Below are 57,671 nucleotides of genomic sequence, written 5' to 3'. Positions count from 1 at the left end.
AAAATGTACTCACTTTTTTTTGTTCTAGCGCCTCAAGTAAGGTCAGGTGCTGTTGATTAAACAGCAGCACAGGTTGTCCTTGCAGGCTTACAATAGGCGCTTTTTTAAAGCTAGCTAGGCTAAAGTTAACAGGTTTAAAGGTCAAAGTCAGAAAACTCGTCTTCATCAATAGAGGCATCAATTTGGCCAACTAGATAAGATGATACTTCCACTTCTTGAGGTGCGACTTGCACTGCATCACTCTCTAGCCAGTTCTTCATCCAAGGTAGTGGATTGCTTTGCTCTGCATATGGTGACTCCAAATTAACCGCTTTCATGCGTTCATTGGTGATGTACTCAACATACTGGCAAAGGATTTGCTCATTTAGGCCAATCATAGAGCCGTCTTTGAATAGGTATTTAGCCCATTCTTTCTCTTGCTCAGCCGCTTTAACAAAGATGTCGATTGCGGTTTGTTCACACTCTTTGGCAATTTCTGCCATTTCAGGATCGTCTTTACCGGCATGCATAATTTTTAAAATATGCTGGGTACTATTTAGGTGCAAAGCTTCATCACGAGCAATAAGACGGATGATTTTGGCGTTACCTTCCATCACATTACGTTCAGCAAAAGCAAATGAGCAAGCAAAGCTGACATAGAAACGAATCGCTTCGAGGACGTTTACCGACACCATGCAAAGGTAAAGCGCTTTTTTGATTTCGCGCTTAGTGACTTCTACGATTTCACCGTCTATTTGATGACTGCCTTCTCCAAGCAAATGGAATGCTTGGCTGAGTTTTATCAACTTGTCGTAATACGCCGCAATATCAGTTGCACGTTTTAAGATCTCTTCATTTTCAACGATATCGTCAAAAACAACCGATGGATCATTGACGATGTTACGAATAATATGGGTGTAAGAACGAGAATGAATGGTTTCAGAAAATGACCAAGTCTCGATCCAAGTTTCAAGTTCAGGCAACGATACCAAAGGCAGAAAAGCAACATTTGGCGAACGACCTTGAATCGAATCTAGTAGTGTTTGGTATTTCAGGTTTGAGATAAAGATATGCTTCTCATGGGCAGGCAGAGCGGCATAATCAATTTTATCTTTGCTTACGTCTACTTCTTCTGGACGCCAGAAAAATGAAAGCTGCTTTTCAATTAGTTTTTCAAAAACTTCATATTTCTGTTGGTCGTAACGAGCAACATTGACTGATTGCCCAAGAAACATAGGCTCAAGCATTGCATTGTTTGGTGTTTGACAAAATGTAGAGTAGGCCATTTTTCTATCTTCCGATAATGGGGGCATAGCCCCCTATAATTAACGTTTAAATACGAGTGATGAAATCCGTTGGATTAGATCTTACATGCGCCACCAGCGCAACTGTCATCTTCTACCTCAATGGCAGTGATATCATCATGACTATCTGAAGCTCCATCACGGGTATTGTGATAGTAAAGTGTTTTCACACCATATTTGTATGCAGTTAATAGATCTTTCAGCAATACCTTCATCGGAACCTTACCATCTGGGAAGCGGCCCGGATCGTAGTTCGTGTTAGCCGAAATAGATTGATCAACAAACTTTTGCATCAAACCAACTAACTGAATGTAGCCGTCATTATTCGGCATTTGCCAAAGCAGCTCATAGCTGTACTGATATTTATCAAAATCAGGGACTACTTGCTTTAGTTGGCCATCTTTACTGGCCTTAACACTGATTAAACCTCGTGGAGGCTCAATACCATTAGTAGCGTTTGAGATCTGCGATGACGTCTCAGAAGGCATCAATGCTGAAAGCGTAGAGTTACGCAGGCCATGAGTTTTGATCTCTTCACGCAGAGATTCCCAGTCCATATGTAATGGTTCATCACAGATCTTATCAAGATCACGCTTGTAGGTATCAATTGGTAAAATACCCTTAGAATAAGTTGTTTCATGAAACGAAGGGCACGCGCCTTGCTCTTTTGCTAAATTGTTTGAAGCTTTCAACAAATAGTACTGAATCGCTTCGAACGTTTTATGGGTAATGCTGTTCGCTGAGCCGTCTGAGTATCGAACACCTTCTTTAGCAAGGTAATTGGCGAAGTTAATCACACCGATCCCCAGAGTACGTCGATTCATCGATGCCTTCTCTGCAGAGATGATCGGGTAATCCTGATAATCCAATAAATTATCAAGTGCACGTACAGCGAGATCCGCAAGAGGCTCAAGTTCTTCTAGATTCTTAATTGCACCTAGGTTTAATGCCGAAAGCGTACAAAGGGCAATTTCACCATCTGGATCATTGATGTTGTTCAGTGGCTTGGTTGGTAGTGCGATCTCTAAACACAAGTTAGACTGACGAACTGGTGCAACTTTAGAGTCAAATGGACTATGAGTGTTGCAGTGATCGACGTTTTGAATGTAAATACGTCCAGTCGATGCACGTTCTTGCATCATCAATGAGAACAGTTCTACTGCTTTAACTTGTTGCTTACGAATACTCTCGTCTGCTTCATACTTTAAGTAAAGGCGTTCGAACTCGTCTTGGTCTTCAAAGAAAGCATCATACATACCAGGTACATCTGATGGGCTAAACAAGCTAATCATGCCACCTTGGATCATACGTTGATACATCAACTTGTTGATTTGAACGCCGTAATCTAAATGACGGATACGGTTGTCGTCTACACCACGGTTGTTCTTTAGCACAAGTAGTGATTCAACTTCTAAATGCCAAATAGGGTAGAACAGGGTTGCAGCTCCACCACGAACGCCACCTTGCGAACAAGATTTTACTGCAGTTTGGAAGTACTTATAAAAAGGTAAGCAACCTGTATGGAATGCTTCACCACCGCGAATAGGACTACCTAATGCACGAATACGGCCTGCGTTAACGCCGATCCCTGCTCGCTGCGACACATATTTAACGATGGAAGATGACGTGGCGTTAATTGAATCTAAGCTGTCACCGCACTCAATCAATACACATGAGCTAAATTGGCGAGTAGGTGTACGAACACCAGCCATAATCGGTGTCGGAAGCGAAATCTTGAACGTAGAAGTCGCATCGTAAAAATCTTTTATGTATTTAAGACGAGTCTCTTTTGGATATTTCGCGAATAGACATGCGGCAACCAAGATATAAAGGAACTGAGCGCTTTCATAAATTTCATGACTGACGCGGTTCTGAACTAAATACTTACCTTCTAACTGCTTAACGGCAGCGTAAGAAAAGTTCATGTCGCGCCAGTGATCAATATAACCGCCTAAAATGTCGATCTCTTCGCGGCTATAATCTTCAAGTATATGGGCGTCGTACTTGCCTAACTCAATGAGCTTGACCACATGGTCAAATAGTTTTGGTGGTTCAAACTGTCCAAATGCTTTTTTACGTAAGTGGAAAATGGCAAGTCTGGCTGCTAAAAACTGGTAATCCGGCGCTTCAGGCGAGATTAAATCTGCAGCTGCTTTAATGATAGTCTCGTGAATAGCCTCTGTCGGGATCCCTTCGAAAAACTGTAGGTGAGAACGTAATTCAACTTCAGAGACTGACACATTGGTGAGTCCTTTAGCTGCCCATTCTATAACACGATGGATCTTGTCAAGATCAATGGTTTCACGTTCGCCACTACGTTTTGTGACTGTCATATTGCTATTCATTAAAGATAAACCTTGGTTCTTATATTTATGAAAGTGACCTGTATAGGCGCACTGTACGTTTCCCTGTAAACAATCCAAATAAAACTGTAAAACAGTGGCATCCAATCTGTTGACACAACCTACTAACTAGTGTCTAAGATTGTCACTCACACACAATATATGGTGTTTTAAAATTTCTAAGGTACAAGATAGTGAGGTTATTGGATTTTTGCAAGTATGAATTGTGGGTACAAGTTGTGGATATCTTGAGGATAATTGTTAGGGTTAGTAATAGCTAACCCTTGAAGCTTGTTTTGATTTGAGTTCTCCGTTGAAGATGAATATTTAGCCAGCCAAAAAACTTGTTGAAGATCGCAGGATCTTATAGCGATCTTCATCTTTAATAATCCAGATAGAATGCTTATACCCGTTCTACTTTAAGATGCAGGATTCAGTGGGAATTTAATGGGCTTTAATCACAGGTTCATTGCTCCATGCTAAACCTAAGCACCTACGTCCATGTAGGCGAGGCATTGATTGCGATTAATGGTCGTTCCCTTAGTAAAATCAATAACACAGAGTAAAGTCCATGCTTTTTATATAAGATGCGCCCATCGCGGAAGGCTTTGTGCCAGCCCACTTCGTTGTTGCACTCACTTAAAAGGGAATAACCATTTCTACGTCAATGTGCCTAGAATTGAACTGGCACAATGCTTCTGAAACGAGCATCTTCAGGTAGTACTGGTATATATACTTAGTTGGTTTTTAAGCCATCTGCTTAGGACATATGGATCACCAAAACTGACGTCGCTAGGCCATTCTATAATTGCATCATCGGGTCCAATATAGCCCCATTCCGCGAGCCCTGCATGCATACCGCAAGCCTTCGCTGCCTGCATATCTCGCTCAGCATCACCAAGATAGAGGATCTGTTCTGGTCTGACTGACAACTGTTGCGCAGCGAGTAGCATTGGCGCTGTGTGAGGCTTTGAATGCAAAGTACTATCGCCACTCACGATTGTTGGCATGCGTTTATCAAAACCCATTTTAATCATCAGTGGGCGGGTAAATCTAGCGGGTTTATTAGTGACGACCCCAAATGGAATGTTTTGCTCTGACAATAAGTTTAAAAAAGCATCTAAGCCAGCGAAAAGCTGACAATGCTTACCGTTTACTTGGGGATAGTTTTTCAGTAGTGCAGATTGTACTTGAGCATGCATAGCTTCGTTTTGCTCAGGCAATGCTGTTTGAACTAAAGCTAAACTACCATGTGACGCTTGATAACGAAGTTCACAGCTATTAACTGCGGCAAAACCGAACTGTGCAAGGCTAATATTGAGTGCCTCAATCATATCTGGTGCAGTGTCGGCTAAAGTGCCATCAAGATCAAAAAGCACCCCTTTAATGGCGAGGCGCTTTTCTGTTAAGTGGCAATCAGTCATTTTTAGTCGTTGCTATCATATAATTGACTTCTAAACTTTTTGTGTACTTAAACACATCGGTAATAGGGTTGTAGGTTATACCTACTGCATCGGTGCAGATTAGCTCGGCATTATCAGCTAGGCTAATTAGCTCCGAAGGTCTAATAAACTTATTGTGGTCATGGGTGCCGACTGGTAACATTTTTAATAAATATTCCGCACCTAAAATAGTTTCTACGTAGGCTCGAATGTTTCTATTAATGGTGGAGAAAAATACATAGCCGCCAGGTTTAACCATATCGGCACATGCTTGGATGACTGAGCTTGGATCAGGCACATGTTCAAGCATTTCCATACAGGTGATGACATCATATTGTTGTTTGTGTTCGTCTCGATGGTTTTCTGCAGTATTTTTTATATAGTCAATAGAAACCCCAGTTTCTAATGCATGAAGACGAGCAACATCAAGCGGTTCCTCACCCATATCAAGGCCAGTAACATTAGCACCAATACGCGCCATACTTTCAGATAAGATCCCGCCACCACAGCCGACATCGAGTATCTTTTTACCAAAAATACCGCCAGCTGTCTGATCGATATAATTGAGGCGCAGTGGATTAAGGTTGTGCAGGGGCTTGAACTCACCGTTTGGATCCCACCAAGTCGCCGCCATTTTCTCAAATTTTGCAATCTCTTCAGGGTCGACATTATTGTTGTTTTGCACTGTTAATTACCTCAGATCGATTAATTCGTCTTTTGTGCTTCATTATAATGATTAGCGACAATAAACAAAGCGGATATCGCTTGGTTTTCTAAGATCCACTCGAAGTGGCTATAAAATGCACTTATGCCTTGATTTTAATCAATAGTATTGCCTTTTACTGCTTATTTAAAATGAATACAGTATTGGGTCTAGCGCCATCAAATAACTGTGTTAGAATGCCAAATCACGTTTTCAAGCATGGCCATTCTTAACAGTGAGAATAGCGTGCTAAATTTCAGGGGATCGAGCAGTTTATGACTGATCTGGCTTCATCTATAACACCAATTAATATTGAAGACGAATTAAAGAATTCTTACCTCGATTACGCTATGAGTGTAATTGTAGGCCGGGCACTGCCCGATGTTCGTGATGGCTTAAAGCCTGTTCACCGTCGCGTTTTATTCGCCATGAACGAATTGAAAAACGACTGGAACAAACCATATAAGAAATCGGCTCGTGTGGTCGGTGACGTAATCGGTAAGTATCACCCACATGGTGACACCGCGGTTTACGACACGATCGTTCGCTTAGCACAGCCATTCTCTATGAGATACCCGCTTATCGACGGCCAAGGAAATTTTGGTTCAGTTGATGGTGATGCAGCAGCTGCAATGCGTTATACCGAAATCCGTATGGACAAAGTCGCGCATCAATTACTAGCCGATCTTGAAAAAGAGACGGTTGACTTTGTACCTAACTATGATGGTACCGAGTTTATACCTGCTGTTTTACCAACACGCATACCGACATTACTAGTTAATGGTTCTTCAGGTATCGCGGTTGGTATGGCAACAAACATCCCACCTCATAATTTGAGTGAAGTAATTGCCGGTTGTTTAGCGCTTATTGAAGATCCTGCGTTATCAATCGAACAGTTAATGGAACATATTCCAGGACCTGACTTCCCAACAGCAGCTATCGTTAATGGTCGCAAGGGCATTATTGATGCTTATAAGACTGGCCGTGGCCGCGCAGTTATGCGTGCTAAAGCTGAAATTGAAGAAGAGAATGGTCGCGAACGTATTATTGTTCACGAAATTCCATATCAAGTTAACAAAGCTCGTCTAATCGAAAAGATTGCCGAGCTAGTAAAAGATAAAAAGATTGAAGGGATCAGTGGCCTACGCGATGAGTCTGATAAAGACGGTATGCGTATCGTTATTGAGATCAAGCGTGGTGAAGTTGGCGAGGTTGTGCTCAACAACCTATACGCTCAAACACAAATGCAATGCTCTTTTGGTATTAATATGGTTGCGTTGACTAACGGTCAACCAAAACTATTTAACCTTAAAGAGATGCTAGAGTGCTTTATTCTTCATCGTCGTGAAGTTGTTACGCGTCGTACCGTATTTGAACTACGTAAGGCCCGAGAGCGCGCCCATATATTGGAAGCGCTTGCTGTAGCACTAGCAAACATCGATCCGATCATAGCGCTCATTAAAGCATCACCAACGCCTGCTGAAGCTAAAGTTAAGCTTGTGGCACAAGGTTGGGAGCTTGGCCATGTTAAAGGCATGCTTGAAAAAGCAGGCGATGATGCCGCTCGTCCTGAGTGGTTAGAGCCAGAATTTGGTATCCGTGATGACAAGTACTTCCTGACAGAACAGCAAGCTCAAGCCATTCTAGAGCTTCGCTTACACCGTCTAACAGGCCTTGAGCACGACAAGATCATTGCTGAGTATGAAGAGTTACTTGAAATCATCGCGGCGTTGCTACTTATTTTAAGCAGCCCACAACGTTTGATGGAAGTGATTACTGAAGAGCTACATGAAGTACTTGAAAACTTTGGCGATGAACGTCGCACAGTTATCAATGCTAATGAAGTTGATATGAGTCTTGAAGATCTCATCAACGAAGAGGACGTGGTAGTTACACTTTCTCATCTTGGCTATGCAAAATATCAAGTGCTTACAGATTACCAAGCGCAGCGCCGTGGTGGTAAGGGTAAAGCAGCAACTAAAGTTAAAGATGAAGATTTCGTCGAGAAACTATTGGTAGCAAATACCCACGACACTATTTTGTGTTTCTCTGACTTCGGTAAAATGTATTGGCTGAAAGTTTACCAATTGCCACTTGCAAGTCGTACTGCTCGTGGACGCCCTATTGTAAACTTATTACCACTTTCTGAAGGCGAGCGTATTACTGCTATTCTACCTGTACGTGAATATGCCGATGATAAATATATCATCATGGCAACCTCTCACGGAACCGTTAAGAAAACAGCGTTAACAGCCTACAGCAACCCTCGTGCTAACGGCATTATTGCTGTTAACTTGAAAGATGGTGACCAACTGATTGGTGTTGATATTACCGATGGTAATGACGATATCATGTTGTTCTCTAACGAAGGTAAAGTAGTTCGCTTTAATGAAAAAGCACGTAATGCTGAAACTGGTGAAGTGAAGATTGATCCAGAAACCGGAGAAGAGGTAATTGCACTACGTGCGATGGGCCGTACCGCTACAGGTGTTCGTGGTATCAAGCTTGAAGATGGCCAAACCGTGGTATCGCTAATTGTGCCTAAAGAAGATGGCGCTATCTTGACGGTAACTGAAAATGGTTATGGTAAACGAACTGCACTGTCTGAGTACCCAGCTAAGAGCCGTGGTACAAAGGGTGTTGTTTCTATCAAAGTAAGCGAACGTAACGGTGCGGTTGTGGGTGCGGTACAAGTTGGTGAGAATGACGAGATCATGCTTATCAGCGACAAAGGTACCTTAGTTCGTACTCCTGCAACAGGTGTATCTAGTATTGGTCGTAATACTCAAGGTGTTACTATTATCCGTACCGCGGAAGATGAAAAAGTAGTAGGTCTGCAGCGTATTGATGAAATACAAGATGACGAAGTTGAACTTGATGAAGAGGGTAACCCTATCGTCAGCGAGGAGGTTACAGAAGTAGCTTCTGATGCAGAAGGTTCTGAATCAACAGAGTCTGAAGACTAAATAGCTAAACTTACTATCAAGTAAAAAAGGATGCCATTGGCATCCTTTTTTGTTTTAGTCAGGGTTAAATAAGAAATACTATTGTTTGTCGAGTTTATCAGCTTGTTTGAAAACATCTCGCCAGTATTGAGAACTAAGCTTTGCAATGACTCTCGACTCACCATTTAAAAGCATAGCCATTCCGATATTGAGCTCTGGAGAGTAGGATATTTCTGCAACGTAACCTGCGACCCATCCAGCATGATAGATTAAAGGTCGACCTTCAAACTCATAAACACGCCAACCCTTTCCGTAATGTGCGCTATCAAGGTAGGCGCGCCAATCTCTGCGCCTCAACTCTCGAGTGGTTTTAACGCCAGGTGTAGTGACATCCTTAAGCACGCTCTCTGATATTACACTTGGGTTTTGCCCAAGATTTGCCATAAGCCATTTGGACATGTCGCTAATGCTGGCATTAACACCAGCAGCAGGTGCGAGTTGATAGTAGTTCGGTTTAACTTTTACCTTTTTGAATCCAGATTTTGTTTTTACATGAGGTTCAGCTCTATTTTTTGTATTTTGAAAAGCGTCGTAGCCTACCGACGCAGAACTCATTTTTAGTGGTGTAAAGATTCTGCGCTGTAAAAGTTCAGCATAGTTTTGATGGGTTTGTGTTTCTATCGCAGTTTGAATAAACGAAAAGGCCACATTTTGGTAGCCATAGCAGACTCCGGGGCTACACATTGGTGTAAGTTCATCAAACTTGGAGATAATTTTAGGCATTTTTACATTAGCATTTATTAAGTTGTCATAGCTGTTGGGCCATAGACCCGTACTATGTCCAATAATATGGCCTAGATTGATCTGTTTTGCTGCTTGCCTATCAGCAAGGTCAAACTCAGGAATATAGCTTATAACCGGTTGCTTCCAATCGAGTTTGTGTTCTTGAACTAGCATTGAAGCAAGTGTTCCAGCGAAAGTCTTAGACACTGATGCGAGTCTGAATACGGTTTCCGAGTTTACATTTTTACTACCACCTTTAGTGCGCTTTCCGTAAGTACTTAACTTAAGTATTGTATCTCCCTCAACGATAACAAATGCTCCACCAGGTACTTTATTGGCTTTCATTTTACTGTGGAAATTGTGTTTGAAATTATCTGCAAGGACTTTGTATTCAGAGGTACTGGCATAAGCAGCAGTGTTTGGTAACAAGGTAGCAATCGATAGAGAGCTGAATAATAAAAAGGGTCTTAAAAACATGTATGGATCCAACGAAAGATTATAATCATTCTTATATGGCTATTGTTGAGCATAAGGTTCCATATTACTAGTGGCTGTCTATCGTTTAAGGCGAGTTTTTGTTCAAATGAAATGACTTTAGTATTTTAATAGAAAAGAGGCTGGAAAGCTCCTGTAAAAAGCAATAATACGATTTTCGAAATGGGCAGCTAAAGTAGAGCGTTTAAATTTTTCATTTCATGACTCAATAAAGCATTTTTACAAAACAGTGATTTATTAAAGTGAAACGACTTTTTCGTGTTAGCCACCAGAACGTTACGATATACTAAGAAAAGAATCTAAAAAACCACGTATAAACTGATCGTACATAAAAGGACAATACTGTGAGCGCTACTTTTAATTTCTGTGCTGGACCCGCCATGTTACCTCAAGCTGTTATGCAAAAAGCACAGAGAGAGTTGTTAGATTGGAATAATATGGGTACTTCGGTGATGGAGATTAGCCACCGAAGTCAAGAGTTTATAGCGCTAACGACTCAAGCTGAAGCAGACCTACGACAGTTAATGGATATCCCCTTGAATTATCATGTACTCTTTATGCATGGTGGTGGGCGAGGTCAGTTTTCTGCTATTGCCAATAACTTTCTTGGTAATAATGGACAAGCGCTGTACCTTGTTGATGGCAGTTGGTCTTCAGCTGCCGTAGAGGAAGCTAAAAAACTGGCTGGTGAAGATAATATCGACACCATTAATATTGTCGAAAAAAGTAATGGCTTAAACAGTGTTTCTATACCTGAATTATCAACTATCGATAAAGATTATCGATACCTACATTATTGCCCGAACGAGACTGTAGATGGCATAGAGATCTTTGACACTGTTAATAGCCCATGGCCAGTTATCGCTGATATGTCATCAAATATCTTGTCGCGAAAAATAGACGTAAGCCAGTTTGGCCTTATCTATGCGGGTGCACAAAAAAATATTGGCCCATCAGGTTTGAGTATTGTCATTGTTCGAGATGATATGTTGACGCTTCCGAGTTTGCCGCAGTCTTCTATCATGGATTACAAGTTGGCGGTTAAACACGCTTCTATGTATAACACTCCGCCTACTTTTGCATGGTATTTAGCTGCAGAAGTTTTTGCTTGGTTAAAAGCGAGCGGTGGGGTGGAGGCTGTAGAACAAATTAACATTGAGAAAGCTCAGTTACTGTATCAATGTATTGATGATCTTAGTTTCTATACGAGTGGGGTTGCTAGCTTGAATCGTTCTCGAATGAATGTAACTTTTCAACTTGTTAACCCTGAGCTTGATGACCTCTTTTTAGAAGAGGCTAAATTGGCCGGATTAGTTGCCCTAAAAGGGCACCGTAGCGTAGGTGGAATGCGTGCGAGCATTTACAATGCCATGCCGATAGAAGGTGTTATTGAATTAGTGAAATTCATGCAGGCTTTTGCTAAAAAACATAGCTAACGAGTAAATTGAAATATAGAAAAGCCGCTTTTAAAAGCGGCTTTTTAGTAAAACTTTAAAGCTTAGAGTACTTTAGCAATCGATTTTGCTAAGTATTCAACATTGCCAGTTCCTATGCCCGCAATGCTTATACGACTAGAATCGACCATATAAACACTATAATCACTTTGAAGCTGCGCGACTTGCTCTGGAGTGATCCCTAAGAACGAGAACATGCCTTTTTGTTCAGTGATGAAGTCGAAATTACGAGTCACGCCAATCTCTTTTAGCTTGTTAACTAACATGGCACGGTTGCCGTTAATGCGGTCGCGCATTACCGTTAACTCATCTAACCACTCTTGTTTTAGCTCGTTTGATCCTAGGATCGTTTCAACTATTGCAGCACCATGGGCAGGCGGCATTGAATAGATACAACGGACGACATAAAGCAATACAGAGAAAGCAACGTCACTGGCAGCAGCATCTTTACCTATGATGCTGCAGGCACCAATGCGCTCTCGGTACAAGCCGAAATTCTTTGAGCATGAACTACACAGAATCATGTTGTTAACTGTTGCAGCCATTTTACGGACGCCATATGCATCTTCATCTACACCATCTCCAAAGCCTTGATAGGCCATATCTATGAGTGGGGTAAAACCTTGCTCTGCAGTCAACTCGATAATCTCGTCCCATTGTTGCTGGTTGAGATCCATACCACTTGGGTTATGGCAACAGGCATGTAGCAGTACTACGTCGTCGCTGTTTATTTCAGATAGCGCTGCCTTCATCTCTGTAAATTTAAGGGACTTAGTGTCGTAGTCATAGTAAGGGTAAGTTTTAACGGTAATACCAGCTGCTTCAAACAAACCGGTGTGGTTTGCCCATGTTGGGTCGCTTACCCAAAGTACAGAGTTTGGATTACAACGTTTGATAAAATCAGCAGCGACTCTAAGCGCACCAGTGCCGCCTGGTGTTGAAACAGTACGAACTCTGTTTGCTAGGATTGCTGAGCTATCTGTACCGAAAGCTAGCTCTGACATGAGCCTGTTAAAATCAGCAGAGCCAGTAGGACCGATGTAAACTTTTGTTGACTCTGTGTCTAATCGATACTTTTCTGCTTTCTTTACACAGGTTAAAATAGGGGTGTGGCCTGATTCGTCTTTGTATACCCCAACGCCTAGATCAACTTTTTGTGAATGATTATCTTCACGGTATTTAGTTAGCAAACCTAAAATGGGGTCTGCAGGCATAGCGGTCAGTGTGTTGAACATAGCTCCATCTACCTCTTTGTTTATTGGCCTACTTTCTATAGCAAATAATGCCAATTTATTCAGTTATTCTTATATTACCTAGGGTAACGTAAATTTATAGTTATTTAATAGTAATTATCATGAATTTCGTTTAGCTAAAAATTGGCAATAAAATATTCCAATACAACTATTTTGAAAAAATCGGTAATTTTCATCCCTAATAAATGTCTATTTCTACCACTTGAATAACTTTTAAGGCTTAAAGGTGAGTTTTTAGCAAAAAAGTGTTGAATACTTCGCAGCAATCAGTAAATTTGTAACTACGAAGTTCAAACAATCGCTAAACCGCTGTCATTTTGTCGTGGTGACCTAACAAGCCTTTAGCATGAACGTCTACTGTTAACCCGCAGGTGAGTTTGACTCCTGCAGAAATTTAAAGAAGTTATCAATGAATCAATTACGTTTAGAGCCTATCGAAAAAGTAAACGGAACCATTAATATTCCAGGATCTAAAAGCATTTCTAACCGCGCACTGTTACTTGCCACGTTAGCTGAAGGGACCACGACATTAACAAATTTGCTCGACTCTGATGATATCCGCTATATGTTAGCATCGCTCAAACAATTGGGCGTGAACTATCGCTTGTCAAATAACAACACGGTTTGTGAAGTTGATGGATTAGCTGGCACGCTTAACAGCGATGTTGCACAAACATTATTTTTGGGTAATGCAGGCACTGCTATGCGCCCACTTTGCGCAGCACTTACATTAGGCAATGGAGAGTTTACCTTAACTGGTGAACCTCGAATGGAAGAACGCCCTATTGGCGACCTGGTTGACTCGTTACGCCAACTTGGCGCAGACATTCGTTATTTAAAAAATGATGGCTTTCCGCCATTAACCATTAATGCTACGGGCTTGAGTGGTGGTGATGTTGAAATAGCGGGTGATCTCTCTAGCCAGTTTTTGACCGCTTTGTTAATGGTCGCACCGCTAGCGAAAGGCGATGTCAATATTAACATTAAGGGCGAACTAGTCTCTAAGCCTTACATTGATATCACTTTAGCGTTAATGGCGCAGTTTGGTGTTAACGTTACCAATAATAATTATGCTTCTTTTGAAATCAAAGCTGGCCAACGCTATACCAGTCCAGGAAAACTACTGGTAGAAGGTGATGCATCTTCTGCCTCTTATTTTCTGGCTGCAGGAGCAATCAAGGGCGGTGAGGTTAAAGTGACCGGTGTAGGCAAACTGAGTATTCAAGGTGATGTAAAATTTGCTGATGTATTGGCGCAGATGGGGGCAGACATAGAATGGGGCGATGATTACATTATCGCTCGTGGCTCGAAATTAAACGCTGTTGATCTAGATATGAACCATATTCCGGATGCTGCTATGACTATTGCAACAGCGGCGCTGTTTGCAACTGGTACTACGCATATTCGAAATATCTATAACTGGCGCATTAAAGAGACAGATCGCTTAGCGGCAATGGCTACTGAGTTACGTAAGGTAGGAGCCATAGTCGATGAAGGGCATGACTACATTAGTGTGACGCCGCCAGCCAAACCGCATACTGCAAATATCGATACTTATAATGACCATCGAATGGCAATGTGTTTTTCGATGTTAGCCTTTGCTGATTGTGGTATTACCATTAATGAACCAGAGTGTACATCTAAGACTTTCCCTGATTATTTTAATCAGTTTAATGCCCTAGCAAACTAAAATCCCTCCCTTAGTACATTAGGATATATGGTTCAGGTTTTTGTCATAAATCTGAACCATATCTTAATGGGATCTCCGATTATTTGAATTAGATGCCGCTTTCTCGAGTTACATGGTTTATAATGCGCGCGCTCATTTTCGGTTATATCAAGGAAGATTGAATTTCTTGTGGAGGATTTTATGTTAGAACGGGCTCCTGTTGTCACTGTTGACGGCCCTAGCGGTGCGGGAAAAGGTACTATTAGTCAATTACTTGCTGAGAAGTTAGGTTACAAGTTGTTAGATAGTGGTGCAATTTATCGCGTATTAGCATTAGCTGCTATTCATCACAACGTAGAACTTGATAATGAAGAATCGCTAACATTACTGGCAGCACACTTGGACGTGCAGTTTATTACGGGTAATGAAAGCAAAGGCATTAAAGTGGTGCTGGAAGGCGAAGACGTATCAACAACGATACGTAGTCAAGAGTGCTCGAATGCTGCATCAAAAGTCGCGGCATTCCCGCGTGTTAGAGAAGCATTGCTGCGTCGTCAGCGTGCTTTTGCAGAAGCTCCAGGATTGATTGCCGATGGTCGCGATATGGGAACGGTTGTTTTCCCTGCAACACCAGCAAAACTTTTTTTGACTGCTAGTGCAGAGGAAAGGGCGCAAAGGCGCTATAATCAGTTGCAGGACAATGGCTTCGATGTTAAAATCGATCAGCTTTTGTCTGAGATAAAAGAGCGTGACGACCGCGATATGAATCGTAGTGTTGCTCCTTTGGTGCCAGCCGAAGACGCACTTGTAATCGATACGACGAACATTTCTATAGAAGATGTGTTAGCCATGGCGCTGACTCATATTCATAAAAGTTTTCAAGTACCTGCGTAAGCAGGTATTTAACTATTTGCCCCAAGGATGAGGCAAATTATTATACTGACTCCGCGTCCAGGATGGGCTGTGGTTTATTAAAGAAAGTAACTTAAACATGACTGAATCTTTTGCTGATCTATTTGAACAATCCCTTGAAACTTTGGAGTTCCGTCCAGGTTCTATCGTAACTGGTGTAGTTGTACGCATCGAAAACGGTACTGTACTTGTTGACGCAGGTCTTAAGTCTGAAAGCCCAATCCCAGCTGAACAGTTCAAGAACGCTTCAGGCGAGCTTGAAATCTCTGTTGGCGATACCGTGCACGTTGCTCTTGACTCTGTTGAAGATGGCTTCGGTGAGACTCAACTGTCTCGCGAAAAAGCTAAGCGTCACGAAGCTTGGATCGTTCTAGAAAAAGCGTACGAAGATGCTGAAACTGTAATCGGTATCATCAATGGTAAGGTTAAAGGCGGTTTCACTGTTGAATTAAACGGTATCCGTGCATTCCTACCAGGTTCTCTAGTTGACGTTCGCCCAGTTCGCGATACAGCTCACCTAGAAAACAAAGAATTAGAATTCAAAGTTATCAAGCTTGACCAGAAGCGTAACAACGTTGTTGTTTCTCGTCGTGCAGTTATCGAATCTGAAAGCAGCGCAGAACGTGATGCTCTTCTTGAGAACCTTCAAGAAGGTCAATCAGTTAAAGGTATCGTTAAGAACCTTACTGACTACGGTGCATTCGTTGATCTTGGTGGTGTTGACGGTCTTCTACATATCACTGATATGGCTTGGAAGCGCGTTAAGCACCCATCAGAAATCGTTAATGTTGGTGACGAAATCAACGTTAAAGTTCTTAAGTACGACCGTGAGCGCACACGTGTATCACTAGGTCTTAAGCAACTTGGCGAAGATCCATGGTTAGAAATCAGCAAGCGCTACCCAGAAAACACACGTTTGACTGGTCGCGTTACTAACCTAACTGACTACGGTTGTTTCGTTGAAATTGAAGAAGGCGTTGAAGGTCTTGTTCACGTTTCTGAAATGGATTGGACTAACAAGAACATCCACCCATCAAAGGTTGTTAACCTAGGTGATGAAGTAGAAGTTCTAGTTCTAGACATCGATGAAGAGCGTCGTCGTATTTCTCTAGGTCTTAAGCAATGTAAGACTAACCCATGGGATGACTTCGCAGAGCGTTTCAACAAGGGCGATAAGGTTTCTGGTAAGATCAAGTCAATCACTGACTTCGGTATCTTCATCGGTCTTGACGGCGGCATCGACGGTCTAGTTCACCTTTCTGATATCTCTTGGAATGGTACTGGCGAAGACGCAGTTGCTGAATACAAGAAAGGCGACGAAATCAATGCAGTTGTTCTTTCTGTTGACCCAGAGCGCGAGCGTATCAGCTTAGGCGTTAAGCAAACTGAAGACGATCCATTCAATGCATACCTTGCTGATAAGAAGAAAGGTGTTGTTGTAAATGGTGTTGTTACTGCAGTTGACGCAAAAGGTGTTACAATTGAACTAGCTGAGACTGTTGAAGGTTACCTTCGCGTTTCAGATATCTCTCGTGAGCGCATCGAAGATGCATCAACAGTTTACTCTGTAGGTGACAAAGTCGAGTCTAAGTTCATGGGTGTAGATCGTAAGAACCGCACCATCAGCCTTTCTATCCGTGCTAAGGATGAAGCTGAAGAGAAAGAAGCAATGGCTAGCTTGAACAAGCAGGAAGACGCTGTCATGAGCAGTGCGATGGCTGAAGCGTTCAAAGCAGCTCGTAAATAATCGCCTTGAAGTTCAGGGGTGCATGCACCCCTAAAAGGTGACTGTGTTTGGCTTGATAATAGAGGGTATAGGATGACAAAATCCGAACTGATCGAAAAACTTGCCACTAGGCAGTCGCAGCTGTCTGCGAAGGAAGTGGAAAGCGCTATTAAAGAAATGTTAGAGCAAATGGCTGATACATTAGAGGGTGGAGATCGTATCGAAATCCGCGGCTTTGGTAGTTTCTCACTTCATTATCGTGCACCGCGCACTGGCCGTAACCCAAAGACTGGAACCTCAGTTGACTTGGAAGGCAAGTACGTACCGCACTTTAAGCCAGGCAAAGAACTGCGCGAACGTGTTGACGCGGTCAACGCGTAATTTACACTGTATTAAAAGCCTCCCTCGGGAGGCTTTTTTATATCTAAAGCCTAGGTAACACTGGCTAGTTCACTCTTTTTCTTAGATAATCAAAGCTTACCAACACGTGTATGGAGCTGAACGTGAAGTCATTCATTATTGCCGTTTTAGTCGCTACATTTTTTTTCTTAGCGCTTATCTTCGGTGCCCGTAACGAACAAGTTGTTAATATTAGCTATTTTGTCGCTCAGGGTGAGTTTAGGTTGCCTGTTGTGCTAGCTTGCGTATTTTTAGCTGGCTTTCTAGTGAGCTGGGTGTTCGCTATGTACCATATCGCAGGACTTAAACTGTCTATTAGGCGTTTAAAGAAGCAGGTTGCAGCAAATGACACGCTAACAGCCGACAAGGCTAACGCTGTGAGCGAAAGTGCAACAAAGGAAGTAGACGCGTAATATGTTAGAGATTTTATTTCTGTTGCTACCTATTGCAGCCGGTTATGGCTGGTACATGGGGCGCAGAAGTGTCAGACAGAAACAGACAAATCAAAGAAAACAGCTCAGTAGAGACTACTTCACTGGCTTGAATTTTTTACTGTCTAATGAATCTGACAAAGCGGTTGACCTGTTTATATCTATGTTGGATGTCGATGACGAAACCATAGATACACACCTTTCTTTAGGTTCTCTTTTTAGAAAGCGTGGTGAAGTTGACCGCTCAATTCGAATTCATCAAAACCTCATCGCTAGACCGAGCCTAACCACAGAACAAAGAGATATTGCGATGATGGAATTGGGTAAAGACTATCTCGCAGCTGGGTTTTATGATCGGGCAGAAGAGATTTTTATTAATCTTGTTAATCAAGAAGGTCATAGCGAAGAGGCTGAAACACAGCTTATTGCCATTTATCAAGTCACCAAAGACTGGCAAAAAGCGATCGACATTATTAAGAAGCTTAAGCGGAAACGTCAGCAAGTACTCAAACACGACAGTGCTCATTTCTATTGTGAACTAGCGGCAGAGTCAACTGACGATGCCATAAAATTAAAACGGTTACTATCAGCGAATAAAATTGATCCAAGTTGTGGAAGGGCGCTGCTTACATTAGCTGAACTATATCTGAAGCTTGAAGACTTTAAGCCCTGCAAGCAATCTATAGAGAAACTACTCAATACCGATGTAGACCTCTTTCCTGACAGCCTCCCCATTGCTAAGCAAGTTTATTTACTGACCGATGACAATATTGGCTATCAAGAACTTCTTAGAGAAGCTATAGAAAAGGGCGCTGGCGCAAGTATCGCTGTGACTTTAGCTCAGCACTTGATTTCTCAAGGAAACGAGAAAGATGCAGAGAAGCTTATTCTAGAAGGTTTGATTAGGCACCCTACGATGAAGAGCTTTCAGCATCTGATGAAGATGCATGTTAAGCAAGCGGAAGATGGTCAAGCTAAAAAAAGTTTATCTATGTTAGAACAATTGGTTGAGCAACAAATTAAATTTCGCCCTGGATATCGTTGCAGTGAATGTGGCTTTCCATCGCATAGATTGTATTGGCATTGCCCCTCTTGTAAAAATTGGGGAAGTATAAAAAGAGTAAGGGGTCTAGACGGAGAGTAGTTGTTCTCTTGCCACCCTAAAAACATATTAATAGTATTTAAAACGCAAAGTGATTGGAGAAAAAATGACGAACAAACCTATTTTGGTAGCATTAGATTACGACAATAGAAACGATGCTTTGCAGCTAATAGATAAGCTTGACCCTGATATGTGCCGTCTTAAAATAGGTAAAGAAATGTTTACCTTATTTGGCCCTCAAATCGTAACCGATATTCATAGCCGCGGCTTTGATCTGTTTTTAGATTTAAAATTTCACGATATCCCCAATACGGTTGCTAAAGCCGTTTCAGCTGCTGCTGAGTTAGGCGTTTGGATGACAAACGTCCATGCCTCTGGTGGGCTGGCGATGATGGACGCGGCTAAAAGAGCGCTTGAGCAATATGGTGATAAAGCACCGTTACTTATTGCTGTAACTGTCTTGACGTCAATGAGTGATGATGAGTTGCAATTACTTGGCATAAACGTACCCGCATCAGAACATGTACTGCGTTTAGCGGCATTAACTCAACGCGCCGGACTAGATGGTGTGGTTTGCTCTGCTCAGGAAGCAAGTTTATTAAAAGCAAAATTTGGCCAAGAATTTAAATTGATCACCCCTGGGATAAGACCTGTTGGCAGTGACAAAGGTGATCAGCACCGAGTAATGACGCCACCACAAGCGCTAGTTGCAGGGTCTGATTACTTAGTTATTGGTCGACCGATCACTAAAGCGTTAGATCCGCTGAAGGCTTTGCAAGAGATACATCAATCAATAGCATAAACGTTTAGATTAAACGCTTTAAAAATAAAGTGTACTGCTATAAGTTAGAAATTAGTGAACTGATTTTAATTTTATATCGCAACCGGAGTGCACTTTATGTTTGATTATCAGGGGAAAAAGGTCGTTGTCGTTGGCGGCACTAGCGGTATCAATCTTGGTATAGCTTTAAGTTTCGCAAAGGCTGGCGCAAACGTCGCTGTCGCGAGTAGAAGCAAAGATAAAGTCGATGCCGCGGTGGAAAAGCTAACCATCGAAAACCCAGACGGTCATCATATCGGCGCTTGCTTTGACGTAAGAGATTTAGACGCTTTATCACTCGGTTTTGAATATATTGCGGCAGCTTTTGGTACTATAGATGTGCTAGTCAGTGGGGCCGCTGGTAACTTTCCAGCGACCGCGGAGAAATTATCAGAAAATGGTTTTAAGTCTGTCATGGATATAGACCTACTAGGTAGTTTCCAGGTATTAAAGCAAGCTTTACCTTTATTGAAGGACAAAGGCGGTGCGATTATTCAGATTTCAGCGCCTCAAGCTTTTGTGCCAATGCCGATGCAGGTACATGTTTGTGCAGCTAAAGCTGGCGTCGATATGTTAACTAAAACCCTTGCAATCGAGTGGGGCTATAAAGGCATTCGAATTAACTCGATTGTACCGGGGCCTATTGCGGGGACGGAGGGGTTCGATCGATTAGCACCAACACAAGAGTTACAGGATCATGTCGCAAAAGGTGTACCATTGAGGCGCAATGGTAGCTGCGAAGACATCGCGAATGCAGCGTTGTTTTTAGCCTCTGATATGGCTTCCTATATAACAGGTGCCGTTTTACCGGTAGACGGCGGCTGGTCTCTCGGTGGAGCCGGCGCAGCAATTGCCGAAATTGGTCAATTAGCGAAACAAAAACAAAATTGAATTAGAGAATATTAGATATGGCAAACCCTTTTCAGGAACAGCTGCTTAAAGCTGGTTTGGTTAGTAAGCAGAAAGTAAGAGACACTAAAACTCAAAAACGTCGCGACAAAAAAGCAAAAGTTGATGATGGTAGCGAGGCGCTAAAAAAAGAGATCGCAGCCAAGAAGCTAGCGCAAATCGAAAAAGATAAGCAGTTAAATGAACAGCGATTTAATGAAGCCTCAGAGAAAGGTTTAGTTCGCGGACTCGTCACTGAATTTAAAAAGTTTGCCATTACTCCTTCTAAGGAGGCAGACATTAAATTTAACTTTACCTTCGAGAAGAAAATTTATTCACTTTATGTTGATAAGAAAATGCAAAGTGAGTTGTTGAAAGGCCACTTAGGTATTGTAAGACACGAAGATATAAGTTACTTAGTGCCACATAAACTTGTAGAGCGTGTAAACCTACTAGTACCAACCTGGGTTGGCTATTTATGGGCTCAGGAAGATAATGTCGAAGCAGTAGAAGAGGATGATCCGTATGCAGACTACGTTATCCCAGATGACCTCATGTGGTAACTATGTGTAGTTAATTAACTAACCGCAGTGTTTTGTCACTGCGGTTTTTTTGAGGTTATGAAAAGAGTATCCGTCAGCATTTTTATCTTAACGAACCGCCTATTTAGCTAAAGCTCGTAACTATAAGACAAGCTAAGTTTGTTATCGGTACGATAATTATCTTCTGAATAAGATCCCATAAGTCTGACACTGTGCTTAGAAGAGATTTTATAACTAGCGCCTGCACCGAGCCAATAGCTCGAGTAGTTGTTAGAGCCTATTGATCCACCCGCATAAGTGACCAGCGACCACTGAGCATCTATTGGACGAATGGCAAATGCACCTAAATAGGCTCCGGTACTATTATCGTTGTCTTTTTTACCATCTACAAAGCTCACACCGGCCATTGGAAATACCATCCACTTGCCAGTATCAACGCCCATTAATGATAACGAGACATAGGTGCCTAAATTGTAGGTATTGCGCTCTTCATGGCCATTTAGATAAGCATTTAGAATGCCTTTTTCAAATAACCATGAACCACCTAACTGCCATTGACTGCCGTCAGCATTAATCTGTCCACGTAACATCCTTGTTTCGTCCAATCCAATAGAGCCATTGAACGTTAACTCTCCGTCGTAGCCTGCACCTATTTTTGTCATGATACGAGTCGGGTCATCTAAATGCTTTTCTGTTTGTTGTTCTGATGATATGACCGGAGCTGAGTATAAAAAGGCTGTAAGACCAAGGAGGCTAATTCGTTGGGGTAGGTTCATTCATTGTCCGTTATTGTATCGATAAATTCTTGAGATGGTTAACTAACGCAGAAGCATAGAGATCGTGATGTAGTAATGATACTGGTGAAACTACGAGTTTAAGGGCCTATAGAGTTGATTAACGTCAGCCAAAAATGTTGATTTTCCGAGAAGAATCAGTGAATGGTTCTCTGATTGTATTGCATACACCAAGCGCAGATTAGAGGAGGACTAATAATAGTAAATAAAGGATAAGGTCACAGTAAGTTGACTTGGCTAAATAAACACCGTTCATTAATAAATCACTTCCTTTTTCTGCTATATCTGATAGATTGAAACAACTGTTTAAATCTATCGTTTAAGAGCATAATATGAATCCCTACAACGCCCCATTAGCAGAGATGCGCTTTCTACTTGAAAACGTATTTGATGCACCAAAAACCTGGTCCGAATTACCTGCAATGGCAGAGTCTGTGGATATTGATACTGCCGCTGCGATTTTAGAAGAAGCAGACAAGATCAGCAGAGAACTTATCCATCCTATAAACCGTAGCGGAGATGAGCAAGGTGTTCGTCATGAAGCTGATAAGGTGATCACACCTGATGGTTATAAAGCAGTATATGAACAGTATGCTGAGGGCGGATGGGTTGGCTTATGTGGCGACCCTGAACTGGGTGGCATGGGAATGCCAAAAATGCTCGGCGTGTTAGTTGACGAAATGGCATACAGTGCTTGTAATGCCTTTACCTTATATGGCTCACTGACAGCGGGAGCTGCATTAGCTATCCACGCGCATGGCACTGAAAAGATTAAACAGCAGTATTTGCCGATGATGTATAGCGGAGAGTGGGCAGGAGCGATGGATATGACAGAGCCTCAAGCGGGCTCTGATCTGCGCAATATACGCACCAAAGCGGTTCCAAATGAAAATGGTAGTTACAACATTACTGGCAGTAAAATCTTTATAACTGGTGGTGACCATGATCTAACAGAAAATGTCATCCATTTAGTGCTGGCAAAACTGCCAAATACCAATGGCATATCACTGTTTCTTGTACCAAAAATCAAAGTCAATGATGACAATAGCCTAGGCGATAGTAACGGCGTTACCGTGGGCTCTATTGAACACAAGATGGGCCTTAAGGGGTCAGCAACCTGTGTAATGAATTTTGATGATGCTGAAGGTTATCTCATTGGTAAGCCGAACCGCGGCTTAGTGTGTATGTTTACCATGATGAATTATGAACGACTAGCCATTGGCATCCAAGGCTTAGGCACTTCGCAAGCGGCCTATCAAATGGCAGCTGATTACGCGAAAGAGCGAGTGCAGGGTGTTGCAGCAGGCGGCTCGCCAACGGGAGCAAGCAGTGATCCTATCCTTGTACACGGTGATGTCAGACGTATGTTGTTAACGGTAAGAACGTTAACTGAAGCCGGACGGGCACTCTCTGTTTATACCGGTCAGCAATTAGATTTAGCGAAATACTCGGATAATGCTGAACAGAAAGCTAAAGCCAGTCGTTATGTCGGTCTACTCACGCCAGTTTCAAAAGCATTTTTAAGTGATCGAGGTTTAGATGCAGCGATTATGGCGCAGCAAGTATTTGGCGGTCACGGATATATTCGAGAGACAGGTATTGAGCAACTTGTACGTGATACTCGTATTGCTCAGATCTATGAAGGAACCAATGGCATACAGGCAATTGATTTCTTGGGCCGTAAGGTGACTGGTGACAATCTTAGCGCTTTAACTGAATTTGTAGCTGAGCAGACAGCGAATATTGCACTGTTTGATAATGTATCAGCTAATGATAAAGCAGCAGTATTGCAGTTGTTTGAGAAATTAATCAATGTAGCGAATGGTGTGAATGAAGTTAAACTAGCTCAGCCGGCGTTAATCAATGCCTGTGCCGTAGATTTCCTTGATGCGTTTGGTTATAGCTTATACGGCTATTTCTGGTTGGCGATGGAAAATGCGGCGTACGATCATCAAGACAGTCGCTTTAAACAACAAAAGCAACATTTAAGTCGTTTCTATTTTGATAAATTATTAGCAAAAGCTGACTACCATTTATCGCAAGTTGCAGCAGGCGATGCCTCTATTATGGAGATTGATGAGTCTCTATTTTAAATAGTCGCTAAAGAGATAGGGCAAAGAACCCGCAATAACCAGCATTCAAATTAATTGAACGCTGGTTTTTTAATATCTATTGCATGAGCTACGATTTAATCTATAGAAGAACGATTGTAGAAATTACTGCTCGGTAAGCTGCTGCAGTATAGACACATCAAAGCTTGGCTTTGCTGACGGCTCTTTTTCAGGGCTGACACCATTTTGTAAAACAACGAATGTCGCTGCTATTTTATCACCATCCTTAATGAAGCCCGCCACATTTGATACGCCTAGCATTGATCCAGTTTTTGCCAAAACCTTTCCCTTAAGGGAAGCGTTTACGTATCCTTTTCGATATTTCAGTGTGCCGCTCTCTCCTGCAACTGGCAGTGAGCTTATAATGTGTCGATAGGCAGAATTATCTCTAACCAATGCTAATACTTCAGCGAGTTGATTGGCACTTAGCAAGTTATAGCGGGACAAACCAGAGCCATCGACTATGTGAGCGTTTGATAAATCAATTCCTTGTTGTGTGAGAATAAGCTTCATCGCTGCACTACCACTAGAAAATGTCCCTGGAGCGCCGTAGACTTGCTGTCCTAAGCGCTTTAAAAGACTGTCAGCGATTAAGTTATCTGACTTTAACAACATAGTAGCGACTAGTTCTGTTAACGGCTCAGATTGATGCTCAGCGATTGAAAGCGAATAAGCAGGAAACTGACTAGCGAATAATACCTGACCGCGAAGGCCAATTTTTGTGTTTTTGACGATTTGAGTGAGTTTATCTTTAGCAAAGAGAGCGGGATCGGTAATGGCGATGTTTAGCTTTAAAGGTTTGCTACCTGGATAACAGCCATCTAATCTAAAATGGTTGTTTTCTAGACGAGCTAAGGTCAAATCGCATATCGGTTGTTGTAAGCTTTTATCAAATACGGCTCTGCTTTCTATACTCACAGGTTCGTTGCCAACAATTTTAACCTCTCCAGCATCATCAGCAAGTCTTGGTACAAACCTCGCTTTAAAGCAATTTTCATTAATAATGAAACTAGATACTGGCGCAGAGTAACAGATCCCTAAATCATCCCATACTCGGCCCGGAGCATGCTGCAACTCATGCTCTTCACCTACAAGGTAAATATTACCGGTAATAAGAGCCAATCCCTGTTGTTGTAATTGAGCAAATAAGCTCTCAATATTAAGGGTTGTTAGAGTTGGATCGCCTGAGAATACAATGTAAACGTCGCCGTCTATCTTGCCTTTTTGAATCGGCGTATTGGCAAGCACTTTAGTTTGATACCTAAATTCACTACCAAGCGAAGCGGTAGCTGCAATGGCCGTTAGCAGTTTCATCGTACTAGCAGGAATAAACAATTTGTCAGAATTTTGTTCCAACTTGGTGCTCTTTAGATGATTGCTGTATTTCATTGCCGTAAGGGCACTGGTATCTGGCAATATGAGCTTGATATCACTGGCTGCAATGTTACTTGATAACGTTAGCAGTATGGCAGACGCTACTATATTTCTGAGGTTCAATAGGAGATCCTTGGGTAAAAGCGAAAACGATTAATCGGGCTTATCAGCATCATCTTTTTCCATTAAACGATAAAGCTTTAACGTTACAAATAGCACTAAACCAAAGAAAAGTGGCAACATGAATAACCCTAACTGCGCTTTAAAGTGAAATATAGCCCAAGCGCCTAACAAAACTGCTAAAAGAGTCAATAAAGATTTAAAATTCATCACGTTCTCGATGTATAAAAGTATGCTTTAATAGTATCAAAAGAACATTGAAGATGCTGTGATCATAGAGTTAATTAGCAATTGATAGATCATTTATGCGGCGAACATTCATCACCTTTAAGTACTAGCTTTGGCTAAAAATATAGCTAAACAGCCGTCTAGATGCTGTTTTATGCGTGCTACAGCGCTATTCAGTAGAAAATACTTGCCGAAAGCACCTTAAATCGGTAATTTCTATGCCCTTATCTAAGAGGATTCTTGATGCCGCATATTAGAGTTTATGGAATGTCACAAAGCATCGTTGCTAACTTAAGCGACACGCTGATCGACGTTCTAGCTGAAATTTGTAAGGCAAAGGCTGAATCATTCATTATCGATTGGATTGATAGTCAAAGCTATAGACGCGGACAAAGCGTAAGTGAGATGGCTCAGATCGAAGTGTTATGGTTCCCTAAAGATCCCGAAACACACCATCGTGCCGAAAGGGCAATTCGAGAAGCCGTTATTTGTGCTTACCCGAAGCTTAAACATACCGTTGTTATGTTTAGAGAGTTAACGCCTAGCACTTATTATAAAGATGGTAAGCATTATTAAGGAGAGAGCCTTGCTGAGTAAGCTAGGTGGTATACCGCTACAATCTGAATCCTTACAGTGGTTGTTAACGCCGAAAGCGTTAAGAGCAGAGCTGTTAAAGCGTATAGAAAGCGCCACGCATTCAGTTTACATCGCAGCACTTTATCTTGAAGATGATGAAGCGGGCAGGGAAGTACTTAATGCTTTAATGGCTGCTAAGCAACGTAATCCCGAGCTTGATATTAAAGTGTTGGTTGACTTTCATCGCGCTCGACGCGGATTGATCGGTCACAAAGGTGATAGCGGTAATTACTTCATGTACCGCAAAGTCAATGAAGCTGCAGAGCACCAAATAGATATACTTGGTGTACCGGTGAAATCTCGCGAGTTTATGGGCGTGCTACACTTGAAAGGCTTCATTATTGACGACGCAGTTATCTTTAGTGGCGCGAGCCTCAATAATATCTACCTGCATCAAAACGACAAATACCGTTTTGATCGTTACCATGTCATAGAGTCTAACGAGCTTGCACGCAGTATGCGTGAGATGATCTTGACTTACTTAGTCAACGATGTCGCCGTTAGTTCATTAACTCAACCCAAAGATGCAGAACGTTTACCGACTAAAGTTGAAGTTAGTAGTTTAAAACACCGATTGTCTAAAGCTGAGTACAAGTTTGCTTCGACGAAAATTGGTAATCGAGTCACGCCTCTTGTTGGTTTGGGACGTAAGAAGAACCAATTAAATAAAGTTGTGGTTGCGATGGTAGAGGAGTCAGAAGACGCGCTATTTATCTGCACTCCCTATTTTAATCCCCCCTATATTTTAGTCAGGGCACTTGCTAAGCATTTACGCAACGGCAAACGTATCGATATCGTTGTCGGCGACAAGACCTCTAATGATTTCTACATACCGCCTGAAGAGGAATTTTCAACTATTGGTGCATTGCCATACATGTATGAGCAATCACTCCGAAAATTTGCTAAACGGCAGCAATGGGCGATTGAAAATGGCCAACTTAATATCCACCTCTGGAAAGATGGTCGTAACAGTTACCATTTAAAAGGGGTAAGTGCTGATGGCAAACGTCATCTCATTACCGGTAGTAACCTTAATCCAAGAGCTTGGGCGTTAGATTTAGAGAATGGGCTGTTAATCCAAGATGACAATGAAAGCTGGAAGCAGCAGTTTGAAGCGGAACAAGCGCATATTCTTGAGCATACTGAAAGGTTGTACCATTATTCACAAATTGAAACGTTGCATAACTATCCAGCACCGGTTCGAAAAATAATGAAGCGTATTAAACGTTTAAAAGCAGATTTTTTGTTAAGACGTATACTCTAATTAAGATCTATTTATGCTGAAAAAGCCTACCTAAGAGTAGGCTTTTTCTTTTTGAGCACCAATAATAACTGGATAGTTTTACACATGACTTTGCCAAAACATGCGATTCATCGTCTATATGAATACAGAAAAGCGATCTCCTCTAAGCCTTTTACTGCTAGAGGTAAGAATGTTGTGCGCTGTCAATCATGCCTGCTGGCTGAAAAATTTTGCACTTGTTGCCAGCGTCGACAAGTCCGTAGCTCGTTATCTTTTATGCTCATCATGTATGACGATGAAGTATTAAAGCCGAGTAATAGTGGTCGACTCATTGCCGATATAATCCCCGATACTCATGCGTTTATTTGGTCGAGAAATGAGCCGAATAATAAAATGTTATCGATAATAAACGATCCTAAATATCAAGCTTTTGTTATCTTTCCATCAGAATATGCAGTTAAAAATCAAACGGTAGTTAGTCACGTGGATAAAACCATACTACCTAATGGCAGGGTTCCACTATTTATCGTACTCGACGGTAGCTGGCGTGAAGCGATAAAGATGTTTCGTAAAAGTAGCTATCTGCACAACTTACCACTACTGTCTTTTACACTAGAATACACTGCGAGTTATGCGTTAAGAAAAGGAGCCAGAGAGTTTCAACTCGGTACTGCAGAGGTTGCGGCGCTTGCATTAAGTGTCGCTGGAGAGCCTGCTAACGGTCGTGTATTAGAAGCTTGGTTTGAGTTGTTTGTTGAATCGTCACTTCACGGAAGAAGTCGCAATAGCCGGGATAGCGCAATAATTAGTGAGCTTCAAAACCGTTTCCAAGACGCTCATGCGCTGTCATTAGGGAGCAATTAATTGGTATTACAGGTATGAATATCTGCTCGAGCTAAAATCAAAATATTGAATTTATTGTGGTTTACGATATGCTTTAAGTTCGATGTTAAATTAGGAGGCTGATTATGGCGCAACATAACAGCGAAATGTTTAATCAAGTCTCTAATACTCAAGCACTTTGCTGTCTTTCTATTTTAGTCTCTGCAGTGATGTTAAATATGGTCTGTTCAAGCGCTTTTGTCGGCATGAATCACCATGGCGTTACTCTTAAAGAAGATTCAAGCTTAATCGCCAAAAGTCGTTACAGTGCAGGGTTGGTATGTAAAGACCGCGGTTGGGAGTTTTGTGCTTCATGGGCGAATATAAAACGTATTCCAGGTAGCCGTATAGCTTAAAACAAGCCCTGCAATGACCAGCTAGTATTCTGAGCTTTTCCCCATCAAATACGCGAGTTCAGCGATATTGCTTACCTGCATTTTTTGCATTACTTTTTGTCTATGCAACTCTAAAGTTCTTTGCGCGACGTTTAATTCAGCTGCGACCACTTTATTGAGCTTGCCTTCTAATATCTTTTCCATTACCTCATGTTCTCTTGGTGTCAGTGTTGCGAGTTTAGTTTCTAAGGCTTCTCGATCTAAGTTACGTTGCGTGTTTAGTTTCGTTTGTATTTTTGCTTTTCCCAGTAATAATAGAAGTTTATCTCCATCAACAGGCTTTTCGAGGAAATCAATAGCGCCTTTCTGAATTGCTTGAACAGCCATAGCTATATTTCCGTGGCCACTTAACATTATTACAGCGATTGGACTTTGGTGTGTAGTTAAGTGGCTTAATAAGGCACTTCCATCCATTACTGGCATTTGTACATCCAAAATTGCAATACCAGCTTGGGTTATATCCACACTGCTTAGAAAAGCATCAGCAGACAAAAAACCTAAAGGCTCATAGCCGAGGCCCGTTAACATCCAAGTTAACGAGTCGAGTACATCCTGATCATCATCGACCAAATATAATCTGCACAATGTTGTGTTACTCCTGTGGTAGGATGATAGTGAGGGTTAATCCCATATCTAGATTATTACGAGCGCTGATCTCGCCATGATGCTCTTCTATAATGCGTTTACAAATTATCATGCCCAGCCCTAATCCATTCTTCTTTGATGTTTCAAATGGAAAGAAAAGGCGCCCTAATGCTTGTGGTGACAGACCTTTACCGTTATCTGTAAATTCTATCTTTACTTGATCTCCAATGGACTCCATCGTTACAAATAATTGAGGCGTTGCAACGCCCTCCATTGCATCGAGAGCATTACGTATTATATTGACAAAAACCTGTTGCAGTAGACTCGCATCACCACTGATGCTGATGTTTTCCAATGTTAACTGTGGATTTAATTTAACTCTCGAAAATTCTGCAGCCATTAGCGTTAATGTATCGTCAAGGATCATGTTGATATCGCAGTAACTCATAACACTTGGTTGATGGCAGAAATTTCTAAAGCGTTTAATGGTTTCTTGGGCGCGATCAACTTGCTGGATTGCCTTAGTCATTGCTTCTTTGAGCTCAGACTGTTCTGCAGACAAGCGGTAGATACAACCTTGTGTTAGATAACGGATCCCGGCTAGAGGTTGATTGAGTTCATGAGCTATACCTGATGCCATCTCTCCGGTTAAAAGCACTCTTTGTGCTTTATAAAACTGTTCTGTTTGGGCAAAAAGGGCATCTTGAGTCTTTTTATGCTGATAAATTTCTGACTTTAAGTCGCGAGTTCGCAAAACCACCAGTTTCTTAACTCTTAAATGATGTAAATAACCCAGAAACAGAAAAATAAAACCAGCAATAACCCAAGGAAGAGCGGTTTTAAAAATCGAGGTCCAGTTTGTTACAAATGGCCATTGCTGTAATTGCCTTAGTAGCTTAAATACACTGCTATCATTGACTGTCGCTGACCAAGAATCATATTGGCCATTAATTGCAGCAGCGTCCGTTGCTTGAATAGAAAGTAAGGATTTAATCACTTTAGTTGCGAGTTGGTGATCAGTTTTACCTAATTTTGAGAAAGAGTAATAAGGGTATAACGTGCTTGAACTTTGACAATGAAGTTCCGCTGATGGCTTTGTAAGCACGACTTTTAGTGAAGTCGCCGAGACTTCTTGACGCTTAATGGCATTTTCTAATACACAGGTTGGCAAAATAGCGATGTCGGCGTCACCTGATTCGATGAGTGATAGTAGCTTTTTTTGTGGAAAGCCAACAAAATCCAACTGCTTAAAATCATCAAATGGATTAAGACCCTGTTGCGCCATTTCCCCAGCAAATATTTGAAAGCCACCAAATGCTTTTCGATCCGTAGAAACTACTTTTAACTGTCTAAGGTCAGTAATGCTGTTTACTTCTAGTTCTTTACGAGTGACTAGTGCAGAACCTACTGCAAATGCAGGGTTACTGGACATCAAAGGAACCAGCGTTAGCAGGCTACTAGTCCCGTGTTCTCTTTTATAACTGACCGCAGTTAATACATTGGTGATAATGAAATCAACTGTTTTCTGCTCTACGGCTTGATCTAGTTCTGTAGGAGTTAAGGCAATCAATTGAACCTGTGTATCTAGATCAGTTGATAAGCGGTTAATTGTTGGCTGCCAACGGGAGAGCACTGCTTCTGTGTGTGCGAACGCCAATACACCTATCCGTAATGGTTTTTTATCGCCAGCATAGCTAAACGTGGAAAAACAGAAAAAAGCAACGATAGCAAAAAAAAATAATCGGGATTTCATCAAAATAGGTAGCAGGGAGTGGTAACTCCATTATGGCCCAATACTGATATTTTTGCTAAAGATAATGTTAATAGGTGAAAAGCCTCACATTTATTATAATTATGCGGAAAACCACTATGTAAATTAATATTTAAATCACGACTGTGAAGTTTTCATACTTTCATACTTTCATACTTTCATACTTTCATACTTTCATACTTTTATCTTTTTTAATATCTTCATACTTAGTAAGCAGTATTAAACCTATAGTGCTCAAATCCATTGCTTTCCATTTTTATTCCATCTTCTGTCAAATACCAAACAGCTTCAATGTCTGGATTGCTATTAACATAATCAAGAGACTGTTGATAAGGCATTAGGAACAACATTGTAGATATAATGTCAGCATATACCTGGTTGTTATTCATAATTACCGTCGTTGATACACCGGTACTTTTGGGTTTTAGTGTTTTTGGGTTGATCAAATGGTGATACTCTTTACCGTTAGCACGATAATAGCGTAGATAATTACCACTAGACACTAAGGCTAAATCCTTGCCGGTAATAATTTCATGATATTGCTCTGACAACCTTTGGCAGTGTGATAGCGAGTTATTATATTTCTTGCATATTGGGTTTTCTATTGCGGTTGTGAACTCTCTTCCTTGTGGATGCATACCATAATGCCTTATGTTGCCACCAGCATTAATCATAAAGTTTTTAACACCATCTCTTTTTAGTTGCCTGTATACCTTTTCAGCCATCCAACCTTTAGCTATACCGCCTAAATCTATACTCATGCCCGATTTCATTTGTATAGTGTTTTTTTGTATATCTAGATTTATATTATTAATATTTATCAGTTTTCCAGCATATTTTAGTTCTGTTGCTGTAGGGGTTTTACATTGCTGTAGGCGCTTAGCTTCGCCTTTGCACTGGGCTCTGTATCCTCGCCAAAGATCAATCACGGGAGAGAGCGCTATGTTAAAGTAGCCATCAGATTTTTCATACCACTCAATACTTTTTTGTATCATTGCAGTTAATTCTGGCGAAATTAAATGCTTTTCAGCCGGGGAATTGTTGATAGTTTTTACGTTCGTCACATGAGGGTAGGTACTAAAATTTGAAGCAAGGTAATGATATTTTTGTATGACGTTTAGAGCATTACACATAGCATTTTCTGTACTGTTTTCTTCATATATATCAATGCTTATGGAGGTTCCGAAATATTTTAATGTCGTCAGGTTTTTCCCATATTCAGTCTTTGTTATTATTGCGTTTCCTTCGCAGCGGTACGGCTCGCCATGGGTATCAACAGTAATGACTTTGAATTCTGGTGCTTCAGGCTGTGGTAGTAAAGCTGCTTGAGTATATGTAGATAATAGTAATAGAGGTAATATATATTTGTTCACGTAACAACCTTTGGTTTTAAGTGGCTAACCTTACCTATTAATTATTATCATGAACTTATTGAAATTTAAAAACGCATTTTTACAAATGTTATCTTCGTCAAAAAAATAGAACAAACCTCACTTCATTGCGGTTTTCCGCAATTGTCCAAAATATTTATCCTTTTATGCTGTTGGCAATGAAATAACATTTTAAGGTTTTAATATGAAATTTAATCGTAAACTTGTATTTAGTGCCGCAGCTATTATAACAATGACCTTAGCGGGATGTAGCAGTACAACACCCAGTGGCAAGTATGTAGATGGAATACATGATGTATCAGCGAAAGGTAAGAAAAGTATTATTACACTTACCGTAGAAGTAAAGAATGGCCACATAGTTGATATTAAAACTAAATCACATAAAGAGACCGAATCACTGTATTTGAATGCAGAGAGACTATTATCAAAAGTGGTTGCTAATAATGGCCAAGAAGGTATTGATGCTGTATCAGGAGCGACTTACTCATCCAATGGCATACTAAAAGCGATTAATACCCTCCCAAGAGTTGACGGTACCACACCAGAATATGTAGCAGTAGGCTCTAAAGAAGCATCAGGAGATGACAACTTTAAGTTGAAATGGTCTATTCAACCACAATTAGGCTTACTAAAAGGTGATTATTATTATCAAGAAGCACGCTTCCGTCAGGGGCATATGGGCAGCGTAGCGATTGTAACTGATAATAGTAACGCTAAAGACGTGATATTTGCTGAATTTAATGAGAGTGGTCGTCCTAACTATTACACTCGCCTTTACCAAGATGTGCCTAAGCGTATGTCTGAATACAACTTCTCTATGGGTAAGAAAAAGGGCACTGCTTGGGTGCAGTCAGCCCTTACCATGGAAAAATTAATGGTTGAACAAGACAAGTTAACGTTTGAACTGAACCCTGATTTTGACCCCGCGCTCCGCAATAAATTAAAAGAGCCTAATCGCTTAAAGTATGCTGGCATAGACGTTGTTGCAGGAGCATCCAATAGTATTCAGCAATCAATGGTACCGCTCACAGCTAAAATACATGCTCAAATTAATGGAGAGGGCACAGAGCAGTTATTCTATCAAAATGCACAAAAGTTGCTTGATGAAAAAGGTAAGTGGACTGGGGTCACTGCGATCTTACGTTTAGTGGTAGACAAGAATAGCAAGCAGATCACTAAAGCCCATTACGACGAAATTTTTGCTGATGAGAAAAAACAGATCAGCGATGCCTCATTAAAGAAATTCTATCGTCAGTCTAAATATGAATCTATCAATTATGTTGAGCCAGCAAGAATTGGTTTTAACGTCATGATTGATGCGTTAAATGAACACCTCCAGCAAGGTGGTTCACTGTTCCTAATTGATGATCTTCCTGCAACCGGTGATACCGGAAGCTACGCTGCGACTGGATTTACTAAGCGCTCTGATGCTTGGGATCATTATCTAAAGCAAGCGGACATTCTTTACCAACAGATGCGCCAAGACAACGTAATTGTAGAGCACAAAAAATTCTAGATTAATAAAAATGATTGTTCCTAACTGACCTAGAGCAGTGGGAACAATATGTTGACTAAATTATATAATTAAAGAGATACAATGATGAAAACAATGAAACTAGCTTTGGTTGCAGTAGCAGTTTTAGCCTCACCAAGCGTAATGGCTGATGCATATAAATTCTATGGCCGTATCGATTATTCGATTACCAATTCTGACAGTGGAAGTGCTACCCACAATGGCAAGAGCGGTACAGTGTTAGAGAACAACTGGAGTCGTTTAGGGATTAAAGGTGATGCTGCACTGACTCAAGACTTCAGTGTTTTCTATCAGATTGAAGTTGGGGTTAATGGTGCGTCACAAGATAAAGGCAGTAATCCATTTTCTGCTCGCCCTACGTTTTTGGGGATAAAACACAGCACTTATGGACAGCTAGCAGCTGGTCGAATAGATCCTGTATTTAAAATGGCTAAAGGAACAGCAGATGCCATGGACATGTATTCGATGAAGCATGACCGTTTGTTTGCTGGCGACAAACGCTGGGGAGATTCACTTCTATATAGAACGCAAAAATGGAACAACATCCAGTTTGGCGCAAGTTATATTATGGAAGATAACTATTACGCTGAAGATGATATTCGTCGCGACAATGGAAATTACCAAGTGGCTGTGACTTATGGTGATAAGCACTTTAAGAGCAGCAATTTGTACTTAGCTGCTGCTTATACCGATGGCGTAGAAGATATCAAAGGTGTTCGAGCCGTTGCTCAATATAAAGCGGGTAACTTAATGCTGGGCACTATTTATCAAAGTTCTGAATTGGTTAATCCTAATAAGACCAATTGGGAACAAAGAGATGGTGACGGCTTTATTATTAGCGCAAAATATCAAATCGATAAGTTGTTGCTAAAAGCGCAATATGGTCATGACGATTCAGGTACTGGTAAAATCGCCGGTCGAGTTTATGACGCACTGGGCGAAGCCGCAACCGATGTCCCGGAAGTTTCACAATGGGCAATAGGCGCAGAGTATCGTTTAAGCAAATCGACACGCATTCACACCGAAATCGGTCAATTTGATGTTAAGCAGTATTCAGATTTTGACGATACTATTGCTAGTATTGGTTTTAGAATAGACTTCTAAAGTACTGGAAATAAATACCCCCAAAGAAGGTGCAGGGACGCGCTTTCGACTGAGCAGTTTGCTATTGCTTATCTCTTCTCCATACTTGTCGCTGTAAACACTAAGTCGATTTATACATGTTTTTGCTTAGCTATGCAGTTCGGTTAGAAAATTCTCGGGGATATATTTCTATAACTGACTTTTTATGCGGTATTTTGACTATACATCATATTAAGGTAATTAATTAACGTTGTTAGTGTTAAAGTGCATTATCGTAATAATTCTTTTCCCGATAAACTGTTACTTCAGTCGTTGAATCGCAAAGCTTGCTGTATGATTGCTGCCAATTCTTTAGTACATACGGTTTCACATATGCTCCCTGTGGTTGATGATTTTATTGCGCCTCGTTGTTTTGAAGAGATAACCATTCTTTATCAGGATGAACACATACTCCTTATCAACAAACCTTCTGGTTTATTATCATTATCAGGTAAAAATCCAGCAAATATTGATTCCGTTCATTACCGCTTAGTTAAGAATTTTCCTGGTTGCTGTTTAGTGCATCGATTGGATTTTGGCACTTCCGGTGTGATGGTTATTGCGCTGAATAAGCAGATTAATGCGCTGTTGTGTCGACAGTTTAGCGAACGTACGGTATTAAAGCGTTACACGGCATTGCTGCTGGGAGAGTTGACTGAAACCACTGGAATAATAACTGCCGCTATCGCTAAAGATAGACCGAACTTTCCATTGATGAAGTTATGTGAGCAAGAAGGCAAGGCCGCGCGCTCTGTTTACAATGCTCTGGCAATAGAGGGCTTTCAAGCTGACAGCTCAAGCAAAGCGATTACGGTAACCCGAGTAGAGTTGACGCCAACAACCGGGCGTACTCACCAACTTAGGATCCATAGCCAGTATTTAGGTCATCCCATTATCGGCTGTGACCTTTATGGTAGCGATTACTCCCAGCAATTAGCGCCGCGACTAATGTTACATGCAACTCGTCTAGAATTTGCCCATCCAGTCACTGGCATCAAAATGCTTGGCTATAGTCCATGTCCATTTTAGACGCCGTTTTGGAGTCGTTTACTGAAGTTGATTTATTCACTATTTAACGTTTTATACTGTTAAAGCTGACTGTGTCATGAATTGTTACAACATGCTTTAGCACACTGCATGTTGTTGCTCCCGCCGCTGTTAATTATTTGTTATCTTACTTGGGTAAAGCGTTACCGCTTGTAAAACTTCTAGTCGATTTTACACCAGTATCGCTACTCTTTTAGCCAAAAAATCGATGCAGACAAAAGCATGGAAGCTCGATTTAGCGCAAAACAAGAAAATAGGAATTTACATGTATAGAGTCGTTACGGCCTCTTTGGTCACACTTTCTTGTGTAACTAGCTTTAATACATATTCTAACGAATACGTATTAAGTAAAGTTGCCGAGCCTATCACGCAGTCGGTGAAGCTTAATCTAGATCCACAGAAAGAAAATTTCTCAGGTAGCACCACAATAGAACTTATTGTTAAAGAGTCCACTCAGCAATTGCAGTTAAACGGATTAGAATACACTGCCAGCAATATCTTGTTAGCGGGCGCCAAAGACTGCCAAATGGCAGCAACAATGCAAGACACCGGTGTCGTTTTGTTTGATTGTAAGCATGTCATAGAACCTGGTAAATACCATCTTTCTATGGATTTTACCGCGCCCTATAATAGGCAGTCTGTTGGTCTGTATAAGACGATTGATGGTGGCCAGCCTTATTTATTTACTCAGTTTGAAATGAGTGATGCGCGCCGAGCGTTTCCAAGCTTCGATGAGCCAGGTTACAAGATCCCGTATCAAGTGACTATTACAGCGCCGAGTACTGAAAAAGTTTATAGCAACACGCCAGAGCTATCGGCTAAAGAAAAGAATGGTTTAACCACTCATGTTTTTAAACAAACTAAACCTTTGTCGTCTTACCTTATTGCATTTGCAATAGGGCAATTTGAAGAGATAGAAGTTAATGGTATGAAAGTCCCTGGTAGAGTGATTACGACTAAAGGGAAAATTGAGTTAGCACAGTACGCAGCTAAGAAAATGCCGGAAGTGTTGGCGGCTTTGGAAGATTACTTTGGTGTTGATTACCCTTATGAAAAGCTAGATACCGTTGCGGTGCCAGAGTTTCCTTTCGGCGCGATGGAAAATGCCGGCCTAGTGACTTACAGAGAAGACATTCTGTTAGTAGATGAAAAAAATGCTAGCCAAAATAGTAAAGAACGAGCGGTATCGATAATAGCCCATGAGCTAGCACACCAATGGTATGGCAACTTAGTGACCATGCAGTGGTGGAATGATCTTTGGTTAAACGAAGCATTTGCTAGCTGGATGGCTGCAAAAATTACCCATCAAATTCACCCTGAGTTTGAATCTGATCTTTCTCTTTCGAAAAACTATGTGATGGCGATGGATGCAAGGGTTTCAACAAAGCCTATCCGTAAGCCTATTAAAACTGAAGCGGACATCATGGACGGTTTAGGTCTAGCTTATAGTAAGGGGGAAGCCGTGCTTGATATGGTCGAAAACTATATCGGTGAAAAAGAGTTTAAGGCGGGAATACGTCAGTACATCAAAGATCATGCTTTTCAGAATACTCAAGCAGATGATTTATGGAATGCGCTTTCTAAATCTTCAGGTAAGGATGTCGGTGCGGTATTAGGTACATTCATTGAGCAGTCTTCTTATCCTTTAATAAAAGTGGATCTTAAAGGCAATAAGCTGACATTAACACAAAGCCGATTTGTTACTGCTGGAACTAAGGCGAAAGATCAAACTTGGACAGTGCCTGTTTCTATCAAGTTTGGTAAAGGTGGCAAGGTTGAACATAAAACAGTTTTGTTAACGAAAGAGAGCCAGACTGTGGCGTTATCCTTTGCACCAGACTGGATCTATCCAGATTCCGATGCAATGGGCTACTATCGCTGGTTATTAGAAGAGGCGCAGATGCAATCTCTACTCGCCAATGCTAAAACACAGTTAACTCCTCGGGAGCGAAAAGCTTTAATCTCATCTGCAGATGCATTACTTGATGCTGGTTTCGTTTCTGGGGGCGAGTTGCTTAACATCCTTGGCGAGTTCATTGACGACCAACATCCAGAGATAGTTTCTACTGCATTAGGTTACCTACAGTCTCAAAAACGTACATTTATTGATGAAAGCAACAAAGCACAATGGGCGAACTTTATCTCTCAGCGTGCGAGTAGTGCGATTGAAAAATACGGCGTAGAAGCTAAAGCCAATGAAAAGACCGCAATTAGCAAGCTTCGTCCTACTTTGATCAACTTGTTGGCGTTTGAAGCCAAAGACAAAGACATTATTGCAACAGCGACTAAGCAAGCTAAGGCGTATATTGCAGGAAACGATCAAGTTGATCCTTACCTTATCGGTACTTATCTTACCGTAGCAGTGTATTACGGCGATGAGCAGTTGCTAAATCTCGTTAAGAGTGAGTTTGAGAAGACTAAAGATCCACAAAAACGTACTCGTTTAATGAACGCCTTAGGTTATGCTCCTACTGAAAAACTGCAAGATGATATGCTAGCTTATTCACTGACAGATAAGATCAATGCCCCTGATTTGAGATATGTTTTGTCTGGACAGTCATATACTGAAGCGCGTCGCTTACGCTTTAGAAATTGGGTTTATGCTAATTACTCAACGATAAAAGATAAGCTGCCTCCATTTGCGGTAGCAAATATTCCTTATTATACCGGTTCGGGCTGCGAGTTAAGCTCACTTGAAACCACCGATAAGTTTTTTGCACCTAAGTTAAAGGCAAATCCAGAGTTTAAAAGAACGCTTGCAAAGTTAGATGAAAGCGTTCGCAATTGCGTAAGTCTAAAGCAACGTGAACAAGCAAGTGTTGCTAGTTACCTAAAGCAATTCTAAAGTAAAACGCTTCGAACAAAGCCAGCTAATACGCTGGCTTTTTTTTATAACATTTATAACTCTTTTTGGAATTAGTTGTCTTTTTATTGCTCACAAATAAGTAACCAAACACCGCTAAACTTAAAACAACATTTCAACAGGTGTGCGATTTTTCACACTTCAGAGTATCCAGTTAATCGATTAAACAAATCAACTTCTGCAGCTGTGAGGTTCTATATTTCTAAAGGTATTCTACAGTTAGCTCTTTATACTTATTGTTGATATAAACCTTCACTACCTGTAACTATGTTGTTGTATATGTTGAATTTACAAGGTATTAACCTGAGTGGTTTCTCTAAATAACTTCTGCTATTTTGTCGGCGGGTCCTAAATAAAAGAAGAAAATCATAATGAAACTACAAAAAACAATGATTGCAGTAGCCTTACTAGCGGCGCTTTCTGCATGTTCAAATGATGATGACGATAAGCAGAGTAATGATGGATTTAAGCTGACGATCGCCCATATCAATGATACTCACTCCAATTTTGATCCTGTTAAGTCTAGCTTTACTATGGGAAAAGACGGTGAAGTTGTTTTTAATGAATTTGGTGGCTATCCAAGACTGTTAGAAGCTGCTAATGAAATTAAAGAAGAAACAAGCCAGCCTTTGCTGTTTTTGCATGGTGGAGATGCTTGGCAAGGTACCGCTTATTTTAAACTGAATGAAGGTACTGCAAACGCCGATCTATTATCACAAATGGGCTTAGATGCAATGGCGCTAGGCAATCATGAATTTGACCTAGACACCGCCAAACTAGCTAACTTTATCGACAGCGTTAATTTCCCAGTTCTTGCAAATAATATGGATGCAGGTTTTGACTCTTCTCTGAGTGGTTCTAAAAACTTAAAGCCTTATCAATTATTTGCTTTTGACGGTTCAACAAAGCGCAAACTTGAAGATGTTACTGACGTAAAAGAAAATGAGCAAATCGTCGCTGTTATCGGTGTAGTACTCGAAGATATGCCCACTATTGCAACGGGTACTGGTGACGTTAAATTTGAAAATGAAATCGCCTTCACCCAAGTAACAGTTAACGCACTAAAAGCTCAAGGCGTAAATAAAATTGTAGTATTATCCCATATCGGTAATGCACGAGATATTGCACTAGCTGAAGGTACTACTGACATAGATGTTATTGTTGGTGGCCATTCTCATACATTATTAGGCGATTTTACGGATTTAGGTCACGGTGATAATGGTGTGTATGCTCAGCTAGTAAAACAAAAAGATGAAGTAGGGCAAACGTGTATTGTCCAGGCTGGCCAATATGCACAAGCTATTGGAAAGGTTGATGTAAAATTTGGCAGTGAAGGTGAGCTTTTGTCTTGCGCAGGTCAAAATACACTGCTGAGCAATGAAGAGTTTTACAAAGATGGTAAACGTGAAGAAAGTGATCTGCTAACTGGCGCCGATCACGAAAAAGTAGCAAGCTTCATTGATGAAACTGCACTTATCGATGATGTAGAAGAAAATAACGATATGCGTGTTCATATTGATGCAACTTATAAACCTGCACTAGAAGAAGCATACGGTGAAGTTGTAGCAAATGCTCCACAGGAGATAAACCATGAGCGTCGCCCTGGTGACGGAGGAACAGACAAACACGGTTCTGATGTAGCGCCATTAATTGCTGAAGGTATGGTCTATTGGGCAAACCAAACGGATGTAAATTCTGTTATCGGTAAGAAGGTACAGATCGGCTTAGTTGGCGCTGGTGGCGTGCGAACTGATATAGCTTCTGGCGAGTTTAGAGAAGGGCATGCAAGCCTTGAACTATTACCATTTTCAAATTATCTATCTGTTCTGACTATTAGTGGTGAGGTACTAACAGACCTATTAACTTCTACCATTGATGCGACACTTCCAGTTGGTAGCCATGCTGGTAAGTTCCCGTATGTGGGCGGTATGCGTTATACCTTTACTGAAGAGGTTAAAAATACCAGTGGTAATATAAGTTCAATTGACATAAATATTGGGACTGAAACTGAACCTCGTTGGGAACCTATTAGCAGTACCGCTGACTACGTAGTCATTGTTAATAACTATAATGCTAGCGGTAATGATGGTTGGAACGCATTAGGTGATGCTCAATTGCAAGCAACTGACCGAGTTGATCTTGTTAAAACTTCTACAGGTTATAAAGCATATAAAGTTGATCATTTAACTTATAATTCAACAGAGAATACATATAGCGTTGTATACGCAGATAGCGTACCAAGTTGTGATGATAAAGGCATCGATATCTGTAATACAGATGCTCTTTCTTTCATAGATTATGCTGAAGAAAAGGTTGTTTTAGAATCGTTACCATTTGAATCTACAACAGTGATCTATAAAGATTAAATACGCTTTATATTATAAAAGTATAGTTAGATAAATTCTAAAGGGTACTCTATAAGAGTGCCCTTTTTATTTAAGATAATAGCTTTGAGAATTCTACAGTTTCAATATTTGATATATTTCTAGTCGTTAGGTTTTAAATAATGATTTAACGATCTTGGATCGGTATGGCCAGTACGCCCCATGATGTAAAGATGATCTTTATTGTTTTCATGTAGTTGTGTAACGCAACCGCTTCTTAAACTGTGAGCTCCATAAAACCTAGGATCTAAATCAGCTTTATTACAGTAGCGTTTTATCAATTGGTAAATGTCATCACCACGTAAGAAACCTTTGCCTGAGTTAGCATCTAACACTTGATAGTCTCTAATATATCTGCCATCTCGAGTTAGTGATCTAAATAAGTGACCTTCCGTTATTTTTGCAGCATTAATCCAGTCCTTTACCGGTTCGTAAGCTGAAAACGTTTCTTCCTTTGGTAGCACTTTCCACTCTCTTTGACCTTGCTGATTACTCTTAGAGTAGGGCAGCCTAACTTTTAATTTGTCTCTTAAAAAGCTTAAGTGATTGACTTTTATATTCGCTAACTCCGATCGTCTAAATCCTCCTTGAAAACCCAATAAGACAATAGCCTTATCACGTTTTTGAGTCAGAGCCTGACTTTGGCCTTCAATAGCTTGAATAAGCAACTCAAGTTCATCATACATAATTGGTTGCTGATCATAGTCCGAAACTATTCGAGTGTGGTTGCGCATAAGTCCACGCATAACTCGAGTCACTAAAGGATGCTCAGTTGGTGAGGGGCTACCTGATTGAATATGATAAAAACGAATAGCCGCTAATCGACTATTGATAGTTTGAGTTGATAGCTGGTGACCACTTTTGGCTTGATAAAAATCTTTTTGATGACCGATAAAGGAAATAACCGTTCTTGGATCGGCAGGGTTTGAGCTTAGCCCATGAGTTTCGCAATAAGTTTTGAAAATACCAAAGCTTGAACGATAAACTCGCCGAGTGTTTTTAGAAATTTCATAACGGGTTTCTTTGGCTGCACTTTCAAAATCATTAAGCATCGAAATTGGTAGTTCAGCTTCTTGGTAAAAGTCATTGTTACCGCTAGTGCTCGATACTTTATTGGAAATGGGGCTAATATGCTTTCGACTCATTTCCTAACTTACCTCTTTATATATCGTTAATTTATGGATTTAGCACCAACATAAGCAAGATAGTTTATCTATTTACTACAGTCACTACCAGTGATAATCGTCATTATCACTGGTAGTGGCTAAGTTATAAGCAAATGAGAACAAAACAGCTAGGTTTAGCCGAAATAAACAACAGTGGAAGTTATCGGTCAAAAACTTATAGCTCAAAAAGCTATTTTTGATAAAGACGCTATTATGCTAAGTTAAGGCAGTTTACTTCTTATCGGACTATCTCAATTATTAATATGGTTACACCATTTTAATGGCTATCAAAAATAGTCACCCCAATCACTTGTTTATCTGTTAGTTATTCAATATTATTCCCAATATAAATGGTATAACCATACTTTAAAATTGATGATTAAGCAGATGGATGATACAAAGCAAGAGTGGCAATACCACGGTAATAAACCAATAAAGGGTCGTAAACTATTACTGATCCAACAAAGTGAACTTGTTATAGCGTTACCACTTATCTTTAGACTCATACCTAAAGAACAAATTTCAAGAAGGTCAGCTTGGTTTGAAAGTAGCGGCGAGTCAGAATTACAATTCTTAAAAATATCAGAGTTACTTTCATTAGTGGCTCGAAAGCGAAAGCAAAGTGTGGATCTAAGTGTAGAGTTAGAGCAGCTAAATTTTTGTTTAAACGAAATGTTTAGCGATTACGGTTGGCGTATGGTCCGAAAGGAATTAGCACAAATAAAAAAACGTAAAAAGAAATCCCACATAGAGTTAAGCAATGACCTTGTTCATAGACTCAAAGCATTTATGTCGTTAAAGCAACTAGACAGTTTTGATCAAGCAGTTGATCATTTACTGAGTGATTGTGAGAAAATACGGAGTGATAATGGCGAAGTAGAATAAAAAGTTACCTTAATCTGTAAATAGCTCTCCCTTAACTATCTTTTGCGTTGTAACCTTAAGATAGTTAAAGAGCCATTACTTTGGTTTTGCTCAACAATTTAAAAGCTGAACAAAATGATTTTCCGAGGATAGGTTAGATTAACTACATTGAATTTTGTTAAGTGCTGCCATTGTTCTTTTTTGGCTAAATACAGTGCGCTTGTTATGTGTTGGCGCCCAACCAGCGAGAAACCGTTCAAAGTCGGCCCATGCTATATCGATCAATTCACGCCATTCCGATTCAACTTCTTTAAAACAAACCTTACTGTTTAACTCTTCTATACTTGTCTTTAGGTGGCTAAAATAAACATCGATTAACTCGTCAAAATGTTGTTCAAGAGTTGTTTCATCTAGACAGCTACCCAGAAAATATATCACGTCCTTCATGCCGCATCCGGCACCTACATATTGAAAATCTACCGCTGCTACTTCTGATAAATCTTCAGAAAAACAGAAGTTTGCAATTTTTGCATCACCATGGACTAAGGTCTTAAATTGACAGTTATTAAGCTTCGCATTAAGTAGTTCTGCACAGCGTTTAAGCTCACTTTCCTCCATGGCGTTATACTCAGTAAGTCGAGTATCTAAATACCAGTAAGTGCCAATCGGCCATAGATTTTTTGGCCAATCCTCAATCACTTCTAACTGTAAATTAAGCGCATGAAATCTCGCTAGCCAATCTAGACAAGTACCTGCAACCTTGATCGATGCGTTTGAAAGTCTTATTGGATAACCATTAGAATCTAAATCAGACATTACAATTATTTTTGAATTTGGACACCCTTCATTAAAGTTTTCTTGGGCAATAAACTTGGGAAGCGCACAAATCGGTTTAATGGTATTAGCCCAATTTTGATAAAACTCTGCTTCGACATTATAGGAGGTTAGCTTTCGTTGATGTGCGACGGCTCCATTCCATCCTCGTGGGTGTTCTTGGATAGTCGGCGGTGAGATATGTTTTACAATAAAGCGACCATAAAAGGGATTGGACTTATCTTTATTTTCATAGCGGCCAATTTCCCCATAGCCTGACCAAAGTGATTGGACTATTTCAACTTTTTCAAACTGAGTTGTTCCTAAAAGAGCAGACAATTTTTCTTCGAGTTTCGCTATATTTTTTGTCAATTTAAAAACCTAGTCTAAGCCTTTGTACCATAATTGGTAATACAGGTACTTTTACGAGTGTGATGTGTTTTTGCATTCTGTTAGCGTACTTGTCAATTATTGAATTAGAACAGCGAAGGTGCGCCCTATGAATAAAAGCATGCTCATGATTATATTACTGCTGGTTTCATCAAATGTTACAGCAAATATCATTGTAGATAAAACAGGAGTGGATGAAAAAGATTATATCTATGATCTGCACCAATGTACTGAATTATCAACCCAAGTTCAAAAAAAGGACACTAGTAGTAGTGCGGTTGGTAGTGCTGCCAAAGGGGCTGCTATTGGTTCAGCGGGTAAAGCAATAGCCGGTGGGTCAGGGACTGATGGGGCCAAACAAGGTGCTGCTATCGGGCTTGGACTCGGCGTGCTATCTAACGGTAGAAGTCGACGCAATGATGCTGAAAAATTTGAAGCAGAACAACAAAATGTGGTTAAAAACTGCATGGTAAATCGTGGCTATGTAGTGCTGAATTAAATTTGATTTGCTACAAATTAACAAAAGGGCTAACACTTAATAAGAGTTAGCCCTTTAATATATTATTCAGTCAATGATACGTTAAGCCATTGGTCGCTATTGTTGAATAGCAAAGATTGTAACTCGCCTTTACCCTCAATATTGACCAAATTTAACTGGGCTGGCCAAAGTTCTTGTAGCGCTCCGTTTGAAATGGATAGCCCAGTGACTCGGTTTGGTATCGCCGTTTCTTGGTAAATCCAAATATACTTGCCATCAAGCTCTAAACCAACAAACTTAAGCGGTAGCTTTTTAGAATGATTAGTTTCAATCGCAAACTGCGTTTGCACATATTCTGCAAAGCTATTTTGGGTGGCTTTACTGCTTAAAATATCAGCGCTGGGATCAAACAGATCCTTGACCGCATGCTCAGCATCATGAAGATAAAACTTGTGCATCACTTCAATATTATCAACTCTATGGTTAAAGCTAATGGTAGTGGTAGCCATCTTTTGCTGATGTGCGCATACTGAATGAGAGATTAATCCAATGAAAACCGCGATAATTAATTTCATATATTAACCAGCCTTTTCTGAATTTGACTCTTCATCATCTTCATTTTTAAGTTCTGTTTTAATATCCTGCATAATATCCCGTTTAACTTTTGCCTTACTTTTCTCTTTTTTGTAGGCTTCAATTCTTGATGGAATAATCCTGCGCGGAAAGTAGTTGTTGTTCAAATCAACATCCGCTGTTTGCCAGCTAGGATCGATTTCAACTTCTTTTAGAACTTTGTCAGACACGATGAGCTTATTGACTGACTTTGGACTTCTGCGCCAGATCTCTGCTGGGATGTTTAGCGCTTCTACGCTGCCATCTTCATAAGTCAATTGCAGCAATATGGGCATAACAAGTCCGCCTAGGTTTGAAAATTCGAGCACGTAATAATTTTTATCCTCTTTAATCGCTCTTTTTATGACGTCACGTTCCCAGGGCTCTAACTTTTTAATAAATTTATTGTATTTATTTCTCTCTTTATTGGTAACTGTATATTCATCGTTAGATTCATAAAAATCGGTTACATCTGGGTTAAGATCTATCCAAGTTTTAAGCCCTTCCTCTTTGTTTCTATCTATTGCCATAGGAGTAGGTTTATCCTGCTCCATTTGGCGTTCGCGAGCAAAGTCGATATCTGGATTTTTAGTATTCATTCTAAGCTTGTAGACCTTGTCGATTGAAATATCTACATGATCCGTGGTGTAAAACCATCCTCTCCAGAACCAATCTAGGTCAACACCCGATGCTTCTTCCATGGTTCTAAAAAAGTCAGATGGAGTAGGGCGTTTATACTTCCAGCGAGTGGCATACTCTTTAAATGCAAAATCAAAAAGCTCTCGTCCAAGAACAACTTCTCGTAAAATATCTAAAGCGACAGCGGGTTTGGTGTAAGCATTAGGGCCGAGTTTCAATACACTATCAGATTGAGTCATAACCGGGACTTGCACTGTAGATTTCATGTATTCAACGATGTCGCGCGGCTCTCTAGCCCAATGAGATTCAGTTTCCCATTCTCTTTTTGCAACGGAGTCTAAAAAGCTATTAAGCCCTTCGTCCATCCATGTCCACTGCCTTTCGTCTGAGTTCACGATCATTGGAAAGTAAATATGGCCAATTTCATGGATTACAACACCGATCAGAAAACGCTTTTCTGACAATGTATAGGTTCTGCTACCATCTTCTTGTAATTCGGTGCGCGGCCCGTTGAAAGTGATCATTGGGTATTCCATTCCACCTACGGGTCCATTAATAGATTGAGCAGTTGGATATGGGTAATCAAAAGAATATTTTGAATATACTTCCATGGTATGGATGATAGATTCTGTAGAATATTTTTTCCAAAGGTCGCCACCTTCCTTTGGATAAAAAGACATCGCCATGACTAAAGGGCGTTTAGTAGATTGCTGCTGGTAACCTTTAGCATCCCACATGAATTTTCTCGAGGAAGCCCATGCAAAGTCGCGTACATTTTCAGCTTCAAAATGCCAGGTTTTGGTACTACTGGTTGCTGCTAGCTCATTTTCTAAAGCTTCAGCTTCGGTGACTATGAAAACCGGTCTTTTACTGGTTTTGGCTTTTTCAAAACGTTTGCGCTGCGTTTTGTTTAACACGGAATTAGCATTGGCTAATTCACCTGTAGCCGCAACAATATGATCGGCTGGTACAGTTAATTCAACATCATAGTCACCAAACTCCAAGGTGAATTCACCACTGCCTAAGAAGGCTTTATTTGTCCAAGCCTCATAATCTGTGTATGCGTGTAATCTAGGAAACCACTGCGCAAGTTGAAATATGTCATTGCCACCATCACGTTTATCGTCAGGGAAGTGCTCGTAACCACTGCGGCCACCAACGGCTTTTTGCTCGGTAATGTTAAAAGCGTAGTCGAACTCGAACTCTACTTCTTTACCTGGTTTTAGTGGTTCGAGTAGATCAATTCTCATATTGGTACCGACAATTGTCACATGAAGAGGAGTGCCACTGACTGTGACTTCACCTATTTCATATCCGACATTATTGTCAGCTAAAAACTGTTGACCACGTAATGTTTTTAAACTGATTTTAGTCGGCTTACCATTAACGCTATTAGCGAGTTCAGATGGACTCGAGAAAGTGCGAGTCCGAGTGGCGATAGAGTCCGCTTTATAGTAGTTCTGATCTAACTGAAGCCAAAGATATTTGAGAGTATCAGGAGAGTTGTTTGTGTAAGTGACGGTTTGCTCGGCTTCAAGGCGCCTTTTATCTTCATTTAGAGAGGCCTTAATTTGATAATCTACCTGCTGTTGCCAATATTGGTGTCCAGGTTCTCCTGCTGCATTTCTATAAACATTGGGAGTGGGCAGGTCTTCATCTAACTGACGAAACTTATCTTCAAAGTCACCTTTAGATTGTTTTATCGGTAACGCGTGCACTGGTAAAGCTAAACCAGCAATTACTGCGCACAGTAATATGGATGAATTTTTATTCTTATTCACTGGATACATCTCTTATTATTACAATGACATTGCGTCATTGCCTATTTTCATGGGGTAGTTTTAGGAAAGTATACAATAGACTCGATACACTAAGATAACCCTGTTGCTAAAAGGTTTTTTGAGTTATCACATATATGATCTAACGCTTTATTGGTCTACCAAAGCGAATTAATTGCAGTTACCTTCTTGTTGCCAGCATATTATATCGCTAACTAACTTATGTTTAGCGTCTTCATTAAACACAATATACTAACGATTAACAAAGGTTTACAATTTTCACTTTATACACTTTGAACTGGATATGCCGTTCTAATCATTTGAAAACTTGCTGGTGACTTTTATATTTGGGTCAAAGTGGAAAAGCCGGAGATTGGCACACTTTGACCTCGAAATCATATCCATATGGTTTCGACATATCAGGGCTGATCTCTAGAATTTCATAATCATTAAGTTCAACAATATGAGCATTATCAGAAATAGCGCAGCGCGACTTTCCATCAGCTTCTAATTGATAAGCAAAATGAGCGATTAGCTCTCGAGTTTTCTGAGAATAAAGCGCACGTAGCTTCAACGACTTATTTACACTGGTATTAATTTCCTGTTCTAAAGTATCTAAAGTTTCATTACTTGGCTGCTTACTTTCGACGCTAGGAGATTCGAGTTGCTCTACAGCTTTTTGTTGTCTAATTGTCTCTAACTCATCAACCGAGTCAATAATGACTTTTTCAAGGTCTGATTGTTCTATTGTTTGGGGATGGATACTGAGCAATTTCGGATTATCTAAGTTTTCCTCTATCACCGCATCGACGTCACTGAGCAGCGCCAAATGATACAGTAAAATACTGGACAGAACGAGGCGAAACAGCATGGTCCATTTTTGATAATGCTGCAAATTAGTTAGATTAAAGCCACTAATGCCAAAGGGTTTTAATAACAAAAGGACAAATAGATAAAAAGGAACAAATATTTGAAGAAGTAATAGAGCTATAACACTAATCGCCAATGTCCACGCCGGTAAATATAGCAAAATTGCGAAGTTATGCGTGTAACTAAAATGACTCGAAGAGACACCAACGACCTCATTGACTACGGAGGCGGCCCCCGCTAATGCAAAGTTAGCGATGACAGCATAGAATAGCAGAAGTACTGCTTTTCCTGCTAGAGAGTGCCAAACTCGCGCAAATAGTGGCCAAAACTCAGCGAGCAAACCAACGACGGTTATAGCTGCTACAATGGCTAAACTATTGCTAAAACATAATAAAATAAACGCAAAAAGGTAAAGTTTTTGAACAAAGCTAAGCTTACCAAAAAAAGTAAGTAAGCTATCATATACTCGATTGTTGATGTTTATAATATAACGCGCAACACTGAATGTCGGTGGTAAAAGCTTACTTTTAGACACTTAACTGATCCCTGTTCACTATCAATTTAAAGTATTATTACTTAAGTTATAAGCTGATAACATAATAGAATTCAGAATAAAAGTACAAACTTAGCAGCATCGTGGACTAAAAATTAATTTGATTATACTGACCAATTCCTGCAAAGCCATCAAACGTATCGTCGTTAGTAAAGCTTCTATATCTGTCTCCGTTTTAAAAATTGACACCATAGGTTTTTATCAATTCAGTATTTGGTTAGGGGTATGCTATTGTGCCGATTAATCTTAATAGGATAAAAATAATAAAATATGATTATTGAAATTACAGATGCTTACTTCGATGAGGTGATTAAGTTAGGTAACCTCGTTCATGGGAAAGGTTATTTAGACCATCATTCTTTGTCGATGATTGTTGAAAAAGGTTATAAGAACGGCATTAATAGCTGCTTTGTGGCATTGGAAGCTGACAAATTACTTGGGTTTCGACTCACCTATGCCGCCGAGCAATGGGAAATAGATAAGTGGTGCACACCAAGCAAGTGGGCGGTGCCAGCTGAGTATGTTGGTTATTTTAAGTGCAATACTGTTGCTGAAGAGGCTAGAGGTAAAGGCTTAGGCGGCTTGCTATTGCAATCTTCTGTGGCAGCGCTAAGGAGCCAGGGCGCTCGAGCAGGGATTAGCCATTTATGGAAACAAAGTCCAAATAATTCAGCTGTGCGCTATTTCAGTAAAGCGGGGGGCAAGCTTATTAAAGAGCACCCAAATCGTTGGAATAATAGCAGTGAACACCCTGACTATATTTGTGTGATCTGTGGTTCAAACTGCACATGTACCGCAAGTGAAATGTTACTGACTTTTAACTAACTGAATTAGATTTTTATGAATAGTGAACTTTTTGATCCCCTTTATAGCAGCAGTCCTGCAAACTTAACACCTTGTCGTTCATACTGGGCAAGCACTGCATCGTTAGGACAAGCTAGCCCAGTATTGTCGGGGAATCGAAGTGTTGATGTTGCTGTAATAGGCGGCGGTTATACGGGGTTGTTGAGTGCATATTATCTGGCAACTGATCACAACATTGATGTCTGTGTATTAGAAGCCAACCAAGTTGGCTTTGGTGCTTCGGCAAGAAATGCTGGTTTTGTATTAAAGGGTTCAGGAAGGCTCGGCTACAAGCAGATGGCAACGAAGTGGGATCTCGATACCGCAAAGGGAATTTATAATGAGTTTAGCGAAGCGGTGTCTAGAGTCGATGGGCTGATCAACGAGTTCAATATCGATTGTGAACCGCAACAAAAAGGCTATTTAAAGGTAGCGCATAACAAAAAAGCATTAGCTCAGCTGCAAAGTGCTGCTGGGTTTATAAAGAGAGAACTTGGAGAAGATGCTGAGCTTATTACGGCTAGCCGTTTTAAAACAGAGTTTATGGACCATCAACAAGCCTATGGTGCGTTAAGATTAGCTGATGGCTTTGGTGTGAACCCTTTAAAGCTATTACTTGGTTATAAATCAATGCTGCAAGCAAAGGGTGTTGAACTTTATGAAAACACCTGTGTTACCGAATGGCTTCCAGAAGGTAACCAACACCGCCTAATAACCTCCAAAGGTGAAATTACAGCCAACAAAGTCATCACAGCAGGAAACGCCTATACGCCTAAATCGTTCAATTCCAGTATTGATAATCGTTACTTACCAATACTCAGTAATGTGATTGTTACCGAGCCATTATCAGAACAAGAGCTGCTTAGTTGCGGCCTCAATACTCATCAAGTGACGATGGATACTCGAATACTTAAATATTATTACCGCTTGTTGCCTGATAACAGGCTACTTTTCGGTGGCAGAGGCGCGATACAAGGCAAAGATGCACACAATCCTATTTATCAAAAACGATTAAAGTATGCGCTTGATAAGTGTTTTCCACCACTGCGCAATAAGGCTGTCGCTTACAATTGGACGGGGTGGATAGCCGCAGCACTAGATGATATGCCACATGTATATGCCTCAAACGGCGTAGGTTACAGTATGGGCTATTGTGGTTCGGGTGTCTCTTTCAGCACACAAGCGGCGTATAGGTTAGCTGAACAAATCGCAGGAAAATCCGTTCCAGCCTTGCCACTTTATCAAGTACCGCTACCTAAATTCCCATTACCGCAACTTAGACGTGTCGGTCAATGGGGATATTACCATTATGGTTGGTTAAGAGACCGATTTATTTAGCCTGCTCAACACAGCTCCCCCTAGTTGTGCTACCTTTATAGACTGATTTTTTTATTAGGACAAAGTTCGTGAAAACACCTGTAGACAAGATGCTAGATCAACACCAGCAGCTCGTTCACTCTGAAAATGTATCTGTTTTATCTCATGTTCAACGAGAAAAAGATGACTGGGTGCTGCATACGGTCATGATAGAAAATTGCGATACAGCGTTCAAATTTAAACGCCGTAAAAAATATAAATGCTTAAAAGGTGCGCGAGTCAATATGACATACTATAGCGCTACAGAAGGCATCGCAGGGTTTGAAATTGATGTGTTTAAAGTGGTACGTATAAAACGTAGTTAACATAGTCATTGTGAATACATGCAGTAATGTATCTCATACGATTAAGCCTAGGTACAGCTAACAAGCAATATAATCTCTTATAGAAAGTGACTTCCATCGTAATTGGAAAATCTTATTTTTGAGAGGTGTTAGATGTATTCAAGTAGACAACTAAATAGGCAGCATGCAGGTTTAGCCGCACAGATTATAGTTGATGAAAAACTATCGGTTTTATGCGACTCAGTTCAAACATCAATTAAGCTAACACAGCGAGCATTACTCAAACGATGCCTAGAGAGTAACCTTATCTCCTCAATGACATTACTCAGTCACAAATCTGAAGCGCTTGAACTACATAGAGCAATTTTGAGTGCTGAGTTAGGTGAAGTAGAACAAAAGATATTATTGGGTTATATCGACCAAAATATAGAAATGATAGATGATTACCTTTGTATTAATCCTAAAGTGCAAGAAAAACACTAGTCCTATTCTATCGTTCAGTAAGAGTTTAGCGGCTTGATCGTTGCTGCACATTATAGCTCTACCTTGCATTGTTTGACTGGCGCACATTTGATTAGTGCGCCAACATTACCCGTAATCGTATAACGTCTTGTATTAACACTAATAAAATATTGCTCTACGTCACCTCTTAGCTGCTTTTTAGTGGGAGTTGTTGTTACTACATAATCTTTTTATGCCTTACCATCGCAACTTCGCACTAACTCCTAAATCCATTTAGTCGTGTACTCAGTGTTATTGATTTTACTAAGGGAATGACCATTGGTGGCAACCTATGCCGTGAATAAAGTCGGTTAAATCCCTACTGAATCACGCAACTTCAGTTAGAACGGGTATAGTTTATTAGCGTTATTGTTTTTTATAACTAGACACAAAAAAGCCCAGCATTGCTGGGCTTTTAAATCTAAGCTGTTAGCTAATTACTTTGCAGACATTAACGCAACAGCGTTGTCTAGCATGCGGTTACTGAAACCCCATTCGTTATCATACCAAGCCATAACTTTAACTAGACGACCATTAACGCGAGTTTGAGTCGCATCAAAGTTTGAAGAGTACGGGTTATGGTTAAAGTCGATAGAAACCAAAGGCTCATGGTTTACAGCTAGCACTTCGCTCAGTGGAGCAACAGATGCAGCTTTTTCAATGATAGCGTTAATCTCTTCAACAGTGGTGTCGCGAGCTGCTACGAATGAAAGATCAACCAGTGATACGTTTACTGTTGGTACACGTACTGCTAAACCGTCAAACTTACCAGCAAGTTCTGGTACAACTAGACCCACTGCAGCAGCAGCGCCAGTGCGTGTTGGGATCATCGACATTGCAGCTGCACGAGCACGGCGTAAATCAGTGTGGTAAACATCTGATAAACGTTGATCGTTCGTATAAGCATGAATGGTTGTCATTAGACCAGATTCAATGCCAATCTCATCATTTAACGGCTTAGCAAATGGTGCTAAACAGTTTGTAGTACAAGACGCATTAGAAATTACAGTCATATCGCCAGTAATTTCGTCATTGTTAACACCGTAAACAACCGTTGCATCAACGTTCTTACCTGGTGCAGAGATAATGACTTTCTTTGCGCCGGCAGTTAGGTGAGGTTGTACAGACTCTTTAGAAGTAAATATACCTGTACACTCGAAAACAACGTCTACGTTAAGCTCATCCCAAGGAAGTTTCGATGGGTCGCGCTCTTGGAATGTAAGGATCTTATCTTCATTAACAAAAATAGCATCGTCAGCGTGCTCAACTTTTGCGTTGAAGCGACCATGAACAGAATCATATTTTGTTAGGTGAGCATTGATTGAAGCATCGCCTAGATCATTTAACGCAACAATTTTGATAGGGTAGTTCTTTTCGCTTTCATATAGAGCACGTAGAACATTGCGGCCGATACGGCCATAGCCGTTAATTGCAACTCGGATAGTCATCTCATATCCCTCAGGTAAAAGTTTAAATAGAATCTGGTAGTAAAATTACCAAACTGACAGCCACCGTCAAGCAATATCGACCAATTAGGCGCGATTCCCTTAACAATTTAGGTAATTTTTTTACATGGATCGCGTATTGGGCTATTTTTCAGCTAAATTCAGGCAATGTTTGTAAGTTGGCAAACATATTGCCGAATACAAATTACACGAACCATTTTAATTAACTGCTTGGTCTAAATCCTGTTCCAAGACAATTTTTAGCTTACTTTGAGCATACATTCCAGATTCTAGTACATTAGCCAAATTTTCAGCTTCTTTATCTAACTTTTCTTGCAAAATCTTGTTGCCTTGGAGCATTGCTAACATCTTCTCCTCCACAAAATTAGCATCTGTCATGATTATATTTGTTTTTGATAGCAAGTAGTGCATCTCTGGGCGATTTTCGTTTTTATAGAGGGTAGCTAAAGCCAACAACCAATCTGGGTCAAATGAGACTTTGTCTGCACCAGATAATGTAGCAGCGTACAACCTTTTTGATTTACTGGGGTTACTCTTTAAATAATGAGCTGCTAGCTGGGCTTTGAGCCTAATATCTTTAATCAATCCATTTTTTTCGGCGTCGAATAACACTTTTCCAGCTTCTATATCGTTAAACCTAGACCAATGATAATAAGCCAAATGTGGATCTTGGCTGCTTTTGGTTGTCTCTTGCAGTTGAGCTAATGTCTGAGAACTTAACCCAAAAGCACGAGCACGATCGTTGCTGCGCTCAGGATGCAAAATATGCTGTACGCCTGCAGCGAGTTCAATACACTTATTGTAATCTTCTAAGTACAATAATTGGTCGAATAACTGCTCGCCTGTAGGCTGCTCTGTCATCTTTAATAGGTATCGATTGCGAATTAGGTCGCCTTTTTCGAATCTACACCAACTATCTTTATGTAGATCTGAACAAAGTTCAGGATTTTTGTTACATATCTTTTGGGTATTTGAGGTTGGTTCGCAGCCAAATAGACCAAAAAAGGCCGTAATTCCTAGAAGTGATGTAAACATTACAAATTTTCTACTCAAAACAGGCTCCATGCGCATTTTTATCTAATTAAATTACATCGTTATATAAAATATCTGACTAGCCTGAAAGGCCAGTTTTCATTACAATAGCGCCGACCAAACGGGGAAAGACACCCTACATAACCTAGATTATTGGTCTTTTCTTTTTGTTACTCAAACAATTCTGGTAAAAAATCAGAAAAGTGAGATAAAGGATCTGTTAATGAGCGCTGATAAACACCTACAAAGCTGGCAAGAACGTTTCGAAATGGCAGAGGCTATGCAGCCTTTACTTGGTAAATTATATCGTAACCAAGGTGTAGAGGTTGTCGTATACGGAAAACCACTACTTAACGCTTCTACCATTGAAATCATTAAATCACATCGTTTAGTTCGCCGTCATGTCGGCGAAAAACTAAGACTACGTGAAAGCTTTCCATTTATCGAAGCTTTAAGCAAGTTAGCGGTAAAACAGTGCAAAGTCGACATCGGTAAACTGGCTGTTAATTACTGGCGTGAATATAAAGATGCTAGCCAAATCGAAGCTTACATGAGCAGCGAATTGTCAGCAGCAATTACACAAGAAGATACTGAAGAAGCAAGAGACGTTGTGCTATACGGTTTTGGCCGTATTGGTCGTCTTCTAGCTCGCTTGTTAATTGAAAGAACAGGTGTGAGCAACAAGCTTAGACTTCGTGCAATCGTCCTTCGTGGTGGACGTAAAGGCGATCTTGAAAAACGCGCAAGCCTGCTTCGTCGTGACTCTGTACATGGTCCATTCAATGGCTCTGTAGAAGTTGACGAAGAAAACAATGCAATCATTGCTAACGGTACTTATATTCAAGTCATCTACGCAAACTCTCCTGATGAAGTAGATTACACTAAGTACGGAATATCTAACGCACTAGTGGTTGATAATACGGGGATATGGAAAGATGAAGCAGGACTTGGTCTACACCTTAAATCAAAGGGCGCAACTAAAGTTCTATTAACTGCTCCTGCGAAAGGCGCAATTAAGAACATCGTTTATGGTGTTAACGAATCTGACATTCTTGATGAAGATACTATCGTATCAGCAGCAAGCTGTACGACCAACGCTATTACTCCTGTACTTAAAGCTGTTAATGATAAATATGGCATTGTAAATGGTCACGTAGAGACCATTCACTCATATACCAATGACCAAAACCTTATCGATAACTACCATTCAGCAGATCGCCGCGGTCGCAGTGCACCTTTGAATATGGTAATTACTGAAACCGGCGCAGCTAAAGCCGTTTCTAAAGCCTTACCAGTGCTTGAAGGTAAGTTAACAGGTAACGCTATTCGTGTTCCTACGCCAAACGTTTCAATGGCAATTATTAGCTTGAACCTTAATGGCGAAACTAATAAGCATGAGATGAATGAATACTTAAAAGATATGGCGCTGCAGTCTGAGTTGCAAAATCAAATCGATTTCACTGAATCGACAGAGATTGTATCAAGTGATTTGGTTGGCTCTCGCTATGCTGGTGTTGTTGATTCTCAAGCAACCATTGCGGATGGTAACCGTACTATTCTTTATGTTTGGTATGACAACGAATTTGGCTATAGCTGTCAGGTAGTTGGCGTGATGCAAAAAATGTTAGGTCTTAACTATCAGTCATTGCCACTTGGCTAAGCCTGAATAGAGTTAATACTTAGAAAACGCCTCTTTATAGAGGCGTTTTTATTTGTTGGTTAGCGCTAGTTTTCAATAGAGCGCCAGCGCACCACACCACTTAAGCCCATAGTTAGGCAACACTCAATTCTAGCTCCAAATGTTCTCAACAGCACTTGTTTAGCTAAAAGGCTCAATGACTCACATTAAACGGCCTTTACATAATGAAGAGGTGTTGGACCCAGCAGCCTCAAAATTGTCAAGTAGTGCATTTAAAGCATTCTATTTAGCCAAAAAGCCAATTATTTAAAACTAAATGACTCGTTTTTTTAGACATGACTTTAATATGCCCGTCTTCATAAAGCTAAACATTTCCATCTTTAGTATTATTTGTAAGCATTCAATAACACGGCAGCGCATTGATATTGTTCAACTAACGATCAATGAGAACAAAAAACGTTATCTTTGATGATTTTAACGTCAAACAGTTATAAAAAACATTTTTCTCGATTGACTATGCAGAGTAAATCGGTAGAATGCCATTCCGTAGTCAAGGGGAAGCGAACTAAGCAAGAACTTGATTACAGATTAAATTGAAATGCGACATTAGCTCAGTTGGTAGAGCGATACCTTGCCAAGGTATAGGTCATCGGTTCGAACCCGATATGTCGCTCCAATTTAATATGGCGCGATGGCA

At 40.6% G+C, this 57,671-nt stretch carries 48 protein-coding genes and 1 tRNA gene (1 of these 49 running past the window's edge); 29 read left to right on the top strand and 20 right to left on the bottom strand.

Going from position 1 to position 57,671, the window contains the following annotated elements; all coding sequences use genetic code 11:
• From yfaE to ubiG, 5 genes are all read right to left on the bottom strand, one after another.
• Positions 1–166, bottom strand: the 5' end (the start) of a protein-coding gene (yfaE, locus tag L2730_RS20170; protein ID WP_248976227.1) for a class I ribonucleotide reductase maintenance protein YfaE. Its footprint begins 224 nt before the window's first position; 166 of the gene's 390 nt are visible here — the first part of the coding sequence; it begins with the start codon at positions 164–166; its stop codon lies off the left edge, out of view.
• Positions 135–1,265, bottom strand: a complete 1,131-nt coding sequence (gene nrdB, locus L2730_RS20165; RefSeq protein ID WP_248976241.1) for a class Ia ribonucleoside-diphosphate reductase subunit beta — start codon at positions 1,263–1,265, stop codon at positions 135–137. The genes yfaE and nrdB overlap by 32 nt, the downstream gene beginning before the upstream one ends.
• A gap of 74 nt (positions 1,266–1,339) precedes the next feature.
• Positions 1,340–3,628, bottom strand: coding sequence for a class 1a ribonucleoside-diphosphate reductase subunit alpha (gene nrdA / locus L2730_RS20160; RefSeq protein WP_248976226.1), 2,289 nt, complete (start codon positions 3,626–3,628; stop codon positions 1,340–1,342).
• A 710-nt stretch (positions 3,629–4,338) separates the two neighbouring features.
• Positions 4,339–5,049: an HAD family hydrolase gene (locus tag L2730_RS20155; protein WP_248976225.1), complete on the bottom strand. Its 711-nt coding sequence runs from the start codon at positions 5,047–5,049 to the stop codon at positions 4,339–4,341.
• Positions 5,042–5,752, bottom strand: coding sequence for a bifunctional 2-polyprenyl-6-hydroxyphenol methylase/3-demethylubiquinol 3-O-methyltransferase UbiG (gene ubiG / locus L2730_RS20150; protein ID WP_248976224.1), 711 nt, complete (start codon positions 5,750–5,752; stop codon positions 5,042–5,044). Before ubiG ends, L2730_RS20155 begins: the two co-directional genes overlap by 8 nt.
• A 293-nt stretch (positions 5,753–6,045) precedes the next feature.
• Between ubiG and gyrA the strand changes: the two genes are divergently transcribed.
• Positions 6,046–8,736 carry a DNA gyrase subunit A gene (gene gyrA / locus L2730_RS20145; protein ID WP_248976223.1) on the top strand — a complete coding sequence of 897 codons (2,691 nt, stop codon included), beginning with the start codon at positions 6,046–6,048 and terminating at the stop codon, positions 8,734–8,736.
• Between the two features lie 78 nt (positions 8,737–8,814).
• On the opposite strand, the gene L2730_RS20140 is transcribed toward gyrA, so the two are convergent.
• Positions 8,815–9,975 carry a serine hydrolase domain-containing protein gene (locus L2730_RS20140; protein WP_248976222.1) on the bottom strand — a complete coding sequence of 387 codons (1,161 nt, stop codon included), beginning with the start codon at positions 9,973–9,975 and terminating at the stop codon, positions 8,815–8,817.
• 362 nt (positions 9,976–10,337) lie between these two features.
• Between L2730_RS20140 and serC the strand changes: the two genes are divergently transcribed.
• The gene (gene serC / locus L2730_RS20135; protein ID WP_248976221.1) at positions 10,338–11,429 is read left to right on the top strand and encodes a 3-phosphoserine/phosphohydroxythreonine transaminase; all 1,092 of its coding nucleotides are present in this window, start codon (positions 10,338–10,340) and stop codon (positions 11,427–11,429) included.
• Between the two features lie 62 nt (positions 11,430–11,491).
• On the opposite strand, the gene L2730_RS20130 is transcribed toward serC, so the two are convergent.
• Positions 11,492–12,682 (bottom strand): amino acid aminotransferase, encoded by a 1,191-nt coding sequence (locus L2730_RS20130; RefSeq protein ID WP_248976220.1) that lies wholly within the window; start codon positions 12,680–12,682, stop codon positions 11,492–11,494.
• 427 nt (positions 12,683–13,109) lie between these two features.
• On the opposite strand from L2730_RS20130, the gene aroA reads away from it, so the two are divergent.
• From aroA to L2730_RS20085, 9 genes are all read left to right on the top strand, one after another.
• Complete coding sequence (gene aroA, locus L2730_RS20125; RefSeq protein ID WP_248976219.1) at positions 13,110–14,390, top strand: 3-phosphoshikimate 1-carboxyvinyltransferase; 1,281 nt, start codon at positions 13,110–13,112, stop codon at positions 14,388–14,390.
• A gap of 180 nt (positions 14,391–14,570) precedes the next feature.
• Complete coding sequence (gene cmk, locus L2730_RS20120) at positions 14,571–15,263, top strand: (d)CMP kinase (RefSeq protein WP_020912588.1); 693 nt, start codon at positions 14,571–14,573, stop codon at positions 15,261–15,263.
• A gap of 97 nt (positions 15,264–15,360) precedes the next feature.
• Entirely contained in the window at positions 15,361–17,028 is a 1,668-nt protein-coding gene (rpsA, locus tag L2730_RS20115) for a 30S ribosomal protein S1 (RefSeq protein ID WP_020912589.1), read from the top strand.
• Between the two features lie 72 nt (positions 17,029–17,100).
• A complete protein-coding gene (gene ihfB, locus L2730_RS20110; protein WP_044555860.1) occupies positions 17,101–17,388 on the top strand; it encodes an integration host factor subunit beta in 288 nt (95 codons plus the stop codon).
• A 122-nt stretch (positions 17,389–17,510) separates the two neighbouring features.
• Positions 17,511–17,819: a LapA family protein gene (locus L2730_RS20105; RefSeq protein ID WP_248976218.1), complete on the top strand. Its 309-nt coding sequence runs from the start codon at positions 17,511–17,513 to the stop codon at positions 17,817–17,819.
• A 1-nt stretch (position 17,820) separates the two neighbouring features.
• Positions 17,821–18,981, top strand: coding sequence for a lipopolysaccharide assembly protein LapB (gene lapB / locus L2730_RS20100; RefSeq protein WP_248976217.1), 1,161 nt, complete (start codon positions 17,821–17,823; stop codon positions 18,979–18,981).
• Positions 18,982–19,045: 64 nt separating this feature from the next.
• On the top strand, positions 19,046–19,741 hold the full coding sequence (gene pyrF, locus L2730_RS20095; protein WP_248976216.1) for an orotidine-5'-phosphate decarboxylase: 696 nt from the start codon (positions 19,046–19,048) through the stop codon (positions 19,739–19,741).
• 96 nt (positions 19,742–19,837) lie between these two features.
• A complete protein-coding gene (locus L2730_RS20090) occupies positions 19,838–20,650 on the top strand; it encodes an SDR family oxidoreductase (protein ID WP_248976215.1) in 813 nt (270 codons plus the stop codon).
• Between the two features lie 17 nt (positions 20,651–20,667).
• On the top strand, positions 20,668–21,210 hold the full coding sequence (locus L2730_RS20085; protein ID WP_248976214.1) for a DUF2058 domain-containing protein: 543 nt from the start codon (positions 20,668–20,670) through the stop codon (positions 21,208–21,210).
• Between the two features lie 107 nt (positions 21,211–21,317).
• On the opposite strand, the gene L2730_RS20080 is transcribed toward L2730_RS20085, so the two are convergent.
• On the bottom strand, positions 21,318–21,965 hold the full coding sequence (locus L2730_RS20080; RefSeq protein ID WP_248976213.1) for a hypothetical protein: 648 nt from the start codon (positions 21,963–21,965) through the stop codon (positions 21,318–21,320).
• A gap of 350 nt (positions 21,966–22,315) precedes the next feature.
• Here L2730_RS20080 and L2730_RS20075 point away from each other — a divergent pair, with 350 nt between their 5' ends.
• Positions 22,316–24,076: an acyl-CoA dehydrogenase family protein gene (locus L2730_RS20075; protein ID WP_248976212.1), complete on the top strand. Its 1,761-nt coding sequence runs from the start codon at positions 22,316–22,318 to the stop codon at positions 24,074–24,076.
• A 123-nt stretch (positions 24,077–24,199) separates the two neighbouring features.
• Here L2730_RS20075 and dacB read toward each other — a convergent pair whose 3' ends face one another.
• Together dacB and L2730_RS20065 are read right to left on the bottom strand one after the other, a co-directional pair.
• Positions 24,200–25,591, bottom strand: coding sequence for a D-alanyl-D-alanine carboxypeptidase/D-alanyl-D-alanine endopeptidase (dacB, locus tag L2730_RS20070; RefSeq protein ID WP_248976211.1), 1,392 nt, complete (start codon positions 25,589–25,591; stop codon positions 24,200–24,202).
• Positions 25,592–25,621: 30 nt separating this feature from the next.
• Positions 25,622–25,798, bottom strand: coding sequence for a hypothetical protein (locus tag L2730_RS20065; RefSeq protein WP_248976210.1), 177 nt, complete (start codon positions 25,796–25,798; stop codon positions 25,622–25,624).
• A 261-nt stretch (positions 25,799–26,059) separates the two neighbouring features.
• On the opposite strand from L2730_RS20065, the gene L2730_RS20060 reads away from it, so the two are divergent.
• From L2730_RS20060 to L2730_RS20045, 4 genes are all read left to right on the top strand, one after another.
• Entirely contained in the window at positions 26,060–26,392 is a 333-nt protein-coding gene (locus L2730_RS20060) for a DUF1904 family protein (RefSeq protein WP_248976209.1), read from the top strand.
• Positions 26,393–26,402: 10 nt separating this feature from the next.
• Positions 26,403–27,716 carry a CDP-diacylglycerol--serine O-phosphatidyltransferase gene (pssA, locus tag L2730_RS20055; RefSeq protein WP_248976208.1) on the top strand — a complete coding sequence of 438 codons (1,314 nt, stop codon included), beginning with the start codon at positions 26,403–26,405 and terminating at the stop codon, positions 27,714–27,716.
• An 84-nt stretch (positions 27,717–27,800) separates the two neighbouring features.
• Positions 27,801–28,559 carry a tRNA-uridine aminocarboxypropyltransferase gene (locus tag L2730_RS20050; protein ID WP_248976207.1) on the top strand — a complete coding sequence of 253 codons (759 nt, stop codon included), beginning with the start codon at positions 27,801–27,803 and terminating at the stop codon, positions 28,557–28,559.
• A 104-nt stretch (positions 28,560–28,663) separates the two neighbouring features.
• Positions 28,664–28,933 (top strand): hypothetical protein, encoded by a 270-nt coding sequence (locus tag L2730_RS20045; protein WP_248976206.1) that lies wholly within the window; start codon positions 28,664–28,666, stop codon positions 28,931–28,933.
• Between the two features lie 21 nt (positions 28,934–28,954).
• Here L2730_RS20045 and L2730_RS20040 read toward each other — a convergent pair whose 3' ends face one another.
• From L2730_RS20040 to L2730_RS20030, 3 genes are all read right to left on the bottom strand, one after another.
• Positions 28,955–29,557: a response regulator transcription factor gene (locus tag L2730_RS20040; RefSeq protein WP_248976205.1), complete on the bottom strand. Its 603-nt coding sequence runs from the start codon at positions 29,555–29,557 to the stop codon at positions 28,955–28,957.
• A 7-nt stretch (positions 29,558–29,564) separates the two neighbouring features.
• Positions 29,565–31,214 (bottom strand): sensor histidine kinase, encoded by a 1,650-nt coding sequence (locus L2730_RS20035; RefSeq protein WP_248976204.1) that lies wholly within the window; start codon positions 31,212–31,214, stop codon positions 29,565–29,567.
• Between the two features lie 320 nt (positions 31,215–31,534).
• Positions 31,535–32,701 (bottom strand): FAD:protein FMN transferase, encoded by a 1,167-nt coding sequence (locus tag L2730_RS20030; RefSeq protein ID WP_248976203.1) that lies wholly within the window; start codon positions 32,699–32,701, stop codon positions 31,535–31,537.
• 202 nt (positions 32,702–32,903) lie between these two features.
• Between L2730_RS20030 and L2730_RS20025 the strand changes: the two genes are divergently transcribed.
• From L2730_RS20025 to L2730_RS20005, 5 genes are all read left to right on the top strand, one after another.
• A complete protein-coding gene (locus L2730_RS20025) occupies positions 32,904–34,235 on the top strand; it encodes an FMN-binding protein (RefSeq protein WP_248976202.1) in 1,332 nt (443 codons plus the stop codon).
• A gap of 81 nt (positions 34,236–34,316) precedes the next feature.
• Positions 34,317–35,357 (top strand): porin, encoded by a 1,041-nt coding sequence (locus L2730_RS20020; protein WP_248976201.1) that lies wholly within the window; start codon positions 34,317–34,319, stop codon positions 35,355–35,357.
• Positions 35,358–35,708: 351 nt separating this feature from the next.
• Complete coding sequence (locus L2730_RS20015; RefSeq protein WP_428848479.1) at positions 35,709–36,404, top strand: RluA family pseudouridine synthase; 696 nt, start codon at positions 35,709–35,711, stop codon at positions 36,402–36,404.
• Between the two features lie 283 nt (positions 36,405–36,687).
• The gene (locus L2730_RS20010; RefSeq protein ID WP_248976199.1) at positions 36,688–39,267 is read left to right on the top strand and encodes a M1 family metallopeptidase; all 2,580 of its coding nucleotides are present in this window, start codon (positions 36,688–36,690) and stop codon (positions 39,265–39,267) included.
• A gap of 389 nt (positions 39,268–39,656) precedes the next feature.
• Positions 39,657–41,651 (top strand): bifunctional metallophosphatase/5'-nucleotidase, encoded by a 1,995-nt coding sequence (locus L2730_RS20005; protein ID WP_248976198.1) that lies wholly within the window; start codon positions 39,657–39,659, stop codon positions 41,649–41,651.
• 119 nt (positions 41,652–41,770) lie between these two features.
• Here the strand turns inward: L2730_RS20005 and L2730_RS20000 are convergent, their stop codons facing one another.
• On the bottom strand, positions 41,771–42,814 hold the full coding sequence (locus L2730_RS20000) for a site-specific integrase (protein ID WP_248976197.1): 1,044 nt from the start codon (positions 42,812–42,814) through the stop codon (positions 41,771–41,773).
• Positions 42,815–43,222: 408 nt separating this feature from the next.
• On the opposite strand from L2730_RS20000, the gene L2730_RS19995 reads away from it, so the two are divergent.
• Positions 43,223–43,720, top strand: a complete 498-nt coding sequence (locus L2730_RS19995) for a hypothetical protein (protein ID WP_248976196.1) — start codon at positions 43,223–43,225, stop codon at positions 43,718–43,720.
• 138 nt (positions 43,721–43,858) lie between these two features.
• Here L2730_RS19995 and L2730_RS19990 read toward each other — a convergent pair whose 3' ends face one another.
• Positions 43,859–44,884, bottom strand: coding sequence for an ecdysteroid 22-kinase family protein (locus tag L2730_RS19990; RefSeq protein WP_248976195.1), 1,026 nt, complete (start codon positions 44,882–44,884; stop codon positions 43,859–43,861).
• A gap of 127 nt (positions 44,885–45,011) precedes the next feature.
• On the opposite strand from L2730_RS19990, the gene L2730_RS19985 reads away from it, so the two are divergent.
• The gene (locus L2730_RS19985) at positions 45,012–45,401 is read left to right on the top strand and encodes a glycine zipper family protein (protein ID WP_020912621.1); all 390 of its coding nucleotides are present in this window, start codon (positions 45,012–45,014) and stop codon (positions 45,399–45,401) included.
• A gap of 62 nt (positions 45,402–45,463) precedes the next feature.
• Here L2730_RS19985 and L2730_RS19980 read toward each other — a convergent pair whose 3' ends face one another.
• The 3 genes from L2730_RS19980 to L2730_RS19970 all read right to left on the bottom strand — a co-directional run bounded on the left by L2730_RS19980 (position 45,464) and on the right by L2730_RS19970 (position 49,814).
• The gene (locus L2730_RS19980) at positions 45,464–45,955 is read right to left on the bottom strand and encodes a DUF6702 family protein (RefSeq protein WP_248976194.1); all 492 of its coding nucleotides are present in this window, start codon (positions 45,953–45,955) and stop codon (positions 45,464–45,466) included.
• 3 nt (positions 45,956–45,958) lie between these two features.
• On the bottom strand, positions 45,959–48,412 hold the full coding sequence (locus L2730_RS19975; RefSeq protein ID WP_428848478.1) for a M1 family metallopeptidase: 2,454 nt from the start codon (positions 48,410–48,412) through the stop codon (positions 45,959–45,961).
• Positions 48,413–48,761: 349 nt separating this feature from the next.
• Positions 48,762–49,814 carry a hypothetical protein gene (locus L2730_RS19970; RefSeq protein ID WP_248976193.1) on the bottom strand — a complete coding sequence of 351 codons (1,053 nt, stop codon included), beginning with the start codon at positions 49,812–49,814 and terminating at the stop codon, positions 48,762–48,764.
• A gap of 288 nt (positions 49,815–50,102) precedes the next feature.
• Between L2730_RS19970 and L2730_RS19965 the strand changes: the two genes are divergently transcribed.
• The 4 genes from L2730_RS19965 (at position 50,103) to L2730_RS19950 (ending at position 52,819) form a co-directional block, all read left to right on the top strand.
• Entirely contained in the window at positions 50,103–50,657 is a 555-nt protein-coding gene (locus L2730_RS19965) for a GNAT family N-acetyltransferase (protein ID WP_248976192.1), read from the top strand.
• A 15-nt stretch (positions 50,658–50,672) separates the two neighbouring features.
• Entirely contained in the window at positions 50,673–52,013 is a 1,341-nt protein-coding gene (locus L2730_RS19960) for an NAD(P)/FAD-dependent oxidoreductase (RefSeq protein WP_248976191.1), read from the top strand.
• A gap of 68 nt (positions 52,014–52,081) precedes the next feature.
• Positions 52,082–52,357, top strand: coding sequence for a hypothetical protein (locus L2730_RS19955; protein WP_248976190.1), 276 nt, complete (start codon positions 52,082–52,084; stop codon positions 52,355–52,357).
• Between the two features lie 132 nt (positions 52,358–52,489).
• On the top strand, positions 52,490–52,819 hold the full coding sequence (locus L2730_RS19950) for a hypothetical protein (RefSeq protein WP_248976189.1): 330 nt from the start codon (positions 52,490–52,492) through the stop codon (positions 52,817–52,819).
• Positions 52,820–53,274: 455 nt separating this feature from the next.
• Here the strand turns inward: L2730_RS19950 and gap are convergent, their stop codons facing one another.
• Entirely contained in the window at positions 53,275–54,285 is a 1,011-nt protein-coding gene (gene gap, locus L2730_RS19945; protein WP_020912629.1) for a type I glyceraldehyde-3-phosphate dehydrogenase, read from the bottom strand.
• A 216-nt stretch (positions 54,286–54,501) separates the two neighbouring features.
• The gene (locus L2730_RS19940; protein WP_248976188.1) at positions 54,502–55,338 is read right to left on the bottom strand and encodes a DUF2989 domain-containing protein; all 837 of its coding nucleotides are present in this window, start codon (positions 55,336–55,338) and stop codon (positions 54,502–54,504) included.
• A 220-nt stretch (positions 55,339–55,558) separates the two neighbouring features.
• Here L2730_RS19940 and L2730_RS19935 point away from each other — a divergent pair, with 220 nt between their 5' ends.
• Both L2730_RS19935 and L2730_RS19930 read left to right on the top strand, forming a co-directional pair.
• Positions 55,559–56,995: a glyceraldehyde-3-phosphate dehydrogenase gene (locus tag L2730_RS19935; protein ID WP_248976187.1), complete on the top strand. Its 1,437-nt coding sequence runs from the start codon at positions 55,559–55,561 to the stop codon at positions 56,993–56,995.
• A 579-nt stretch (positions 56,996–57,574) separates the two neighbouring features.
• Positions 57,575–57,650: transfer RNA gene (locus tag L2730_RS19930), tRNA-Gly, on the top strand.
• Positions 57,651–57,671 lie beyond the last annotated feature (21 nt).

This window comes from Shewanella kaireitica, from assembly GCF_023284045.1.
GTDB lineage: Bacteria > Pseudomonadota > Gammaproteobacteria > Enterobacterales > Shewanellaceae > Shewanella > Shewanella kaireitica.
Note: the sequence above shows the minus strand (reverse complement) of the source record. Positions and strands in the feature narration are given on the sequence as shown.

Coding starts and splice junctions, on each gene's coding strand:
- aroA (WP_248976219.1), top strand. CDS start 13,110: ATGAATCAATTACGTTTAGAGCCTATCGAAAAAGTAAACGGAACCATT.
- L2730_RS19960 (WP_248976191.1), top strand. CDS start 50,673: ATGAATAGTGAACTTTTTGATCCCCTTTATAGCAGCAGTCCTGCAAAC.
- L2730_RS19980 (WP_248976194.1), bottom strand. CDS start 45,955: ATGAAATTAATTATCGCGGTTTTCATTGGATTAATCTCTCATTCAGTA.
- L2730_RS20020 (WP_248976201.1), top strand. CDS start 34,317: ATGATGAAAACAATGAAACTAGCTTTGGTTGCAGTAGCAGTTTTAGCC.
- nrdA (WP_248976226.1), bottom strand. CDS start 3,628: ATGAATAGCAATATGACAGTCACAAAACGTAGTGGCGAACGTGAAACC.
- cmk (WP_020912588.1), top strand. CDS start 14,571: ATGTTAGAACGGGCTCCTGTTGTCACTGTTGACGGCCCTAGCGGTGCG.
- L2730_RS20090 (WP_248976215.1), top strand. CDS start 19,838: ATGTTTGATTATCAGGGGAAAAAGGTCGTTGTCGTTGGCGGCACTAGC.
- L2730_RS20130 (WP_248976220.1), bottom strand. CDS start 12,682: ATGTTCAACACACTGACCGCTATGCCTGCAGACCCCATTTTAGGTTTG.
- L2730_RS20080 (WP_248976213.1), bottom strand. CDS start 21,965: ATGAACCTACCCCAACGAATTAGCCTCCTTGGTCTTACAGCCTTTTTA.
- L2730_RS20015 (WP_428848479.1), top strand. CDS start 35,709: ATGCTCCCTGTGGTTGATGATTTTATTGCGCCTCGTTGTTTTGAAGAG.
- L2730_RS20060 (WP_248976209.1), top strand. CDS start 26,060: ATGCCGCATATTAGAGTTTATGGAATGTCACAAAGCATCGTTGCTAAC.
- L2730_RS19995 (WP_248976196.1), top strand. CDS start 43,223: ATGGATGATACAAAGCAAGAGTGGCAATACCACGGTAATAAACCAATA.
- L2730_RS20085 (WP_248976214.1), top strand. CDS start 20,668: ATGGCAAACCCTTTTCAGGAACAGCTGCTTAAAGCTGGTTTGGTTAGT.
- gap (WP_020912629.1), bottom strand. CDS start 54,285: ATGACTATCCGAGTTGCAATTAACGGCTATGGCCGTATCGGCCGCAAT.
- nrdB (WP_248976241.1), bottom strand. CDS start 1,265: ATGGCCTACTCTACATTTTGTCAAACACCAAACAATGCAATGCTTGAG.
- pyrF (WP_248976216.1), top strand. CDS start 19,046: ATGACGAACAAACCTATTTTGGTAGCATTAGATTACGACAATAGAAAC.
- L2730_RS19965 (WP_248976192.1), top strand. CDS start 50,103: ATGATTATTGAAATTACAGATGCTTACTTCGATGAGGTGATTAAGTTA.
- lapB (WP_248976217.1), top strand. CDS start 17,821: ATGTTAGAGATTTTATTTCTGTTGCTACCTATTGCAGCCGGTTATGGC.
- ihfB (WP_044555860.1), top strand. CDS start 17,101: ATGACAAAATCCGAACTGATCGAAAAACTTGCCACTAGGCAGTCGCAG.
- L2730_RS20155 (WP_248976225.1), bottom strand. CDS start 5,049: ATGACTGATTGCCACTTAACAGAAAAGCGCCTCGCCATTAAAGGGGTG.
- rpsA (WP_020912589.1), top strand. CDS start 15,361: ATGACTGAATCTTTTGCTGATCTATTTGAACAATCCCTTGAAACTTTG.
- L2730_RS20065 (WP_248976210.1), bottom strand. CDS start 25,798: ATGAATTTTAAATCTTTATTGACTCTTTTAGCAGTTTTGTTAGGCGCT.
- L2730_RS20025 (WP_248976202.1), top strand. CDS start 32,904: ATGAAATTTAATCGTAAACTTGTATTTAGTGCCGCAGCTATTATAACA.
- L2730_RS19935 (WP_248976187.1), top strand. CDS start 55,559: ATGAGCGCTGATAAACACCTACAAAGCTGGCAAGAACGTTTCGAAATG.
- L2730_RS20005 (WP_248976198.1), top strand. CDS start 39,657: ATGAAACTACAAAAAACAATGATTGCAGTAGCCTTACTAGCGGCGCTT.
- L2730_RS19940 (WP_248976188.1), bottom strand. CDS start 55,338: ATGTTTACATCACTTCTAGGAATTACGGCCTTTTTTGGTCTATTTGGC.
- L2730_RS20045 (WP_248976206.1), top strand. CDS start 28,664: ATGGCGCAACATAACAGCGAAATGTTTAATCAAGTCTCTAATACTCAA.
- L2730_RS20140 (WP_248976222.1), bottom strand. CDS start 9,975: ATGTTTTTAAGACCCTTTTTATTATTCAGCTCTCTATCGATTGCTACC.
- L2730_RS19950 (WP_248976189.1), top strand. CDS start 52,490: ATGTATTCAAGTAGACAACTAAATAGGCAGCATGCAGGTTTAGCCGCA.
- L2730_RS20075 (WP_248976212.1), top strand. CDS start 22,316: ATGAATCCCTACAACGCCCCATTAGCAGAGATGCGCTTTCTACTTGAA.
- L2730_RS19985 (WP_020912621.1), top strand. CDS start 45,012: ATGAATAAAAGCATGCTCATGATTATATTACTGCTGGTTTCATCAAAT.
- L2730_RS20050 (WP_248976207.1), top strand. CDS start 27,801: ATGACTTTGCCAAAACATGCGATTCATCGTCTATATGAATACAGAAAA.
- L2730_RS20010 (WP_248976199.1), top strand. CDS start 36,688: ATGTATAGAGTCGTTACGGCCTCTTTGGTCACACTTTCTTGTGTAACT.
- gyrA (WP_248976223.1), top strand. CDS start 6,046: ATGACTGATCTGGCTTCATCTATAACACCAATTAATATTGAAGACGAA.
- L2730_RS20000 (WP_248976197.1), bottom strand. CDS start 42,814: ATGAGTCGAAAGCATATTAGCCCCATTTCCAATAAAGTATCGAGCACT.